Annotated in this window: 48 protein-coding genes, 1 other RNA gene, 1 pseudogene and 1 riboswitch; of the genes and pseudogenes, 41 read left to right on the plus strand and 9 right to left on the minus strand. The window is 40.8% G+C overall.

Annotated elements, in window-relative coordinates; genetic code table 11:
* Nucleotides 1-117 precede the first annotated feature (117 nt).
* The 9 genes from K1I44_RS10105 to K1I44_RS10145 all read left to right on the plus strand — a co-directional run bounded on the left by K1I44_RS10105 (nucleotide 118) and on the right by K1I44_RS10145 (nucleotide 8,950).
* Nucleotides 118-1,224: a sensor histidine kinase gene (locus K1I44_RS10105; protein WP_255573367.1), complete on the plus strand. Its 1,107-nt coding sequence runs from the start codon at nucleotides 118-120 to the stop codon at nucleotides 1,222-1,224.
* On the plus strand, nucleotides 1,199-2,431 hold the full coding sequence (locus tag K1I44_RS10110; protein WP_219986063.1) for a helix-turn-helix domain-containing protein: 1,233 nt from the start codon (nucleotides 1,199-1,201) through the stop codon (nucleotides 2,429-2,431). The genes K1I44_RS10105 and K1I44_RS10110 overlap by 26 nt, the downstream gene beginning before the upstream one ends.
* A gap of 179 nt (nucleotides 2,432-2,610) precedes the next feature.
* Entirely contained in the window at nucleotides 2,611-3,693 is a 1,083-nt protein-coding gene (xylF, locus tag K1I44_RS10115) for a D-xylose ABC transporter substrate-binding protein (protein ID WP_219986064.1), read from the plus strand.
* Nucleotides 3,694-3,753: 60 nt separating this feature from the next.
* Entirely contained in the window at nucleotides 3,754-5,262 is a 1,509-nt protein-coding gene (locus tag K1I44_RS10120; RefSeq protein WP_219986065.1) for a xylose ABC transporter ATP-binding protein, read from the plus strand.
* A 3-nt stretch (nucleotides 5,263-5,265) separates the two neighbouring features.
* The gene (locus K1I44_RS10125; protein WP_219986066.1) at nucleotides 5,266-6,435 is read left to right on the plus strand and encodes a sugar ABC transporter permease; all 1,170 of its coding nucleotides are present in this window, start codon (nucleotides 5,266-5,268) and stop codon (nucleotides 6,433-6,435) included.
* A 64-nt stretch (nucleotides 6,436-6,499) separates the two neighbouring features.
* Entirely contained in the window at nucleotides 6,500-7,621 is a 1,122-nt protein-coding gene (gene menC / locus K1I44_RS10130; RefSeq protein WP_219986099.1) for an o-succinylbenzoate synthase, read from the plus strand.
* A 4-nt stretch (nucleotides 7,622-7,625) separates the two neighbouring features.
* Nucleotides 7,626-8,138, plus strand: coding sequence for a hypothetical protein (locus K1I44_RS10135; protein WP_091700824.1), 513 nt, complete (start codon nucleotides 7,626-7,628; stop codon nucleotides 8,136-8,138).
* Nucleotides 8,139-8,217: 79 nt separating this feature from the next.
* Entirely contained in the window at nucleotides 8,218-8,463 is a 246-nt protein-coding gene (locus K1I44_RS10140; protein ID WP_219986067.1) for a DUF1450 domain-containing protein, read from the plus strand.
* Nucleotides 8,464-8,515: 52 nt separating this feature from the next.
* Entirely contained in the window at nucleotides 8,516-8,950 is a 435-nt protein-coding gene (locus K1I44_RS10145; protein WP_219986068.1) for a DnaA N-terminal domain-containing protein, read from the plus strand.
* A 101-nt stretch (nucleotides 8,951-9,051) separates the two neighbouring features.
* Here the strand turns inward: K1I44_RS10145 and K1I44_RS10150 are convergent, their stop codons facing one another.
* Complete coding sequence (locus K1I44_RS10150; protein ID WP_219986069.1) at nucleotides 9,052-9,714, minus strand: GNAT family N-acetyltransferase; 663 nt, start codon at nucleotides 9,712-9,714, stop codon at nucleotides 9,052-9,054.
* Nucleotides 9,715-9,725: 11 nt separating this feature from the next.
* Nucleotides 9,726-10,583, minus strand: coding sequence for a carbon-nitrogen hydrolase family protein (locus tag K1I44_RS10155; RefSeq protein WP_219986070.1), 858 nt, complete (start codon nucleotides 10,581-10,583; stop codon nucleotides 9,726-9,728).
* A gap of 131 nt (nucleotides 10,584-10,714) precedes the next feature.
* On the opposite strand from K1I44_RS10155, the gene K1I44_RS10160 reads away from it, so the two are divergent.
* From K1I44_RS10160 to K1I44_RS10170, 3 genes are all read left to right on the plus strand, one after another.
* Entirely contained in the window at nucleotides 10,715-11,209 is a 495-nt protein-coding gene (locus K1I44_RS10160; RefSeq protein WP_219986071.1) for a glutathione peroxidase, read from the plus strand.
* Nucleotides 11,210-11,313: 104 nt separating this feature from the next.
* On the plus strand, nucleotides 11,314-12,405 hold the full coding sequence (locus K1I44_RS10165) for a CotS family spore coat protein (protein ID WP_075039633.1): 1,092 nt from the start codon (nucleotides 11,314-11,316) through the stop codon (nucleotides 12,403-12,405).
* Nucleotides 12,402-13,712, plus strand: coding sequence for a glycosyltransferase family 4 protein (locus K1I44_RS10170; protein ID WP_219986072.1), 1,311 nt, complete (start codon nucleotides 12,402-12,404; stop codon nucleotides 13,710-13,712). Before K1I44_RS10165 ends, K1I44_RS10170 begins: the two co-directional genes overlap by 4 nt.
* A 9-nt stretch (nucleotides 13,713-13,721) precedes the next feature.
* Here the strand turns inward: K1I44_RS10170 and K1I44_RS10175 are convergent, their stop codons facing one another.
* Nucleotides 13,722-14,942 (minus strand): NAD(P)/FAD-dependent oxidoreductase, encoded by a 1,221-nt coding sequence (locus tag K1I44_RS10175; protein ID WP_219986073.1) that lies wholly within the window; start codon nucleotides 14,940-14,942, stop codon nucleotides 13,722-13,724.
* A gap of 179 nt (nucleotides 14,943-15,121) precedes the next feature.
* On the opposite strand from K1I44_RS10175, the gene K1I44_RS10180 reads away from it, so the two are divergent.
* Both K1I44_RS10180 and K1I44_RS10185 read left to right on the plus strand, forming a co-directional pair.
* Nucleotides 15,122-16,876 (plus strand): ABC transporter transmembrane domain-containing protein, encoded by a 1,755-nt coding sequence (locus K1I44_RS10180; RefSeq protein WP_219986074.1) that lies wholly within the window; start codon nucleotides 15,122-15,124, stop codon nucleotides 16,874-16,876.
* Nucleotides 16,873-18,639 carry an ABC transporter ATP-binding protein gene (locus tag K1I44_RS10185; protein WP_219986075.1) on the plus strand — a complete coding sequence of 589 codons (1,767 nt, stop codon included), beginning with the start codon at nucleotides 16,873-16,875 and terminating at the stop codon, nucleotides 18,637-18,639. The genes K1I44_RS10180 and K1I44_RS10185 overlap by 4 nt, the downstream gene beginning before the upstream one ends.
* 54 nt (nucleotides 18,640-18,693) lie before the next feature.
* Here the strand turns inward: K1I44_RS10185 and K1I44_RS10190 are convergent, their stop codons facing one another.
* Nucleotides 18,694-19,620 carry an MBL fold metallo-hydrolase gene (locus tag K1I44_RS10190; protein WP_219986076.1) on the minus strand — a complete coding sequence of 309 codons (927 nt, stop codon included), beginning with the start codon at nucleotides 19,618-19,620 and terminating at the stop codon, nucleotides 18,694-18,696.
* Between the two features lie 196 nt (nucleotides 19,621-19,816).
* On the opposite strand from K1I44_RS10190, the gene K1I44_RS10195 reads away from it, so the two are divergent.
* The 16 genes from K1I44_RS10195 to K1I44_RS10270 all read left to right on the plus strand — a co-directional run bounded on the left by K1I44_RS10195 (nucleotide 19,817) and on the right by K1I44_RS10270 (nucleotide 37,956).
* Nucleotides 19,817-20,809: a 2-oxoacid:acceptor oxidoreductase family protein gene (locus K1I44_RS10195; protein WP_003395989.1), complete on the plus strand. Its 993-nt coding sequence runs from the start codon at nucleotides 19,817-19,819 to the stop codon at nucleotides 20,807-20,809.
* 16 nt (nucleotides 20,810-20,825) lie between these two features.
* Nucleotides 20,826-23,081, plus strand: a complete 2,256-nt coding sequence (locus K1I44_RS10200) for a thiamine pyrophosphate-dependent enzyme (protein ID WP_219986077.1) — start codon at nucleotides 20,826-20,828, stop codon at nucleotides 23,079-23,081.
* A 164-nt stretch (nucleotides 23,082-23,245) separates the two neighbouring features.
* A complete protein-coding gene (locus K1I44_RS10205; RefSeq protein ID WP_219986078.1) occupies nucleotides 23,246-24,187 on the plus strand; it encodes an endonuclease I family protein in 942 nt (313 codons plus the stop codon).
* A 66-nt stretch (nucleotides 24,188-24,253) separates the two neighbouring features.
* Nucleotides 24,254-25,642, plus strand: a complete 1,389-nt coding sequence (locus K1I44_RS10210) for a hypothetical protein (RefSeq protein ID WP_219986079.1) — start codon at nucleotides 24,254-24,256, stop codon at nucleotides 25,640-25,642.
* A 155-nt stretch (nucleotides 25,643-25,797) separates the two neighbouring features.
* Complete coding sequence (locus K1I44_RS10215; RefSeq protein ID WP_003395999.1) at nucleotides 25,798-27,102, plus strand: ammonium transporter; 1,305 nt, start codon at nucleotides 25,798-25,800, stop codon at nucleotides 27,100-27,102.
* Nucleotides 27,103-27,118: 16 nt separating this feature from the next.
* A complete protein-coding gene (locus tag K1I44_RS10220) occupies nucleotides 27,119-28,153 on the plus strand; it encodes a DUF294 nucleotidyltransferase-like domain-containing protein (protein ID WP_219986081.1) in 1,035 nt (344 codons plus the stop codon).
* Between the two features lie 3 nt (nucleotides 28,154-28,156).
* A complete protein-coding gene (locus K1I44_RS10225) occupies nucleotides 28,157-28,876 on the plus strand; it encodes an exonuclease domain-containing protein (RefSeq protein ID WP_219986082.1) in 720 nt (239 codons plus the stop codon).
* 86 nt (nucleotides 28,877-28,962) lie between these two features.
* Entirely contained in the window at nucleotides 28,963-29,268 is a 306-nt protein-coding gene (locus K1I44_RS10230) for an ArsR/SmtB family transcription factor (protein ID WP_219986100.1), read from the plus strand.
* A gap of 11 nt (nucleotides 29,269-29,279) precedes the next feature.
* Nucleotides 29,280-31,343 carry a heavy metal translocating P-type ATPase gene (locus K1I44_RS10235; protein ID WP_219986084.1) on the plus strand — a complete coding sequence of 688 codons (2,064 nt, stop codon included), beginning with the start codon at nucleotides 29,280-29,282 and terminating at the stop codon, nucleotides 31,341-31,343.
* Nucleotides 31,344-31,458: 115 nt separating this feature from the next.
* Nucleotides 31,459-33,387 carry a bifunctional diguanylate cyclase/phosphodiesterase gene (locus K1I44_RS10240; RefSeq protein ID WP_219986086.1) on the plus strand — a complete coding sequence of 643 codons (1,929 nt, stop codon included), beginning with the start codon at nucleotides 31,459-31,461 and terminating at the stop codon, nucleotides 33,385-33,387.
* Between the two features lie 176 nt (nucleotides 33,388-33,563).
* The gene (locus tag K1I44_RS10245) at nucleotides 33,564-34,805 is read left to right on the plus strand and encodes a right-handed parallel beta-helix repeat-containing protein (protein WP_370627992.1); all 1,242 of its coding nucleotides are present in this window, start codon (nucleotides 33,564-33,566) and stop codon (nucleotides 34,803-34,805) included.
* The gene (locus K1I44_RS10250; RefSeq protein ID WP_003396012.1) at nucleotides 34,802-35,251 is read left to right on the plus strand and encodes a nitrous oxide reductase accessory protein NosL; all 450 of its coding nucleotides are present in this window, start codon (nucleotides 34,802-34,804) and stop codon (nucleotides 35,249-35,251) included. Before K1I44_RS10245 ends, K1I44_RS10250 begins: the two co-directional genes overlap by 4 nt.
* Nucleotides 35,248-36,057 carry an ABC transporter permease gene (locus K1I44_RS10255; RefSeq protein ID WP_219986089.1) on the plus strand — a complete coding sequence of 270 codons (810 nt, stop codon included), beginning with the start codon at nucleotides 35,248-35,250 and terminating at the stop codon, nucleotides 36,055-36,057. Before K1I44_RS10250 ends, K1I44_RS10255 begins: the two co-directional genes overlap by 4 nt.
* The gene (locus K1I44_RS10260; RefSeq protein ID WP_219986090.1) at nucleotides 36,050-36,748 is read left to right on the plus strand and encodes an ABC transporter ATP-binding protein; all 699 of its coding nucleotides are present in this window, start codon (nucleotides 36,050-36,052) and stop codon (nucleotides 36,746-36,748) included. The genes K1I44_RS10255 and K1I44_RS10260 overlap by 8 nt, the downstream gene beginning before the upstream one ends.
* 57 nt (nucleotides 36,749-36,805) lie before the next feature.
* Nucleotides 36,806-37,432: a histidine phosphatase family protein gene (locus K1I44_RS10265; RefSeq protein ID WP_219986091.1), complete on the plus strand. Its 627-nt coding sequence runs from the start codon at nucleotides 36,806-36,808 to the stop codon at nucleotides 37,430-37,432.
* The gene (locus K1I44_RS10270; RefSeq protein ID WP_003396023.1) at nucleotides 37,429-37,956 is read left to right on the plus strand and encodes a thermonuclease family protein; all 528 of its coding nucleotides are present in this window, start codon (nucleotides 37,429-37,431) and stop codon (nucleotides 37,954-37,956) included. The genes K1I44_RS10265 and K1I44_RS10270 overlap by 4 nt, the downstream gene beginning before the upstream one ends.
* A 32-nt stretch (nucleotides 37,957-37,988) precedes the next feature.
* Here the strand turns inward: K1I44_RS10270 and hcp are convergent, their stop codons facing one another.
* Nucleotides 37,989-39,278, minus strand: a complete 1,290-nt coding sequence (gene hcp, locus K1I44_RS10275) for a hydroxylamine reductase (protein WP_003396025.1) — start codon at nucleotides 39,276-39,278, stop codon at nucleotides 37,989-37,991.
* Between the two features lie 162 nt (nucleotides 39,279-39,440).
* Nucleotides 39,441-39,556, plus strand: a riboswitch (TPP riboswitch).
* A 60-nt stretch (nucleotides 39,557-39,616) separates the two neighbouring features.
* Between hcp and thiM the strand changes: the two genes are divergently transcribed.
* From thiM to K1I44_RS10295, 4 genes are all read left to right on the plus strand, one after another.
* Entirely contained in the window at nucleotides 39,617-40,408 is a 792-nt protein-coding gene (gene thiM, locus K1I44_RS10280; RefSeq protein WP_091702548.1) for a hydroxyethylthiazole kinase, read from the plus strand.
* Nucleotides 40,409-41,062 (plus strand): thiamine phosphate synthase, encoded by a 654-nt coding sequence (gene thiE / locus K1I44_RS10285; protein WP_219986092.1) that lies wholly within the window; start codon nucleotides 40,409-40,411, stop codon nucleotides 41,060-41,062. It begins immediately after the preceding gene.
* A 117-nt stretch (nucleotides 41,063-41,179) separates the two neighbouring features.
* Entirely contained in the window at nucleotides 41,180-41,941 is a 762-nt protein-coding gene (locus K1I44_RS10290; protein ID WP_003396031.1) for an enoyl-CoA hydratase, read from the plus strand.
* A 97-nt stretch (nucleotides 41,942-42,038) separates the two neighbouring features.
* Nucleotides 42,039-43,175: a fused response regulator/phosphatase gene (locus tag K1I44_RS10295; RefSeq protein WP_219986093.1), complete on the plus strand. Its 1,137-nt coding sequence runs from the start codon at nucleotides 42,039-42,041 to the stop codon at nucleotides 43,173-43,175.
* A gap of 20 nt (nucleotides 43,176-43,195) precedes the next feature.
* Here K1I44_RS10295 and K1I44_RS10300 read toward each other — a convergent pair whose 3' ends face one another.
* Genes K1I44_RS10300 through K1I44_RS10315 form a run of 4 tightly spaced genes read right to left on the minus strand, consistent with a single transcriptional unit; the run spans nucleotide 43,196 to nucleotide 45,575 of the window.
* Entirely contained in the window at nucleotides 43,196-43,489 is a 294-nt protein-coding gene (locus K1I44_RS10300) for an STAS domain-containing protein (RefSeq protein ID WP_003396035.1), read from the minus strand.
* A complete protein-coding gene (locus K1I44_RS10305) occupies nucleotides 43,482-43,877 on the minus strand; it encodes an ATP-binding protein (RefSeq protein ID WP_219986094.1) in 396 nt (131 codons plus the stop codon). The genes K1I44_RS10300 and K1I44_RS10305 overlap by 8 nt, the downstream gene beginning before the upstream one ends.
* On the minus strand, nucleotides 43,843-44,184 hold the full coding sequence (locus K1I44_RS10310; RefSeq protein WP_003396043.1) for a hypothetical protein: 342 nt from the start codon (nucleotides 44,182-44,184) through the stop codon (nucleotides 43,843-43,845). Before K1I44_RS10310 ends, K1I44_RS10305 begins: the two co-directional genes overlap by 35 nt.
* Nucleotides 44,185-44,207: 23 nt before the next feature.
* On the minus strand, nucleotides 44,208-45,575 hold the full coding sequence (locus tag K1I44_RS10315) for a globin-coupled sensor protein (protein ID WP_219986101.1): 1,368 nt from the start codon (nucleotides 45,573-45,575) through the stop codon (nucleotides 44,208-44,210).
* Between the two features lie 370 nt (nucleotides 45,576-45,945).
* On the opposite strand from K1I44_RS10315, the gene K1I44_RS10320 reads away from it, so the two are divergent.
* The 7 genes and pseudogenes from K1I44_RS10320 to K1I44_RS10350 form a co-directional block, all read left to right on the plus strand.
* A complete protein-coding gene (locus tag K1I44_RS10320) occupies nucleotides 45,946-46,179 on the plus strand; it encodes a CotD family spore coat protein (protein ID WP_219986095.1) in 234 nt (77 codons plus the stop codon).
* A gap of 124 nt (nucleotides 46,180-46,303) precedes the next feature.
* Nucleotides 46,304-46,600 (plus strand): cell division regulator GpsB, encoded by a 297-nt coding sequence (gene gpsB, locus K1I44_RS10325; RefSeq protein WP_003396051.1) that lies wholly within the window; start codon nucleotides 46,304-46,306, stop codon nucleotides 46,598-46,600.
* Nucleotides 46,601-46,667: 67 nt separating this feature from the next.
* An RNA gene (rnpB, locus tag K1I44_RS10330) (RNase P RNA component class B) lies at nucleotides 46,668-47,058 on the plus strand.
* A 57-nt stretch (nucleotides 47,059-47,115) separates the two neighbouring features.
* Complete coding sequence (locus K1I44_RS10335; RefSeq protein WP_219986096.1) at nucleotides 47,116-48,843, plus strand: putative bifunctional diguanylate cyclase/phosphodiesterase; 1,728 nt, start codon at nucleotides 47,116-47,118, stop codon at nucleotides 48,841-48,843.
* A gap of 13 nt (nucleotides 48,844-48,856) precedes the next feature.
* Entirely contained in the window at nucleotides 48,857-50,008 is a 1,152-nt protein-coding gene (locus K1I44_RS10340) for a THUMP domain-containing class I SAM-dependent RNA methyltransferase (protein ID WP_219986097.1), read from the plus strand.
* 97 nt (nucleotides 50,009-50,105) lie between these two features.
* A complete protein-coding gene (locus K1I44_RS10345) occupies nucleotides 50,106-52,034 on the plus strand; it encodes an ATP-dependent DNA helicase (RefSeq protein ID WP_219986098.1) in 1,929 nt (642 codons plus the stop codon).
* Nucleotides 52,035-52,086: 52 nt separating this feature from the next.
* Nucleotides 52,087-52,608, plus strand: a pseudogene (locus tag K1I44_RS10350) (carboxypeptidase M32); the annotation flags it as partial.
* Nucleotides 52,609-52,731 lie beyond the last annotated feature (123 nt).

Genomic DNA, 52,731 nt, shown 5'->3' on the forward strand with positions numbered 1-52,731 from the left:
GATCATTTGTAATTTTAAGACGTTTCATGTCCTTTCCGCTCCTTTTACACATGAGTATTTAGGAGCAGTATAACCATGTAAAAAGGTGTTCATACAGAAGTTATCACTTTAAAGTGCATGTATATAGAACAATCTATTATTCATAAACTAACAAAGCAACAATTCACAGACTATGCGGATCAGTATAACGAAATTGAAAAAGTTGCATCATTCATTAGAGAAGATAGCCAAGCGCTCGTCGATGTCGAATTGAGCTTGTATCAACCCGTGTACAAACAAATGTTAAAGCATACAGCAAGAATGAATGAATTGGGCGGGACGTTGTTTATTTTAACAACGATTTTAAGCATTGTATTTGCCATATGGTTATCACGGACAATTGTCATTCCAATCCATCATCTCGTTCATGCGGCGAAAAAAATATCAGCTGGTCAACTAGATGCGCGAATTCCTCGCTTCCATGGGCATGATGAAATCGGCTTGCTCGGTAAAACATTTCAACATATGATCGAAAACTTGCGTATATTAATCTCGAAAAATATGGAAATATTAGAGAAAGAAAAACTCGTGCGTGAATTCGAGTTAAAGGCGCTTCAAAGTCAAATTAATCCTCATTTTTTATTTAATACGCTAAACGTCATTTCAAAGCTAGCCTATATTGAAGGAGCAGAGCAAACAAGCGAACTGACCATTTCGACATCTAATTTGTTGAGATATAACTTAAGAAAGTTAGATGAACCTGTTACGTTGCGTGAAGAAGTAGAGCATGCGAAAGAATATTTTGCGATTCAAAAAGCCCGATTTCGCGATCGCGTTTCTTTTCAGCTTGAAGTAGATGAAGCGTGTTTGGATCAACCGATTCCTTGCTTAACGTTGCAACCGCTCATCGAAAATGCTTTTATTCATGGGATTGAAGGAATGGAAAAAGGGGCGAAAATTCAATTAATGATCGAACAAAAAAGAAACTGTATTCAAGTGACGATAGCCGATAACGGTGTAGGAATGCCGTATGATGTGCAAAAAGCGATTATGAACGCATCATATTCATTAACGAAAACAGGCCATTCGACAGGACTTGGATTAGAAAATGTGCTGAGACGTCTCCAACTTTTTTACGGGGTAGAAAAAATACTTGATATACAAAGTGCACCAAACGAAGGAACTGCCATTATTTTGCGACTGCCAAGGAGGGAGAGCGATGTACAAGCTACTTATTGCCGATGATGAACCGCTAGAGCGGGAAGGATTGCAATTGATGATCGAGCGGGCATTTCCGCATACGTTTACGATTTTTCATGCCGAACATGGTCGAAGTGCGATTCAGCAAGTAGAAAAACATCGTCCGCATATTATTTTTATGGATATAAAAATGCCGGGTATTCAAGGACTTGAAGCGATTGCTGAAATTCGAAAGATCGATGCGCAAGCGAAAGTTGCTATTTTAACTGCATATGATTACTTTACATACGCGAAAGAAGCTATTTCTTTAGGTGTAAGCGAATACGTGTTAAAACCAGCTAAAAAGCAGCAAATCATTGATCTGTTACAAAAATTGTTACATCAAATTATGGAAGAACAAGCGATGCGCGAACAACAATTAATTGCTCGTGAAAAGCTTGTTCAGTTGCAAATGTTAAGTGAAACAGCTTGGACATGGTTATTGATGGGGAAGATGGACGAATGCTCTGCACATACGTTTAGTGGTATAGAATTTGAATGCGCGTACGCCATCGTTATTGAATTGGAAAAAAACGATGCATATGAGCGCGAAAAGTGGGAAGAAACGGTGAAACAATGCGTAAAACACCATCGACGTTGTTTATGCAGTCCGCTTCGTCAAAGGCAAATGGCCATTTTTATTGAAAGTCAACCGCATGAGCATGTCATTTCGTTCGTTCAATCGTTGTTAAAGCGCCTCGAGAAGGAACTGAAGCAGCGAATAAAAATAGGAATTGGGACAGTACAGTCAAGCATTGACGGACTGAAACGTTCATACAAAGAAGCGCAGACAGCTGTATGTTATTTATCGTCATTTAGCCGAGTGATGCATATTGACGATGTTCCAATAACGGATGAAGTGGAACAAATTAATTTAAAAACAAACGGCAGTGTCATTGAGCAAGTCGAACTGTTTTTGCACGAAAACTATGGCTATGATGTGACGCTTGAAGAAGTCGCAAAATACGTTCATTTGACACCGTACTATTTTAGTAAACTATTTAAAAAGGAAACGGGACAGACGTTTATTGACTATTTAACAAGTTTACGTATTGAAAAAGCGAAGCAGTTTATGCGTGACGAAGGATTAACTGTGAAAGAAGCTTGTTATCGCGTAGGATATAAAGATCCGAACTATTTCAGCCGTGTGTTTAAAAAAGTGACAAATATGACTCCAACTGAATATCGGCAACAAGTATGCGAGCGTTCGTAAAGCGCTCGCACTTTTTTGTTTCATCACAAAAAAATGCTATCTTGTTTCTTTTTGTCACGATGGAAGCGTTTAAATTGTGCGAATATACAACAAATAAGTGAAGAAAAGAAAGAAAACGCTTTCTTTTTCCTATGTTACGCTTAACATGTAAACCATACGAAAAACAAGGGGGAATACGTGTGAAGTGGTGGAAACATGTCGCGAAGGGAGCGGCAACATTTGTGTTAGCGTCTGCACTAACAGCATGTGGTGTTGTATCTTCAGGAAACGAAGGGGGGAGCGAATCGACGAAAAAAGACGGCGATAAAATTGTGATAGGGCTTTCAATGGACACATTAAAAGAAGAGCGTTGGCAGAGAGATAAGGAATTGTTTGAGGCAAAAGTGAGAGAACTTGGAGCAGAAGTCAAAACATTAGCTGCAAACGGAGATGACGCAGTGCAATTGAGCCAAGCAGAACAGCTCATTTCTGAAGGGGTCGATGTTCTCGTTGTTATCCCACACAATGCTGAGGCGTCAGCGCCAATTGTTGACAAGGCTCACAAAGAGGGTATTCCTGTGATAGCGTACGACCGTTTAATTAAGAATGCTGATGTTGACTATTATGTTTCATTTGACAATGTGCGCGTCGGTGAAATGCAAGCACAAGCGATTGTAGAGAAAGCACCGAAAGGAAACTATGTTTATATTGGTGGAGCAGATACAGATAACAATGCACATTTATTCCGCCAAGGGGCGATGAACGTATTAAAGCCACTTGAAGAAAAAGGCGATATTAAAATTGTTTACGATCAATTCTCGAAAGATTGGAAGCCAGAAGAAGCGTTAAAAAATATGGAAAACGCATTAACAGCAAACAATAACAATATTCAAGCTGTTGTTGCAGCGAACGACGGAACAGCGGGTGGCGTCATTCAAGCGTTAGCAGCACAAGGATTAGCAGGCAAAGTACCTGTTTCAGGGCAGGATGCTGATCTTGCTGCTCTTCAGCGTATCGTCGAAGGGACGCAAACGATGACAGTATATAAACCAATTAAAGCGATTGCGACGAAGGCAGCAGAAATGGCTGTTGCACTAGCGAAAGGTGAAAAAATCGAAACGAATCAAACGGTATCAAACGGCAAAATCGATGTTCCATCTGTATTGCTTGATCCGATTGCGGTAACAAAAGATAACGTATTGGATACAGTCATTAAAGATGGCTACCACAAACTAGAGGACGTGTTTAAAAACGTACCGAAAGATCAATGGCCAAAACAGTGAAAATAGGGGCTGGCTTTGCCAGACCCTTCTTTTCGACATGATACAACGGGAGTGACGTAGATGTATGCATTAGAAATGATCAATATTACGAAAGAGTTTCCCGGTGTGAAAGCGCTTGATCGTGTCAGTTTCAAAGTGAAAAAAGGGGAGATTCACGCGCTTTGTGGTGAAAACGGAGCAGGAAAATCAACGTTGATGAAAGTGTTAAGCGGACTGTATCCAGCTGGCACGTATGAAGGTGAAATTCGCATTGACGGCAAGCCTGTTTCGTTCCGCCATATCGTTGATGCTGAACAGGCAGGCATTGCGATCATTCATCAAGAGCTTGCGCTTGTAAAAGAAATGACAGTTGGTGAAAACATTTTTTTAGGGCGAGAGCCGCGTAAATTTGGCATCATTCAAGGGGATCAATTGTATTATGAAGCAGAAAAATGGTTAAAGAAAGTCGGATTAACCATTTCTCCGCAAACTAAAATTCATTCGCTTGGCATTGGTCAACAGCAATTAGTTGAAATTGCAAAAGCGCTAGCAAAACAAGCTAACATTTTAATTTTAGATGAACCTACAGCTGCGTTAACAGAGAGCGAAGTTGAAATTTTAATGGGCATTTTAGAACAACTGCGCGCACAAGGCGTTGCATGTATTTATATTTCTCATAAAATGCCGGAAGTGTTTCGACTTGCGGATTCAATTACCGTATTGCGCGATGGAAAGTCGATTGCAACGCTTTCGCGAGCGGAAACGAATGAAGATGAAGTTGTTGCACTCATGGTTGGACGCGAGTTGACAGAGCGTTATCCGTATGTCAAAAAAACACCAGGACATGTCGTATTAGAAGTAAAAAATTATTCTGTTTGGCATAAGGAAAAACCGATGAAAGTCAACGACGATATTCATATAACCGTTCGTGCCGGGGAAATCGTCGGAATTGCCGGTTTAATGGGTGCTGGGCGGACAGAACTAGCCATGAGTTTATTTGGAGCGTACGAAGGAAAGGCAGAAGGAGAAGTGTGGATTGAAGGAAAACAAATGCATATTCGTTCCGTGCAAGATGCCATTCGTTCGGGCATTGCCCTTGTCACAGAAGATCGGAAAAGGTTAGGACTTGTACTTGGAATGGACGTAAAGACAAATACGACATTAGCCAGTTTAAAAAACATTAGCCGTTGGCAAGTCATTAATCAAAACGAAGAATTAAAATGGAGTCAAAAATACGTCGATGAATTAAAAACGAAGACGGCTTCGTTAGAAACAACAGTCGGTACATTATCCGGAGGAAATCAACAAAAAGTCGTATTAGCGAAATGGCTAATGGCAAAGCCAAAGCTTTTAATATTAGACGAACCTACGCGCGGCATTGATGTCGGGGCAAAATATGAAATTTATCATTTAATGAATAAATTAGCTGAAGAAGGCGTTGCTATCATGATGATTTCTTCTGAGCTTCCAGAAATTTTAGGGATGAGTGATCGCATTTATGTTATGCGTGAAGGACGAATCGTAAAAGAGTTGTCGCACGATGAAGCAACACAAGAAAATATTATGATGGCAGCGACAGGAGGGGAATGAGTCGTGGAAGTCAAAGCAGTTATTGAACAGCAGCAAAAAAAGAAAAATATACTTGGCAAAGTAGATATTCGCGCCTATACGATGATCGGTGCCCTCGTTGCCATTTGGATTTTTTTCGGAATGTTAAATGAAACATTTTTAAGTGCACGAAACTTATCTAACTTATTTACACAAATGTCAGTTACTGCGATTTTGGCAATCGGGATGGTACTTGTTATTGTTGCGGGACACATTGACCTTTCCGTCGGTTCAATCGTCGGCTTCACAGGAGGCATTGCTGCTATTTTAAGCAATTGGATGGGAATGCCAACATCAGTTGTCATTGTATGTACATTGATTGCAGGAGCCCTTGTTGGCCTTGTACAAGGATGGCTAGTCGCCTATCGAGCCATTCCTGCTTTTATTGTCACGCTAGGCGGAATGATGATTTTCCGTGGGGCGTTAATGGGGATTACGAAATCAACAACTATTCCGATTTTCGATGCGAAGTTCATTGCATTAGGAAGTGCGTATTTTACGAACATGTTCGGTATTGTACTTGCGGTAATCGCTATTGTTTCTCTATTTGTTTCTACGTTTCGTAAGCGTAAATCACGGCAACAATACGGTTTTACTGTTTCGCCATTGCCGCTTGAGATGGCCAAACTGTTTGTTATTAGTATACTGATTTTAGCTTTTGTTCTTACGATGAATAGTTATAAAGGAATTCCGTTCCCTATTATTTTTGTCATTGCATTAGCGCTTATTTTCTCATTTATTGCGACAAAAACGACATTTGGCCGACATGTATATGCAATCGGTGGCAATGCGGAAGCCGCTCGTTTATCTGGAATTAACATTCAACGTCATACGATGATGCTGTTTGTCTTTACTGGACTACTTTCAGCAATTGCTGCGCTCGTTTTAACAGCTCGTTTATCTTCAGCAACGATCTCAGCCGGTCAAATGTACGAACTTGATGCAATCGCTGCTTGTGTCATCGGGGGAACATCATTGATGGGAGGATCCGGTACAATTATTGGCGCGATTATCGGTGCGATGGTCATGACGTCGCTTGATAACGGGATGTCGCTATTAGGCATGGAAACATTTTGGCAATATATTGTAAAAGGAAGCATTTTAATTTTAGCTGTTTGGATTGATATTGCAAGTCGAAAACGAAAAACAAATTAAAAGTAAAAAAGCTGATCGTTATGCGGTCGGCTTTTTTATTTGTTGTATAATGATGTTTGGAGGGATATATGTGCAAATAAATACAGTCATTTTACGATACTTAGAAATGGAATTGAAATCACCGTTTACAACAAGCTTCGGAACGATGAAAAGAAGACCTGTTCTGTTAGTTGAAGTAATTGATGAACATGGTGTGCGTGGATGGGGAGAAGGTGTTGCGTTTGCTGCACCTTGGTATACGGAAGAAACGATCGAAACGATGTGGCATATGCTTGAAGCTTTTTTAATCCCCCTTCTTTTCCAAGCTCCCGTTCATCATCCGGATGAATTGCTTGAACGGTTTTCGATCGTTCGTCGCAATTATATGGCAAAAGCGGCGCTTGAAGGAGCTGTATGGGATTTGTTTGCTAAGCGGCATCATATTCCGTTACACGTAGCATTAGGCGGCGAAAAAAAAGAAGTAGAAGTTGGCGTAAGCATCGGTATTCAACCGATAACGGATTTATTAAAACGGATGGAGCAGGCGCTTATAGAAGGATATAGACGTGTAAAAATAAAAATTAAGCCGGGGTGGGATGTAGATGTCGTTCGCGCTGTTCGTCATCATTTTCCCCATGTGCCGCTTATGGTTGATGCGAACTGTGCTTATTCGTTACGCGACATCGCCCGTCTGCAAGCGCTTGATGATTATGAATTGCTTATGATTGAGCAGCCGCTTGCTGTGGACGATATTGTTGACCATGCGAAATTACAAGCGAAGCTAAAAACGCCGATTTGTTTAGATGAAAGCATTTGTTCATATGAAGATGCAAAAAGGGCGATTGAGCTAAAAAGTTGTCGCGTCATCAACATAAAAATTGGCCGAGTAGGTGGATTAACGGAAGCAAAACGTATTCATGACTTATGTCAGCAACATCATCTTCCTGTATGGTGCGGTGGGATGTTAGAAGGTGGGGTTGGGCGAGCGCACAGCATCGCTTTAGCGACACTTCCATATTTCTCGTTCCCTAGCGATACAGCTGCATCGGCAAATTATTGGGAACGTGATTTCATTACCCCCGAAGTGACTGTCCGTGATGGGCGAATTTTCGTTCGACATGAGTTCGGAATTGGGTATGAAGTTGATGTGACAGAAGTCGAAAAGCGTACAGTTCGTTTAAAAATATGTAAACGTTCGAGAGGATGATCATATGTTTGACCCGACGATTTTTGATAATTTAAAAACGGTGGTAGAAGGGGCAATTTACGATTTAGATATAAGCGATGAAAGCATCGCTGTCGTGGATCGCTCAGACGTTGTTGACTTAGCAAAATTTACGCGCGCGTACGCCCTTTCTTTTCAATTGCGTCATGCCCACCAAGTGACGTGTACCGTTTCGCTTCAAATGACGCTTCAACATATTGCGAACGAGTTGCTATATGAAGATGTCGCGCGAGCTGGTTGCACCGTGACGGTTTCGTTTTCTTTTTCAGCCATAAACGTCGATTGCGTACAAGTTGAACAGACGCTAAAGCATATTTGGGGGGAACACCGTACGGTTATACAAACGCTGACGTACACATATCCAACAGAGGAACGGTACACTCATCAAGTGATGATTGATTTCGGGCGTACGATTAACGAAAGTCATATCGATGATTTATTACATATGATTCCGTACATGATCCGTTCGCTTGAGCAACTTCAACGATATGCGATGTAAAAATGATTGAAGGAATAAACTATTCCAAGTATGATAGAAGTGAAAATGATTATAGTTATCATACTTGGAGTGTGGCAAAATGAAAAAAGTGCATTTTTGCAAGAAAAATAAATTCGCAACAAAAACGTTATATGCGTTTTTAAAAAACACGTTCAAACATGTAAAAATCAAAAGGAAAGATTGTGTGGGCAAATGTAAAACGTGCAAACATTGTCCGTTTATTTTACTCGATGGTGAAGTTGTAAAAGCGAAGACAACGGATGAATTGTATGATCGCATTTCTTATGAAATGACAAAACAATGGTGGGCGTTTCGGGAAAAATAAGCAGGAATTTTTTTATTTTTGTTTAATTTCATGTGTGAAAGGGGGGAAAATGATGTGGTCAGAAATCAAACAAGTGTTATCTCGCATGATGTCCTCACTTGCTTTTGAAACATGGATTGAAGGAACGACAGCAACGATGGAGGAAGATACGGTCACTATTCATTGCACAAACCCAATGCAAAAAAGTTGGATTGAAACGTTGTATATGTCTTACATTGAACAAGCGATCGAAAAAGTTTGCGGAAAACGGGTGGTTGTCAAGTTAGAGGCACCCCATGAGCTTTCTAACGAGCAATTTATGCGTATGTGGAACTACATGATTGCCATCGAAAAACAAACGTGGAATCTTGAAGCGCGCGTCACAAAAGTGGAACAGCGAATGGAAGAAATAGGAAAAGAAGTGGCCCAACTGCGTGAACGTACAGATTTTCTTGAACGACTGCTTGCAACAGATGAGAAACCAATGACAAAAACGTATATTCATTAAAATTAAAATAGGAAAATGTATAGGTAGGTCGGATCATATCTGAGCATATTTCGTAATCAAAGGGTGTCACTGTGCCAGTTTAGACACCCTTTGATTTATTTTTACAAAAACGGGTTGCGCCATTCCATGAGCAAGGCGTAGTTGCACGACTGGGCATCTTCTAAATAATTGGCGACGACCTTCACTGGCGTGCGACCGCAACGAAGTAAAAATGTAATGACAGGGTCTGTGAGTTTTCCGTTTATAACCGCATCTACATATTGTTCGGCCGTCATTTCATTTGCATATTGATAATATGCTGGCATGCGACTGCCACCTAATAACCGTTCAAGCTTTTGATGAACGACAACTTCATACATCGACTGCATAAGCCATTTTCCTAACCCGAGTTTGCGATATGCTGGACGCACACCAATGTCAACGACGTATAACGTATTGCCGTTTCGATTATGATTGCGAATATATCCGTTATCCGTTATTTCTTCCCACGTATGATCAACATCGTTTGGGTGAAAGTTGACGATTAAACCGGTCATCGATCCGACGACTTCCCCGTCAATTTCGACACATAACGCTCCTTCTGGGAAAAGTGTCATATGATTCATAAGCTGCTCTTTATTCCACCATAGTTCAGATGGGAAAGGGGGTGGAAAGCTTTCCTGTTGAATCCGAATTAACGCATCGATATCTTTTTCTTCATAGTTGCGAATGATGGCAGGAATAGGACGATCATCATGAAATACGTAAAGTTGCTTTTTATACATTGTCTTCCTCCTTATGTCCAATCTACATATAAATCTGTGCGACGGTCGCGCCAAGTGGTTACCGATCCGCGCTCGCGAACGTCGTAAAGAAGCTGTAAATCAAGATCAGCTGTAATGATCATATCATCGTTTATTTCTCCTTCGGCTAAAACACCGCGTGGTGGGAACGGAATATCGTTCGGTGTAATGATCGCTGCTTGTCCGAAGTTTGCGCGCATAAAATCAACGGTTGGCAACGACCCGACTGTTCCTGTCGTAACGACGTATACTTGATTTTCAATCGCACGAGCATGGCATGTGTAGCGCACGCGGTGAAACCCGTGACGGTCATCAGTGCATGACGGACAAAAAATGACGTCCGCTCCTTTTGCACGTGCCATACGAACAATTTCAGGAAACTCAATGTCATAACATGTTAAAATCGCAATCGTTCCTTTCGCAGTTTGAAAGATGTGTAACGCATCACCACCATGCATATTCCATTTGTTGGTTTCCGTCGGGGTAATATGCAATTTTGCCTGCTCGGCAATCGTTCCGTCAGGATAAAATAAATGAGCGACATTATATAGCCGATCTCCCTTTTTTATGACATGCGTCCCACCAACAATATGCATATTCGTCTGTTTTGCGAGCGTAGTAAATAGCGAGCGATACGCTTCTGTGAACGTTGGAAGCTCGTCAATCGTTAACGCTTCTTTTGTTTCATCGCCAATGGACATGAGCTGTGTCGTGATAAATTCGGGGAATAGGACAAATTCAGCCCCGAATTCTTGTGCTGTTTTGATATAATGTTCAACTTGTTTCGCGAATTGTTCAAATGATCGAATGGTGTGCAAATGATATTGAACCGCACTGACTCGCATTTTCAATGAAACTCACCTTCTTTTTTTCTATTTTTTCACTATTATAGCGAATATGTTTTATTTTGTCTGAATAGAAGCATTGTTTGTGTAGAAAAAACGATATGTGTGTTACAATAGCGCTAAAGGAGGAATGAAAAATGAGCATTTACGATTTTCATGTACGTACGATTCAAGGAAAAGAGCAATCGTTAGCGCAGTATAAAGGAAAAGTATTATTAATCGTCAATACAGCAAGCAAATGTGGATTGACGCCACAATACGAACAATTGCAACAATTGTACGACAAGTATAAAGAACGCGGTTTTGTTGTGCTCGGTTTTCCGTGCAATCAATTCGGAAATCAAGAACCGGGATCAGAGGAAGACATCTCACAGTTTTGCCAACTCAATTACGGTGTGACGTTTCCGATGTTTGCGAAAGTAGACGTAAACGGTCCAAACGCTCATCCGCTCTTTAACTACTTAACAGAACAAGCGCCAGGTGTGTTAGGAACGAAAGTGGTGAAATGGAACTTTACAAAGTTTTTAGTCGATCGCAAAGGTCAAGTCGTTGCGCGGTTTGCCCCAACGACAAAGCCGGTAGAACTAGAACAACATATTGAGCAATTGCTTAATCAAATCGTCTCTGAATGAAAAAGAGACGGTTTTTTGTTGGGCGTAATCGATTTGTCTATACCGATTTTTGTATAGTGCATATGCTGAGATAGTAGAGATTGACGCCAAATAGGAGGGGTTATATGTTCATTGAACCTTGGATCGTAGATGAAACGATGCATGAGTTTTTCGTGCCGGACTATATTGAACAAATGGCAGAAGATGTTTTGCGCCATTATGATTTATCTGTTCAAAGTAGGCAAGTCGTCACGACGAAACCGGATAAAGGAGGGGCTATTTGGAAATTAGAAACGAACAAAGGACCAAAAAGTTTAAAATTGCTTCATCGCCGTCCAACACGCAGTTTGTTTAGCCTTGGCGCTCAGCGATATTTAGTCGATGTGCAAAAAGCAAATGTCCCACCGATTGTTCAAACGAAAGAAGGAACGGATTATGTGGAGGCGGGAGGGAAGCTATGGTTTGTTGCAGAATGGATCGAACCGTTATTTCCTGTAACGAAAGATTTAGAAGGGGCAAAACAGCTTTGTTATGCGCTCGGCGAATTTCATCGTTTAAGTAAAGGATACGTCCCCCCGAAAGGAGCAGAAATTGCTTCCCGGCTGTATAAATGGCCGAAAACGTACGAAAAAACAATAAACAAAATGGACTGGTTTCGCCAATTAGCGAAGGCGTATAAAGAGATGCCTGCAAGCGCGATGTTATTGGAAGTTGTCGACCGTTTTCAAGCGCAAGCGCGCGAAAGTTTCACCAGACTACAACAATCTCCGTATGACCAATTAGTTGAACTTGGACATAGTGAATGGGGATTAGTGCATCAAGATTATGGGTGGTCGAACGGACAAATGGGTGCGAATGGCATGTGGATTATCGATTTAGATGGTGTCGCGTACGATTTGCCCATTCGAGATTTACGAAAACTGATTTCCGGTACGATGGCTGATTTATACCGTTGGGACGCTCAATGGGTGCGAGAGATGATTAGAGCGTATCATGAAGCCAATCCAATTGACGCTTCATTATATGACATATTGATGATTGATTTGTCACTTCCGAATGAATTTTACAAAAACTTAAAAGAAGTCGTATATGAGCCAGAGTTATTTTTAACAGAACAAACGATGCAACTCATTGAGATCATTGTTGCAACGGATGAAACGAAATGGCCGGTTCTTGCGGAAATTGAAAACGATTGGAAGGAGAACGGAAACAGATGAACATTTTAATGATTTGTACAGAAAAGCTACCTGTTCCTCCCGTGCTCGGTGGTGCGATTCAAACGTATATTGCAGGCATTCTTCCACACCTTCGTCACGCACACCGCATTACTGTGCTAGGTGTACAACATGAAACGCTGCCAAATGAAGAAACGATCGACGGCATTCATTATGTACGCGTTCCGGGTGGGATATTTGACATATATCTCGAACACGTCGTTCAATACGTGCAAGCTCATTCGTTCGATCTTATCCACATTTTTAACCGCCCACGTCTCGTTTTACCAATTCGTCAAGTTGCTCCTCATGCAAAAATTACGCTGAGCATGCATAACGATATGTTTCAACCTACGAAAATCAATCGTGAAGAAGCAGAAGAAGTGATCAAGCAAGTATCAGCGATTGTCACTATTAGCAACTATATCGGTCAAGTCATTCGCGACCTATATCCAGAAGCAGAGGGAAAATTGAGGACGATTTACTCAGGTGTCGATTCTGATCGATTTTTACCAGGGAATCATCCGAATATGGCCCCGATTCGTAAGAAACTACGCCAGACGCACGGAATCGATCAAAAAACAGTCATTTTATTTGCGGGGCGTTTGTCGCCAAATAAAGGGGTTGACAAACTGATTCAAGCGTTGCCGGAACTTGCGAAGCGATTTAACGACTTAGCGCTCGTCATCGTCGGCAGCAAATGGTTTAGTGAAGAAGGGACGACGGACTATATTGCTTACGTTCGTTCGCTAGCTAAAAGATTACCTATTCCTGTTGTGGCGACAGGATTTGTGCCGCCAAATGAAATTCAACATTGGTTTGCCGCAGCTGATTTATTTGTTTGTACATCGCAATGGCAAGAGCCGCTTGCTCGCGTTCATTATGAAGCGATGGCGGCCGGGCTTCCGATTGTTACAACTGCTCGTGGTGGCAATCCAGAGGTCATCGTTCCAAATGAAAATGGTGTTGTTGTCGAAAGACCAGAAGATCCGCAAGACTTTGTGGAAAAAATGGAATATGTGTTGTCCAATTGTACGCTAATGAAAAAAATGGGAGAAAACGGGCGTAAATTAGCAACATCACTTTATCGTTGGGAGCGCGTGGCATCAGACCTACTCCGTGTATGGCAACATGTCGAACAAACTGAGCTTTCGCCAATACAAGCAACTGTTTCTGTTGAAGAAATCGTTGAGCAAGTCGTTGAAAAACAGCCGACTGAGCCGGTTTTACCATCTCTACAGCTAATTGAAGAAGAAATAGTTTTAAGAAAAAAAAGGAAAAAAGCATTTGTATGGGCGATTACGACATAAAACTCCCACTTATGTTTGTGGGAGTTTCGGTCTTGTTTGCATATATAAATAAAAGTCATCGTTTTGTTTTTCTGTGATGACATCACGTAAAATTTGAGCGAGGACTGTGCTATACACGGTTCCGTTATCTCCGTAAGCATAGACGAAATAACAGTTTGGAAAGGAATCGTACACACCAATCATCGGAAGACCATCGTGCGTCCCACCGTAAAAGGCAGCTAAATAAAATTCAGGAACGACGCGAATATCGGGGAAAAGTCGATGAAATTCCTCGATCAGTCGTTCTTTTTTATGCATAAGCTTAGCGTCGCGATCATCCGCATACGCTGTATTTTCATCAAGCCCTCCGATAATAATGCGATCGTCAGCCGTTGTTCGCATATATACATACGGACGGGCTGTCTCCCAAATGAGCGTTCGTTTATACCAACTTGAAAAATTTTCAACTCGATTTGTAATAACCGCATACGAACTAACGAGTAACGCTTTTTTTTCTTGTTTCACTTCTAACGTTTCGTAGCCTGCGGCAAAAATGACTTTCCGAGCTCGAATGGAATGCCCATTTTTCGTATAACATGTTGCCATATGTTGTTCGAGTTTTTTTCCGTTGATTTCTGTTTCTTCGAAAATACGCACGCCACGTTGTTTTGCATATTCCAATAAACCAATTGTCAACTTATACGGGTTTAATTCTCCATCCCCCGTTGTATATAAAGCAGCATGTTTTGTAAATGGATAATGGCTACGAATTTGTTGTTCATTCAACCAGACAACAGGATAGCCTTGTTTTTTTAACGCCGTATATTCTTTTTCAAGCTTTTGGACATCTTCCGCAACGCTTGCATAATACAAACTATCCCTTCTTTGAAATTCCACATCGATATGTAAGCAATTTGCTGCCCTTTCAAGTTCATCGACGGCTTGTTGACAAAGCGTTAAATGACGTGCGGCATACGTTTCGCCAAAGCTGTTAACGAGTTCAAAAAACATTTTATCCCCGAGACATTGAATGAGTGCTGTATTTGTCATCGTACTTCCGTATCCTGCTTTTCGTTTATCGACCACGACAACGTCTAAATCTGTTTCGCTTAAATAATAGGCGCATAGCGCCCCTGAACCGCCCGCTCCGACAATCAACACGTCGCATTGTATGTCGTTCTCAAGAGGGGGATACGAAGGAGCATCGGGAAATGTCGTTGGCCAATATAACTTTCCTGTTTGTAAATCCATTGCGATAACCACCTTTCTTTTTTGTTCTGGTCTTTTTTAGATTGACCTGCATATGTAAAAGTATGCGACAACAACTACTCGATTTATATATTGACATAGCAAAAAGCTTTCTTATTTTTGGAATATTTGATAAAATAGGACGAAACGACAATGGGCATGTGAGAAAGTAGGGATGGAATGTGAAAGTATTTTTGGACTTAATGTGGTTTTTTAAGCAAGAAAAAAAAGCGTATATGATCGGAGTTATATTGCTTGCGATTGTGTCGTTGCTTGAGCTTGTTCCACCGAAAGTGATTGGGCACGTTGTTGATGCGATAAAAGCGGGGGAATTGACGAAAGAAAAGCTTGTAATGTGGTTAAGCTTGCTTGCAGGTGTAGCAATTTGTATGTACGGTTGTCGTTACGTTTGGCGGACGATGATTTTTGGATCAGCAGCGAAGCTTGCTCGATTGTTGCGCGATCGGCTGTACGGTCACTTTACAACGATGTCTCCGTCATTTTATCAAAATCGCCGCATCGGTGATTTAATGGCACATGCGACAAATGATTTACAAGCGATTCAACAAACAGCGGGTGTTGGCGTCTTAACGCTTGTCGATTCACTATGCATCGGGGGTTTTGTCATTGCGACGATGGCCTTTACAATTAGCTGGAAACTGACGCTCATTTGTTTATTGCCGATGCCGCTTATGGCTTATTTAACAAGCTACTATGGTTCGCTACTTCATCAACGGTTTCATCATGCGCAAGAGGCATTTTCTGCTTTAAACGATAAAGTGCAAGAAAGCATTGCGGGCGTGAAAGTAATAAAAACGTTCGGACAAGAAAAAGAAGAAATCGAATCGTTTCGAGTACAAGCGGATGACGTCGTTCAAAAAAATATGGCGGTTGCTCGCATTGATTCATTGTTTGATCCAACGATTTCGCTCATTGTCGGCGTGTCGTTTTTTTTAGCGATTGTTTTTGGTGCTCGTTTTGTTGTGCAAGGAGAATTGACAATCGGACAGCTAATTTCGTTTACGATGTATTTAGGTCTCCTTATTTGGCCAATGTTAGCGTTCGGATGGTTATTTAATATTGTCGAACGCGGTCGCGCTTCGTATGACCGTGTTTCCTCGTTGTTGCGCGAAAAACCAGATATACAAGAAAATGAAGGATTACTTGATGAAGTACCGACAGGTGACATCACGTACGACATTCGTTCCTTTACGTATCCGAATGAAACGGAGCCAACATTACAGCATATTCAGTTTACATTAAAAAAAGGAGAAACGTTAGGAATTGTTGGGAAAACAGGGGTCGGAAAGACAACGCTTTTAAAAATATTATTGCGCGAGTTTGTTGGAATGGATGGAGACGTTTATTTTGGCGGACATTCCATTACACAATATCGGTTAGAACGATTGCGCGAAGCCATTGGTTATGTACCACAAGATCATTTTCTTTTTTCTGCCTCCATTCGTGACAATATTGCTTTTGCTCGACCAGATGCGAGTCAAGAAGAAGTAGAGCATGTTGCCAAACTCGCCCAAGTGCACGATGATATTGTACAGTTTCCAGAAGGGTATGAAACAGTTGTTGGTGAAAGAGGTGTGTCTTTATCGGGAGGACAAAAGCAACGGCTATCGATTGCGCGCGCTCTATTACTTGACCCAGAAGTGCTTATTTTAGACGATTCGCTATCCGCTGTCGATGCGCAAACGGAAGAGCGCATTTTACGAGCGTTGAAAGAAACCCGGGCCGGAAAGACGACGATGATTGCGACGCATCGGTTAAGTGCCATTCAACACGCACATTTGATTTTAGTGCTTGAAGATGGAAACATTATTCAGCGAGGTACGCACGAAGAGCTTGTTTCCAAAGATGGTTGGTATCGAGATATGTACGTTCGCCAACAGCTTGAACAGTTTGTGGAACGTGGAGGTGTACAATGAGATCGAATATAAATCAACGGCAAGTGTTTATGCGGCTCATGAGCTATGCAAAACCGCATCGAAAATCGCTATTGTTTGCTTTTTTTCTTTTAGCGTTAACGACTGCAGGGGAAGTGCTTGGGCCGATTATCGTGAAAATTTTTATTGATAACTATTTAACACATATGACATTCCCGCTTCAAGCAATGATCGGACTAGCAGCCGCTTACGTCGCGATCCACATTGGGAAAGTCGTTCTATCTTATTTTCAATTGTTAAAGTTTCAAGAAATTGCACTAAAAATTATTCAACAACTTCGTATCGATGTTTTTTCTAAAGTACAATCGTTAGGAATGCGCTATTTTGATCGGACGCCAGCCGGAAGTATCGTATCGCGAGTGACAAATGATACGGAAGCGATTAAAGAAATGTTTGTTGAAGTGCTCGTTACATTTATTCAAAGTGCTTTTTTCTTAGTCGGTGTATTTGTTGCGATGTTTTTGCTCGATGTTCGTTTAGCTACTTTTTGTTTAGTGATTTTACCGATTATTTATATCATTATTCGTACGTATCGAAAGTATAGCTCGGTGTTTTATAGCGATTTGCGTGAGCGGTTAAGCCAGTTGAATGCAAAGTTAAATGAGTCGCTTCAAGGTATGGCGATCATTCAAGCGTTCCGTCAGCAAAAACGAATGAGAGAGCAATTTGGAAATATTAACGAAAAACATTATATAGCCGCAATGAAAAATATTAAACTTGATAGTTTATTGCTTCGTCCAGCGACAGACGTTGTTTATGTGTTTTCGCTTATTGTCGTTTTAAGTTATTTTGGCATCTCTTCTTTTCAAAGTCCGGTTGAAATTGGTGTGTTGTACGCCTTCGTCAATTATTTAGAGCGTTTTTTTGAACCGATTAACCAAATGATGATGCGTTTATCGATGTTTCAGCAAGCGCTCGTTGCTTCGTCGCGCGTGTTTCAATTGTTAGATGAACGAGAAGAAGAGCCGAAACAAGATGAGCAACCACTTGTTATTGAAAAAGGAACGGTGGAATTTCGCAATGTATCGTTTAGTTATGATGGAAAACGCGACGTGTTAAAAAATATTTCGTTTATCGCTCGACCTGGAGAAACAGTTGCGCTCGTCGGTCATACAGGAAGCGGAAAAAGCTCAATTATTCAACTGCTTATGCGCTTTTATGAGTTTGAACGTGGAGAAATTTTGATTGACGGCAAGTCGATTAAAGCTTATCCGAAAAAGGAGTTACGAAAAAATATCGGCCTTGTCCTTCAAGATCCGTTTTTGTTTTATGGAACGGTGCGAGATAATATTCGGCTTTACAATCAAAGTTTAACGGAGAACGATATTGAACAAGCGGCGAAATTTGTTCAAGCGCATTCGTTTATTGAAAAGCTACCAAAAGGATATGATCATCCTGTAACAGAGAGAGGAACGACGTTTTCGAGCGGTCAACGTCAGCTCATTGCCTTTGCTCGTACGATTGCGATCAATCCGAAAATATTAGTGCTTGATGAAGCAACGGCAAATATTGATACAGAAACGGAGGAAGCGATTCAAGAAGCGCTCGAAAAAATGAGAAAAGGACGGACGACGATTGCGATTGCTCATCGTTTATCGACCATTCAAGATGCCGATCAAATTCTCGTTTTGCATCAAGGCGAAATTGTTGAGCGCGGTACGCATCAACAGCTGCTTGCCAAACGAGGGTTATATTATCGGATGTACGTCTTGCAAAATGGGTTAACCGAAGATGTATGTATATAAAAGTTTCTGAAGCTTGTTTTAGTTTTGTAAAGCACATTTGTCGAAACCGCCATGTTAAGTGGCGGTTTCGCAATATACGATTTCCCCTAGTTTTGGTACACATAGCTGCTCGCTTGGAAGGTTGCGCCGTTCCCATTCGGCATATAGGCGATCTAGCGCTTCTTTTGGTGTATCGTCAGCGAGTGGAAATGTACCGTAATGCATCGGAATAAATGTGTTGGCACCGCAATCAACAAATGCTTGTACAGCCTCTTCTGGTGTCACATGTTGAGGCCCCATAAACCATTCGGGTTCATATGCCCCAATAGGCAGCAACGCATAATCAATATGAAAACGAGCTCCAATGTCACGAAACCCACGAAAATATCCACTATCCCCGGCAAAGTAAAACGTTGGTTTTCCTTCTGTTTCAATCACCCATCCTCCCCAATGGGATGCATTTGTATCAAATAGTGTTCGTTTCGACCAATGTTGTGCTGGGACAAACGTAAATGAAACATCCCGCTCCACAACGGTTTCCCACCAATCACATTGTACGACACGCTCTATTCCTCTTTTGAGAAACGATGAGCGTAATCCGCTCGGTACAAGGATAAGTGGAGTTCCCTTCAATTTTTTTATACTGGAAAAATGCAAATGGTCATAGTGGCTATGAGAAATAAGTACGATATCGACAGGAGGTACGTCGTCAATCGAAACAGCTGGATCCGTTAGCCTACGAATGGTTCCTAATCGTTTTGCCCATACGGGATCTGTAACAATCGTTAGTCCGTTTACTTGAATAATAAACGTAGCGTGCCCTATCCATGTGAGTAATGTTTGATCCCGATTCGCATGTAGCCGCGAAGGATCAATATGTTCGCGCGGCAAAGTATATGACCAATCTTTCTTTTTTTGTCTCCTTTCCGCATACCAACGCCGCAAATCAGCAAATGACTTAGTTGTAGTAATCCCATCTAAATTTTCATATCGTTTTCTCATTTTTCTCCTCCCAAAACTCTGTTTCATTCGAACATGACGTTCTGTTATATATAAAAATTTGTTGTTATATAACATAATTTCATTATTTTTTTTGTTTGTATAAGTAAAAAATATGGTTATGTTTGATTTTTGTCACATCTCTTTTTTGAAATTTTTTATAAAATGAAAGAGCAACTGACGGATGAGGGGGGATACGATGTCTATTTTACCAAAAACAAATGAGTTAGGCTTTTTCGAGATACGTTTAGAATCGATCGGGGGACTAGGAGCAAATTTAGCAGGAAAAATGCTGGCGGAAGTAGGTGCCCTTGGGCACGGATTAAACGCGTCAAACTTTTCCACATACGGATCCGAAAAGAAAGGCTCTCCGGTGAAAAGTTACATTCGTTTTTGCGATGAACACGTACATATTCGTGATCATAGTCCGATCGAACAACCGCATGTCATCGGAGTTTTTCATGAAGCGCTCTATAAAATGGTTGATGTCGTTAGTGGATTGCGCCCGAATGGCATTGTGCTCGTCAATTCTGTACGAAGTGCTGAACATATTCGTCGCGATTTACGTTTGCCATATGGAACGCTTGCGGTCATCGATGCACTTGGGATTGCGGTAGAGGAAAAAACAAAAGTAAATACGGCTATGCTCGGGGCATTATTTCGCATTTGCCACTTTCTTGATCCTGAAAAAATGAAAAGTGTTATTCGTAAAACGTTTGAAAAAAAATATCCACATCTCGTTGAGGCGAACATTCGTACATTCGAGCGCGGATATGAGGAAGTTCGTTTTTATGAAAGTGAAAACCTTTCATTAGCATCTGAAACGTCGTTTTCCCGTCCGTATCCTTTGTTTGGATATGAAACACAAACGATCGGTGGGGTGATCATAACAAACGGAAATAGTGTATTGAAAGATGTAAGTGGCTCTCGACAAGGGTTTTTGCCGAAGTGGGAGAAAGATGCCTGTATTCACTGTGCAGCATGTGATACTGTTTGTCCAGATTTTTGTTTTGTTTGGGAAGAAGAGGAGGATCGTAAAGGTAGAAAACAAATGTTTTTGAAGGGGATTGACTATCAATATTGCAAAGGTTGTTTGAAATGCGTAGAAGCATGCCCAACAAGCGCATTAACGTCATATCGTGAACAAGTTGGTTTTGCCGAGGCGCACACGGTAAAACGAATGACAATTTGAAAGGAGGAGGATAGAGATGGAACAAGTAGTCACATTTGAGTCTGGAAATGAGATGGCAGCACTTGCAGCAGCACAAATTAATTATCATCTTATGGGCTATTTCCCAATTACACCATCAACGGAAATCGCCCAGTTATTAGATCAAATGAAAGTGCGTGGAGAACATGATATTGTACTTATTCCTGCTGATGGGGAGCACGGATCCGCAGGAATTTGCTATGGCGCAGCGGTGATGGGAGCTCGTGTGTTTAATGCAACAAGTGCTAACGGTCTTATGTATATGTTAGAACAGTTGCCTGTTCAATCGGGCACACGATTTCCAATGGTTATGAATTTAGTGACACGTTCGATTAGTGGGCCGTTAGATATTCGTGGCGATCATTCAGACTTATATTTTGCTTTAAATACAGGATGGGTTATTTTAACAGCACGTACTCCTCAAGCGGTATACGATATGAATATTATCGCTTTAAAAATTGCTGAACATGAGGATGTGCGTTTGCCAGTCATTGTGGCATATGACGGATTTTTCACATCGCATCAAAAGCGGAAAGTGCAATATTTCAAAGATCGTCAAGTCGTTCAAGCGTTTATTGGGGAACGTCCAACCCATTTTCCAAACGCATCTGATCCACGGAAACCAGTAACCATTGGTGCACATATGAATGGTGATGACTTAATTAATAATCATTATCAACAATCAGAAGCGTTATATCGGGCAGCTCATGTATTTCAACAAGTGGCGGGAGAATATGCGCAATTGTCAGGACGGGAGTATCCTTTTGTTGATTTGTATAAAATGGAAGACGCAGAAGTCGCGTTATTTTTAATTAACTCAGCGGCTGAAACAGCAAAAGATGTCGTCGATCAATTAAGGGCAAAAGGAGTAAAAGCAGGTGTCATTAGTCCAAATATCATTCGTCCATTTCCGAGCGAGGCGATTCGTCAAGCATGTAAACATGTAAAAGTTCTTCTTGTAGGGGAGCGTGCCGATTCATACGGGGCGTATGGGGGGAACATGACGCATGAAATTAAGTCCGCTCTCAAAGAAGATCCACGCAATCAAACTATTGTTTTAACACGCATTTTTGGACTTGGTGGAAAAGATTTTTATCCAGATGATGCAAAGGCATTTTTTGATATTGCTTTACAAACTTTAGAAAAAGGATTTGCAGAAAAACCATTTGATTATTTTGGTCATGTACCAGGAAATTCTGAGCATAGATGGGAAAAAGTGATGAAACCGATGCATGGGGATGCGTTTAAAAGTGGACTTATTCAAGTGACTGAAGATGAAGAGACAAAAAGATTAAAAGTGAAAATTCCTCCACTTCGGGCGTTAACAGCAAAACCGAAACGATTAGCCCCGGGCCACGGAGCATGTCCAGGGTGTGGTATTTTCCCAGCTCTTGAGTTGTTTTTTAAAGGGATTGAAGGGGATGTTGTCGTTTTATTTCAAACGGGCTGTGCTTATGTCGTGACGACAGCATATCCATACAGCTCACATAAACAAACAATGATTCATAACTTGTTCCAAAACGGTCCAGCTACATTATCTGGAGCGGTAGAAGCCTTTTTTGAGATGAAACGTCGCGGAGATATTGAAATTTCCGATGATATCACATTTGTCATGGTGACAGGTGACGGTGGGATGGACATCGGTATGGGATCAGCGATCGGCACGGCACTTCGTAACCATAAACTAATTATGCTAGAATATGACAATGAAGGATATATGAATACTGGATCACAAATGTCGTATTCAACACCAATCGGACACATGACGAGTACAACAGGTGTTGGGAAGAAACAGAAAGGAAAAGCGTCTCATCATAAAGATACAGCGCAAATGATGGCCGCTACAAACATTCCGTACGTATTTACAGCAACAGAAGCGTTTCCGCAAGATTTAATTAAAAAAGCAGCAAAGGCCCAATGGTATGCGCAACATGAAGGAACGGCGTACGGTAAACTACTTATCACATGTCCATTAAACTGGAAATCAGAAGAGCGATACGGCGAAAAAATAATGAAAGCAGCGGTAGATTCATGTTTCTTCCCGTTATATGAAGTAGAGCGGGGAAAAACGACAATTACGTACGATCCAGAGGAAAAAAATAAGCGCGTGCCGCTAGAAGAATGGTTGAAATACATGGGGAAAGCAAAGCATTTACTAAAAGAAGAAAATCGCGAGCTACTGGCTGCTTTTGAACAAGAAGTAGAGAGGAGATGGCGTCGTTTAAAAGCGATGCACGAACATCCGTATTTATAAAAAACATGTGCATTAAACATAGAACTGGCCATAACATGTGCCCAGTTCTATTTTTTATTTTTCATATTGACTATAATAGATGTATAAAGAAGAGGGAATATGGCCGCGTCGTGATGAACAATAGATGAATATATTATAGTAAAAAATGATTGGAGAGAAGAGCGTTGGAAGATGTTATCCTTCAACACGCGGAACAGTTGAAGCATTGGGAAGAAAAACAAAAAGAGATTTTACAAGAATTAATTCAAAACCAACAAAAAATTCATCAGCAAAACGATTTATATTATAACGAAAAAGAAGAGACGCGCATTATTGAACGATATTATGAGCATATTCATGATCAAACGGACGGAACGTTTTTATTTCAAGCATATCACGATTTAATTAAGCGGACACATATACGCCGCATGCCATATTTTTTGAGTAAAGATTATTATTTGTACACGTGGGTCGATTTACAACCAGATGGAACAGTAAAAAGCATTTATTCAGGAAAAAAGAAAGACCCACGTGCGGTGATTTTACAAGATTATGAGACAATCCAAAAGCGATATGAGCAATTTATTCAACTTGTGAAAAAAGCAAAAAAAGGTGAACTTGATCTAGAGCAAAAGATAAAAATGGTTGATAAACAATTTAAATTTAATGCAGAACATGTTGTTCCGCAATCGTGGTTTGGGGCCAAGGAGCCGATGAAAGGAGACTTGCATCACTTATTTGTTTGTGAACCGCGTTGTAATTCGATTCGCTCGAATTTTCCGTATGCCGATTTTCCGTTTTATGAACCAGAGTCTCCTGATGAAGTCGTTCAAAATGATTGCGGCGTCGCACACGAGGAGCATTTTGAACCGGAACACGGGAAAGGGGCGGTAGCTCGGGCGATGATGTACTTTCTCGTTCGCTATCCGCGTGCAATCAAACATCCGTTTGTCGATCAAATCAATATTCCACTTCTTGTCCAATGGCATAAACGCTTTCCTGTTACAATGTATGAAAGACATCGAAATGCGGCGATTTTTCGAATTCAAGGAAATCGCAACCCATTTATTGATAAACCAAATCTTGCTGAACAGCTTTATTTTCTAATTGGGCGTAAAAGCAGATAGGCGTTCGCACACATTCTCCTCTTTTTCATATGCTGTATTACAGTTTATGAAAAGGGGAAGAGAACGATGGGTGTAGAGCTAACAGCGTTACATTGGATTTACGTCTCGTTTATTTGTGTTATTATCGCGTTGATGGTTTGGCGTAAAGATACATCATTAGTTTGTATGATGGGTATCTTTTTGTTAGCGGTTACAGCAACAGGATCGTTGCCGCTTTCTATTAGCACCATTTTTAAAAGTTTTATTTATGCCATAACTGAACTTCTTCCGACTATTCTTGTTATATCTATTATCGTATCGATGAGTAAACTTCTTACAGGCACAGGAGTGAATGAAGTAATGATCGCGCCGTTTGCAAAATTGATTCGTACACCTTCGTTAGCTTATTGGACGATTGGAATATTAATGATGATAATTTCTTGGTTTTTTTGGCCGTCGCCTGCAGTGGCGCTACTCGGAGCGGTATTGTTGCCGGTTGCTGTGCGTGTAGGCCTCCCGGCACTAGGGGTGGCAATGGCGATGAATTTGTTTGGTCACGGTATTGCACTATCAGGTGATTTCGTTATTCAAGGGGCACCGAAACTAACGGCGGATGCAGCAGGTATTCCGGTGTCTGAAGTTATTTCAGCAAGTGTCCCGCTCGTCTTCATTATGGGAATCGTCACGGTAACAACGGCATTTTTCTTGCTGCGCCGTGACATGAAGAGGGGAAATATTCAACAAGGTGAAGTCGTTGCCATTCAAGAAAATGAAGTGCAATCCCATCTATTAACGAAGCGGATGAAAGTCGCATTCGCGCTTCTCATCCCTATGCTGTTCGGATTGGACGTTGTTGCAATGTATTATTTTCAATTGCAAGGGGGAGATGCAACTGCATTAATTGGAGGAACAGCAATTTTTATTTTATCTCTTCTTTCAGTTACAGCATATAAGAAGAAGAGTTTAGAACAAATTACAGATTTATTGATTCAAGGATTTCAATTTGGTTTTAAAGTGTTCGGTCCAGTCATTCCAATTGCTGCTTTCTTTTATTTAGGGGATTCAGGATTTCAGACGATTGTGGGAGATTTTTTACCAAAACAATCGCATGGCATTGTGAATGACTTAGGTGTGGCTTTATCGAGTGTCGTTCCATTAAGTAAAGAAGTAGGAGCTGTTACACTAGTGGGAGTAGGTGCAATTACAGGTTTGGACGGTTCAGGATTTTCAGGTATTTCCCTTGTCGGCTCCATTGCAAAATTGTTTGCAACAGCAATTGGAACGGGAATTGCCACATTGACAGCGCTTGGTCAAATCGCAGCAATTTGGGTTGGGGGAGGAACATTAGTGCCTTGGGCGCTCATTCCAGCCGCTGCAATTTGCGGTGTCAGCCCATTTGAATTGGCGAGACGAAATATTGTGCCAGTTATTATCGGGCTAACTGTAACAACAATTGTTGCGATGTTTCTTATTTAGTTACAGAGAGTGTCTCCAACGAGGCACTCTTTTTTTGTGTAATGAAAATTAACATGATAATAAAAAAATTTCAAAAAACTGTTGCATTTCTTTTTATTTATGTAATATATTATAACCATAAATGTTATAAAAAATGACATGGAGGAGAGATGAGAATGAATGAGGTACAGTTGAGTTTGGCAATTGATTCACTTTGGGTGATGTTAGGGGCGATTTTAGTTATTGGAATGCAAGTCGGATTTGCTTTGTTAGAAGCGGGATCGACGCGAATGAAAAACGCTGGTCATGTCGCTGGAAAGCAAATATTAAGTTTTGCGATCGCTTCGCTCGCATTTTGGGCGGCAGGCTTTGCGATTACATTCGGAAAAGGAAATGGGTTGATTGGAACGGAAGGGTGGTTTTTGAAGGAAGGAAAAGAGACGTTTTCTTCTCTTTCGTGGGCGAATGTGCCACTTGAACTGAAATTTTTATTTCAACTCGCTTTTGTTGGTGTCTCTTTAGCAATTGCATGGGGAGGATTCGCCGAGCGAGCGAAACTATCTGTTTACTTTATTTTCGGAGCCATTTTTACTGTTGCCATTTACCCTGTTATCGGCCATTGGGTATGGGGTGGTGGATGGCTCGGTGAAATGGGGATGCAAGACTTTGCGGGTTCCACCGTTGTTCACTTACAAGGAGCAATTGCTGCATTAATCGCAACGATGTTATTAGGTCCACGCATCGGTAAGTTTAACAAAGACGGTACACCTAACTTCATTCCAGGACATAACCAAGTATATACCGTTATCGGTGGGTTTGTTTTATGGGTCGGTTGGTTTGGCTTTAACGCAGGAAGTACGATGGGAACAGCAGACGGATTTTTTGGCTATGTTGCATTAACGACAAATATTGCTGCTGCAGCTGGAGCGATCGCCTCCATTTTGACAGCGAAATGGCTTGTTGGCAAGGCAGATATCCCGGCCATGGTAAACGGTGTATTAGCCGCACTTGTTGCCATCACAGCTGCATGTGCATTCGTTGAACCGTGGGCGGCAGCTGTGATCGGGGCAGTAGCAGGATCATTTACATTTTGGACGTCCGTATATTTTGAACGAAAAGGAATTGACGACCCGATTTACGCATTCTCTGTTCATGGTATCGCCGGAATTGTCGGTACGATTTCGACTGGCTTTTTCGCATCCCCGCGCCTCGTTGAAATAACGGGAATCGGAAAAGCAGGGCTGTTTTATGGCGGGGGATTCGATCAGCTTATTGTGCAAACGGTAGGAGTTCTAGGGGCCGCTGTATACGTGGCAGTTGTTTCGTTTATCATCTTGTTCACTTTGAAAAAGACGATTGGTTTACGTGTGACGCCTGAACAAGAAATTTCTGGACTTGATATTAGCGAACATGGTTCGTACGGGTATCCAGAACATTTAGACCCAACCTATCAACAAACAGCGACGTTAACTCGTTCTTAATAAAGATGGTGATGTCATGAATCATTTGGAAACGATTATCGTTCGAGTAGAACAATGCAGTAGTACGACAGAACTAAAGCAACTTCATGATGAAGTTGCTTTCGTTCTCTCTTCTTTCCCCCTCTCTTTTCAGCGCATGCTTGAAATATACGATGCGCTTAGTGCATGCCATGATGTATTAATGAAACAAGCATTATTGCTGGCTGAGCGGGAAGTTGATCGAATGGGAATAGGGAGAAAGCCATCTTCTTTTTGCTGGTTTGTCATGGGAAGTAGCGGACGGAGGGAAGCGACTGTCTGGTCAGATCAAGACAACGGGGTCATTTTTTCTTGTTTAAGTAGCGAAAAAGAGGATTGTTATGCATATATGCGCGAGTATGCCCGCATTGGTGTTCTTTTTTTGAATGAAGTTGGCTATCCGTATTGCACAGGACATGTGATGGCGACAAATGAGAGATGGCTGAAAGAGAAGGAAGATTGGAACGAGCAAATTCAAAAATATGTACAAAACGAGCATATAGATGATATTCGTTATTTGTCCATGTTAGTTGATATGCGACCAATTCATGGGGAACCATCTTTAGTTGCTCAACTAAAGGAGGCGTTATATAACAAAATGACAACGACGGTTTCTTTACGTAATCGAATCGTTGACAGTATTCATACGCCTCCCGTGCCCATTGGCCCTTTTCGTCGCGTGTACGTAGAACGATGGGGGGCACAAAGTGGGATGATTGATATAAAACAAGGAGGATATGTTCAACTAAGCCATATACTGAAGTGGATCGCTGTTCGAAAACAATTTATTCATTCGATGTCTACGTTTGAGCGATTAGCGTGTTGGTATACTAAAAACGGTTGTTCAAAACAGTTATTTGAACGTATAGACGAGGCGTTTCGAACGTTTTTATATTTTCGTTTACGCTGTTCGCTTGAAGGAGAACATAATTATATATTGATGCAGCATTTATCAAAAGAAGAGCGAAAGCAATTAAAAAAAGCGATGGTTGTAGCCAAAAAGGTGCAGCGCGATGCAAGAAAGTGGGTGTAAGCGATGGAGCGTCCGTTTCAATGGATCAATCGTCTGTTGTCGCTTGGGCTTCGACATGATCAAGCAACAGCAGTCGGTTCAGCTTTTCAACAAGAGGTATGGATTCGAAAAACGATGCGCGAAGCGAGAAAGCATACGTATTCGCTCGACACCCCACTTTCTGATGTTATATTTATTTTGTTAGATACAGAGACGACAGGATTTTCCCCGCAAAGAGGAGACGAAATTTTTTCATTGGCCGCTTTAAAAACAAAAAAAGGGGAAGCGTTAGATTTGTATTGTTCCCACTTTCGCCCGAAAAGACGCATCCCAGAACAAGTTGTTATACTTACTGGCATTACGAATGAAGATGTGGCCGATGCCCCGTCGCTACAACAAGAGATGCATCGTATTCTTCCTTTTTTGAATCGCAGTATTTTGCTCGGTTATCATATTCAGCATGATATTGCATTTTTGAATGAATTTTTATCACGAAATTATCGTACATCTCTACAACAAACAGCAATCGAAATGAGAAGAATAATGGAATGTATCCATCACGACATATTCCCAACACTTGATGACGCCCTTTCTTTTTACGGTTTGTCCCCTATGAACCGTCACACAGCACTAGGGGATGTAATGAGTTTATTTGAGATTTGGAAGCGTGTTTTTGTCGAATTACAGCAGATGAAAATCGATACATTGCATGACCTGTATGCGCTGCTTAGTCAATGTTCTTAAAAGAATGTTGACTTTTTTTATGAAAAATTATAAAATTTCATTAACTTATATGAACATATATTCATATATTGAAAGAGGGGAATATGATGGATCAACGGTATGAGCCTTTAGATGAAGAAACGCTGTTTATCGTATCTCAAACATTTAAAGCGTTAAGCGACCCGACTCGTATCCGCATTTTACATTTACTTTCATTCGGTGAGTTTTCAGTGACAGAAATTGCGAATCGCTTGTCACTTTTACAATCAACTGTATCCCACCAACTTCGATTTTTAAAAAATTTACGTCTTGTGAAGTACCGAAGGGAAGGAACGACATTATATTATTCGCATGACGATGAGCATGTGTTGCATATTCTCGAGCAGACGATTCGTCATGCGCGTGATCATTAGGAGGGAATAAAGTGAAGGAGTATCAAGTGAAAGGGTTAACGTGTGCAAATTGCGCGCGAGCATTAGAAGAGCAAATTCAGTCACTTCCGTATGGTGAAGGAGCGACGTTAAGCTACACGAGCGGAACATTGCGCATAAATGAGCACGTCGACCTAGAAAACGTACGCGCCATTTTAGCGACGGATGGAGCATATATAGAAGACGACGAACAGTCGTCCAAAAAGCGAAATCCGCTTCTCTATTTCATTAGTACATCTATTGTTCTTTTCATCATAGCTTTGTTGTTTGAACGCTTTAACATAGGTAATGTGACTGTTGTTATTTACATGATTGCAACGGCGCTAAGCGGATATAAAACGTTCATTAAAGGGCTGAAAAATGTCATTCATTTTCGTTTTAATATGGATACGTTAATGACGATTGCGCTCATTGGAGCGTTCGGAATCGGGGAATGGAAAGAAGCGACTGTCGTTGCGATTTTATTTGGCATTAACGAATATTTAGAAGGGCTAGGTATGGAAAGGGCACGCCGTTCGCTTCAGATGCTCTTGCAACAAGCCCCAAAAGAAGCACTCGTCATATTTAACGGACAAATGCGTATCATTTCAGTTGATTCGTTACAAGTTGGAGACGTCGTACTTGTTCGACCTGGCGAAAAAATTCCGTCAGATGGTATAGTTGTTCAAGGGAAAAGTTCTGTCAATGAAGCAGCGATTACAGGTGAATCGATGCCGATTGAAAAAGAAGTAGGGATGAACGTGTACGGTGGAAGTGTAAACAACGAAGGAATGTTGCACGTTCAAATTACAAAACAATATAAAGATAGCTCTTTGTCAAAAATATTGCGTCTCGTACAGGAAGCACAGGAGGCGAAAACGCCGCTGGAATTGTTCATTCATCGTTTTGCCAAATATTATACGCCGTTCATTATGATTGTTTCATTATTAGTCATGACGATTCCACCTTTATGGCTTGGCGTGCCTTGGCATGATTCATTATATCAAGGTTTAGCCGTTTTAATTGTCGGTTGTCCATGTGCGCTTATTTTATCTTCACCTATTGCTTTGTTAGCTGGGATGACGCGCAACGCGAGAAAAGGTGTGCTCGTGAAAGGCGGCGTTCATCTAGAAACGCTCGGTCGTGTACGCACCGTTGCTTTTGACAAAACAGGAACAATTACAAAAGGGAAGCCTCATGTTACGGACGTCATTGCATATATCGATGAACATGAGCTGCTTCATATTGCAGCATCTTTAGAAAGTGTTTCCTCTCATCCGCTGGCTCAAGCGATCATCAAAAAAGCAAAACAAAACGACATTCCATATAAACAACCAGAGCAAATCGAGACGCGAACGGGTAGCGGAGTAGAAGGAAAAGTCGATGGGAAATGGTATCGTATTGGAAACGAGCAAATGGTTGGTGGACGATACGTATCTGAACAAATTGAAAAAGATGCCGAAAAGCTAAAAAACGAAGGACGAACGATCATTTTTGTAGCGGACGAACATCGTATACTCGGTTTATTTGGTGTTGCAGATGAAATACGTGAGGAAAGTAAAGAAGTTATCCAACAACTGCATCGGATCGGTATTCGCCGTACGGTGATATTAACAGGAGATCATGAAAAAGTAGCACGACAAGTGGCTGAACAAGTAGGAGTCACAAATACGTTTGCACAACTGCTTCCTGAGCAAAAAGTAGAGAAAATCAAAGAGCTAATGAAAAACGATATTGTAGCTATGGTAGGAGACGGAATGAATGACGCACCAGCACTTGCCCATGCACATGTTGGCATCGCCATGGGGAAAGGGACAGATAGCGCAATCGAAACAGCTGATGTCGTTCTTATGCAAGATCACCTAGAAAAATTACCAGAGGCGATTACTATTGCTAGAAAGGTGAATCGTACCATTCGACTGAATATTGCAATAGCACTCGGATTGAAAGCAATCGCTTTATTATTGACAATTCCAGGTTGGCTAACGTTATGGATTGCTATTTTATCTGATATGGGAGCAACTATTTTTGTTAGCTTGTTCAGTCTGCTTATTCTATGGGAAAAGCGCACAACTTGATTCAAGTTGTGCGTCTTTTTGTAAAAAAAGGATATTATTCAGAAATATTAGAAACGTTGTTGATTTTTTCTCTATTTTTAGTGAAAATGAAGATAGAACTTTAACAACAAAGAGGATGAATACAATTATGCAAGCAATCGCTGTTATTGCTCCAAATGGAAAACTTTTAGGAGCAGATGAACATTTTTTTCGACATTTTTATCATCAAGTTTTTGATCGCGGGCTACTCGAAAAGCTTATGCAAGAAGTAAAACGTGGCCGCTTGTCTTCGTACGCAATGGTGAAGGGAAAAAATGAACAAAAAGATGTATATGTACAAGCGACGGCCTTGTATAACAAAGAAGAAGTGTTGCAAGCTATTGTCGTTACGTACCAATACGAGCCGTTTACCGATGCACGCCTTGCTTCTTCACTCGCTTTTCTTGCATCAGAATTTACGTTTATTTTGTCAGCGGACGGCGAGATTACGTACGTTTCACCAGCTGCCCAATATGTGTTGAAATGCGACAAAGAGGTTTGTGGACACGAACTATTTTCTTACGTACATCACGACGATGTCCCACTTCTTATGGAAAAGTTACATACAATCTATGCAACAAAAGAGAAAGAGACGACGGTTGAATGTCGATGGCGAACTCGGGAAGGGCATTTTATATGGATTCATATGCATGCACATCCATTGCTAAATGAACATAATGCCATCGAACATGTCGTTGTTGTTGCAAAAGATATTACGAAGTGGAAATGTTGCGAGGAAGCGCTTGAAAAATTAAAAAATTTTGATTCATTAACAGAAATTCCAAACCGCTTTTATTTTGAAACGTATGTACAACATATGATTCAAAAGAAACAACCTTTTGCATTATGTTATATTGATTTTGATAAAATTAAATGGATTAACGACCGTTTTTCGTATCAAGCGGGGGATTTCTTTTTACAAGAGGCTGTTCGTCGCATTCAGCAACATTTGCAGCAAGAAGATTTTTTTGCTCGGATTGGTGGAGATGAGTTTATGATCGTGTTACATGACGCGCATAAAGAAACGATTGTTGCACGCATGGAACATTTACTACAAGCGTTCGTCGAGCCGTTCCGATATAAAGAGCATGTCATTCAATCTAGCCTTTCCGTTGGAGTTACGTTTTTTCCGCAAGATGGTCAAGAGTTAGATGCGTTGTTGAAGCAAGCTGATCAAGCGCTTTGCTATGCGAAAGAACGAGGAAAAGGATATCATTTTTATCATCCGCAACAAAATCGGAAAACGATGATCGAACAAGAGTTGCCGTTAGCGTTGCTAAATAATCAGTTTTATTTATGTTATCAACCGAAAGTGTCGCTAGGTAGCAAAGCGATCATGGGTGTTGAGGCGCTCATGCGTTGGACACATCCAACGCTCGGGGCGATTTCCCCGCTAGAGTTTATTCCGATTGCGGAAAGAAATGGATTTATTTTTGAAATTACGACTTGGGTGTTAAAAGAGGCGTGCCAACAGGTAAAACAATGGCAACATCATTTTCCGACGTTAAAGCTCGCGGTGAATTTATCGCCATTTTTACTAAATCGAAAACAATTTGTGACGCACGTAAAAAATATTTTGCAAGAAACACAGTTTCCACCGACATATTTAATTTTAGAAATAACCGAAAGCGGATTGATGGAAAATATCGAAACAGGAAAGCATATTTTAACACAATTAAAGCAGCTAGGAGTTCAAGTGGCAATTGATGATTTTGGTACCGGCTTTTCATCGCTCGCTTACATTCGCAACTTGCCTGTTTCCCTATTAAAAATTGATCGTTCATTTATTCGGGATATTACAGATAATTCAAAAGATGCGACGATTGTTGATACGATTATTCATTTGGCGAAAAGTTTGGATTTACAAGTGCTCGCTGAAGGGGTAGAGCGTGACGATCAAGTATCATTGTTACAAAAAATGGACTGTGATTTTGCCCAAGGGTTTTACTTTAGTCAGTCGTTAGAAGCAGAAAAGTTGCTTCAATGGCTTGAACAACATAACGAGACGAAAGAGGCGCTCCATTGACGCCTCTTTTCACTTTTTGTTCACATATATTTTCTTTTTTCTTCACAATTTTACATTAATGTGGACGTATAAACGATGAAAACAAGGAATGAATGAACATGCACCGTTTATGTTTTGTAGTTATATGTATGTTTACACTTTTGTCTGCCAAAACAGTATATGGAGAGGAAATAGTAGTGCATAAACATTTGCAGCAAGCGATTGATGGGGCAAATGATGGCGATGTACTAATCATAAAGCAAGGCGTATACAAAGGACCGATTACTATTGATAAGTCGATCCGCTTCATCGCTGAGCCGGGAGTAGTGATTGACGGAGAGGGGAGTGAATACGTCGTTGTCATTCGTGCTTCTCATGTTCATGTAGAAGGAATGACGATTCGTCAAAGTGGATACGGAAAAGGAGCGGGTGTGTTCATTAAAGAAAGCTCGCATGTCACGTTGAAAAATGTTCGTATTGAAGACACCCATTACGGTGTTTATGTAGAGAGCGGAATGCACATCAACATTGTAAATAATGTTATTCAAGGTCGTGATGTTCACTTTGCTCAACGCGGGAACGGTATTCACCTGTTGAAGACAAAGCATGTCGCTATACGCGATAATCATATTTCACGTGTGCAAGACGGCATTTATTTAGATTGGGCTAAGCAAACAGTGATGAAGAAAAATGAAATAATAGCTTCTCGTTATGCTATCCATTTGATGTATACCGAAGGCGGAATAGCGAAAGAAAATGTAATGACCGAAAATATTAATGGGATTATGATGATGATGTCAAAGCAGTTTACAATTGAGCGCAACACGATTGCTAAACAACTCGACTATCGCGGATATGGAGTGCTCATTTATGATAGTGAACATGTCGTGATGCACAATAATACGTTGCGTCATAATAATACAGCTTTATCGTTACAAAATGCACGCCAATGTGAAATAAGGGCTAATGAATTTATAAATAACTATCGAGCGCTACATAGCTTATATGAAAATAAAGATGCCATCGTTGTAGAAAATCAATTTTTAGGAAATATGGAAGATGCCCTTATTCAAGGTGCACCTATCGTATTTGATGATGGGGAAAAGGGGAACTATTGGGATACGTATCGGTTTTACGATTGGAACGACGACGGTATTGGAGATGCCCCTCATCGTATTCGTTCCATGTATAGCCGATTATTACAACGATGGCCAAGTGTGCAATTTTATTTTCAAAGTCCTGCGTTAGCGCTTCTCGATACAACGGAGTCCTTTTTTGCGCAAGCACAAGCACAAGGCGAAGATCGATTTCCGTTAATGGATATTCCTGATAGGCAAAACGAACGAAAAAAATGGTCATGGAAACTGTCGTTGTTTGGAAGCATCTTATTGCTAAGTAGTTTGACTATGCTTGAATATGGGAGGAGAAAAATAAAATGAAAAAAATCGCTAGTCTGTTGTTTTTATGTTTTCTTGTTGCATGCAGTGGAGAGAACGCATACGAACCGAAAGAAATTAATCCGGATATAGATGTGTGCGTCGTTTGTAATATGGGTATAGCGGCAGAGCAATATGCTACAGAAGCGATTTTAAAAGATGGAACGGTTTATACGTTTGATGATATTGGCTGCATGATGGAATGGATGAATCAACAAAACGATGATGATATAGCTAAGCTATATGTTCGTGATGTAACAAATGGGGAATGGGTTGAGCTTGAACAAGCCGTTTACGTGTACAATGCAACTTATTGGACACCGATGAGCTATGGCGTCGTTTCATTTGCAAATGAACAAAATGCAAAAGCGTATATGGAGCAAGAAGGACAAGGGCAGTTGTGGACGTATGAACAACTAAAACAACATCGGTGGGGATTTGAACAATGAATACAGCAATGAAATATCAATGGATGGTGATGATTCGTAGCAAATGGCTCGTAAGTTTTGCTGTGCTATTTGCGCTTTTATCATCAGCCGTCATCGCTGGCAGCGGACACGAAGCTACAGGAGGATTTACACGTTCGACGGCTGCATTATTAAACTTGTCTCTTTTACTTGTTCCCCTTGTTTCATTATTAGCAGGCAGTTTATTTATTGCGGGAGAAAAAGAGGACGGTCGGTTAGCGCTTATCCAAACATATCCGATTTCTATTCGTTCGTTGACGCTTGGGTTATATGTAGGTAGTTGCATATCGTTATGGACTGTGATTGCATTTGGATACGGAAGTGCAAGCATCGTTCTTTTTATGACGGGAGGAACATGGACAACATTTTTTTTCCTTTCATTTGTATTAACAATCATATTAACGAGCATTTTTTTAGCCATTGCTTTATGGATTGGGCTTATTGCCTCTAATCGTTTGCAAGCACTCGGTGTGAGCTTGTTTGTTTGGGCATTTTTCGTTTTGTTTTATGAATTTATCGTATTAGCGTTGTTGTCAGTCGCCCCGAAACAGTGGACAATCTTATTATTTGGGCTATCGATCATATTGAATCCAGTTGAGCTGATGCGTGTTTGGACAGTAGCAGCAATGAAAAGCAGTGCATTGTTCGGACCGCAACTATATGAATGGTCGACATGGGCGGAAAGCACAAGTGGACAATTTACGTTCGCTGTAATCGTGTGTATATGGGTAATTGTTCCATTACTTTTCATGAACGTATGGATGAAACGAGGGAAACACCATGCTTGAAGTGAAACAGTTGACGAAAATATATAACGAGCAAAATAAAGTAGAAAATATTTCTTTTTCTATTCAACCAGGACAATGTCTAGCGTTATGCGGTGGCAACGGTGCAGGAAAAAGCACGATTATTAAAATGTTGATCGGACAGCTTCCTAAAACGAGAGGTCATATATTTGTTAACGGGAAGCCCGTTCAAAATGATGACAAACGATGGTTTTCTTTCATGCCCGATCATCTGCAGTTTCCCCCGCTTTTAACTGGCTATGAAGTATTATCTCTATTCGGCCGATGGCAAGGAGCAACTGTCGAGCGTGTGAAACAATGTTTAGAGCTTGTTGGGTTAACGAATGACCAGCATAAACAAGTAAAGACGTATTCAAAAGGAATGCAACAGCGCCTTGCTTTTGCGCAAGCGCTTTTAGCTGATGCTCCACTCCTTATTTTAGATGAACCGACGAACGGCTTAGATCCGTACTGGGTATGGGAATTTAAACGATTGATTCAAGCCGAAAAAGAAAAGGGAAAAGCGATCATCTTTTCGACACATATGCTGTCAATTGTAGAAGAAATTGCAGATACTGTTGCCTTTATTCATCAAGGTCAGATGCTTATATATGAGTCTGTTTCTAAGCTTTGTCAACATGAAAAATCGTTGGAGTCTATATTTTTTGCGCAAATTTCACAACGTATGACATAATGAAAAGTAAGCAATCGTTGCTTGCTTTTTTTTCGTTTATTCGAAGGAGGGGCTTAGATGTTAACATTGTATGTCATTCGTCACGGGGAGACAGAGTGGAATGCACAACAACGAATGCAAGGATGGAAAGATTCTCCCTTAACGGAAACAGGGAAAAGACATGCGTCGCTTTTACATCACCGGTTGTGCGCGATTCCGTTTGTAGCGGCATATTGTAGTCCGAGTGATCGGACAAAAGAAACAGCACAAATTGTTTTAGGGCAACGTGATATCCCATTATATTTTGATGAGCGATTGCGCGAAATTCATTTAGGATGGTGGGAAGGAAAAACGATTGCAGAAATTGCTCAAACGGACGAGCGAAATCATTATCACTTTTATCATGAACCAAACGCATACCATCCGAGCGTCGGCGAAACGTTTCTAGATGTACAGCAACGCGCTGTTGCCGCTATTCATCATATTGCAGAAAACCATCGGGAAGGCCATATTCTCGTTGTTACGCACGGCATGGTCATTCGTACGCTTCTCGTCTATTGGAAACAGCAAACGATCGCCCAGCTATGGGAAAATAGCCGCGTATATGGAACGAGCGTTACAATTGTTTCGTTTGACGGAAAGGGTTGGAAGATTGAAAGTGAATCGGATATCTCACATCTTGAAGGCGAGACGATGCGCTCATGAAGAAATGGATGATTGTTGTTGTTACAATGTTCTTTATCGGTGGTTGCACGCAACAAAATAAAGGAACAACTTTTGTTGCGACAGTACAACATGTCGTTGACGGAGATACAGTAAAAATAAGAAAAGATGGCGAATTAGTAACAGTCCGTCTATTAAATATTGATACACCGGAAACGTATCGTGAAAAACAAGCATACGGTGAGGAGGCAAAACAATTTGCTAAAGACGTTCTTCTTCATCAACGAGTGATTGTTGAATTGAGCGAGAAGCCCTCTCCGTACGATCGTTACGGTCGACTGCTTGCGTACATATGGATAGATGAACAAACATTGTATCAAGAATTAATTGTAAAAGAAGGGCTTGCGCGTGTAGCTTATGTATTTGAACCTGATACGAAATATGTGGAGCGATTGTATCGTGCGCAAGAGCAAGCGAAAAAAGCGAAAAAACGAATATGGAGCGTTGATGGCTACGTAACGGAAAAAGGGTTTAATATGAGCGTGTGGTTGGATGAAGCTTCGTGAATATAAAGAGAGGGCTGGAGAGGTCAGCCCTTTTAGTGTGCTAACATAGCTTGCATATCCTCTTCGACATCGCCAATCAGTTTAAGACCGAACATTTCTTGCAATACGTGCAATACACCTTCAGAAACGAAATGGGGTGCTTTTGGTCCAATTCGAATATCTTGAATACCTAAACTAAACAATCCGAGCAAAATAGCAACCGCTTTTTGTTCGAACCATGAGAGGACGATGCTAACAGGCAATTCGTTCACTTCACATTCAAACGCCTCCGCAAGCGCCATCGCAATTTTCACTGTTGAAATCGAGTTGTTGCATTGTCCTAAGTCAATGTACCGTGGAATGTTTGTGCCAGGAACAACACCATAATCGACATCGTTAAAGCGAAACTTTCCGCAAGACGTTGTTAAGATAACAGTGTTGTCTGGCAAAGATGTCGCTAGGGAGCGATAATATTCACCACCTTTCCCAGGAGCGTCACAGCCTGCGATCACGAAAAAGCGCTGAATTTTTCCTTCTTTTACAGCTTGAATAATCTCCGGTGCGATTTGAATAACTGTTTCATGATGGAAGCCAGTAACTAACGTTTCGTCTGATTCGATATTCGCTTCTGGAAGTTGTAGCGCCTTCTCAATGAGTGGTGTAAAATCATCGTTTTCAATTTTTTGTACATGTTCTAATCCTGCTACATCATATGAAAACATGCGATCAGCGTATGAACCTTTAATCGGCATGACGCAGTTTGTTGTTGCTAAAATGGCACCAGGGAATTTTTCGAATAGGCGACGTTGGTCGTACCATGCTTTTCCGACGTTCCCTTTTAAATGTTTATATTTTTTTAATTGCGGATAACCGTGTGCTGGTAGCATTTCGGAATGCGTGTAAATGTTAATCCCTTTTCCTTCTGTTTGCTTCAATAATTGTTCAAGTGCAAATAAGTTATGTCCCGTAACGAGAATACATTTTCCTTCGATTTTATTTTGGGATACACGAACAGGTTGAGGAATGCCAAGTCTTTCTGTATGTGCCCGGTCGAGCAGTTCCATCACACGAATCGCAGCTTTTCCGACTTTCATTGCCATGTCTAAATGTTCTTGTACGTTAAAATTAGAGTTTGTTAACGTCATATATAACGCTTCATGTGTCGTTGTATCCACAAATGGATCAGTGTATCCGAGTTGGTGAGCATGTGTGCGATAGGCAGCAATTCCTTTCAGTGCAAATACGATTGTATCTTGTAAGCTTGCAATCGTTTCATCTTTTCCGCAGACGCCGACAACCGTGCATCCCCCTGTTGGTGTTTGTTCGCATTGATGACAAAACATGAAAACCCCTCCTTTTCTTATTAACACTTTAACAATAGGGAAAAATAACAACGGCGTAAGTGATATGTATCACACCTTTATGCAAAAATGTGAACGAAAATTGACAATGCTTTATATTGAATGACGAGGAAAAATGTATTAAAATAAAGAAAACTGAATGAACGAAACTACTAGGGGTGCCGGATGGCGATGGCTGAGAGGAAAACGCGCAATCAGTTTTCCAACCCTTTGAACCTGATCTGGTTTATACCAGCGGAGGGAAGTAGGCTATGTTTTGTAAATACAAACTAGTCGATTCTGTCCGACTAGTTTTTTATTTTTTAAAGGGGGAATGAGTGATGAAAGCTGGACAATGGCTAACGCTCGTCAGGGAACAATCGCCGCTCGTACATAATATGACGAATGTCGTGGTAACCAATTTTGTGGCCAATGGTTTACTTGCTGTTGGGGCGTCTCCTGTCATGGCGTATGCAAAAGAAGAAGTAAGTGATATGGTTCGTTTGGCTCGCGCTCTCGTATTAAACATCGGAACATTAAATGAAACAGACGTAGAAGCTATGATTATTGCTGGAAAGGCAGCGAATGAAGTAAACATTCCAGTCATTTTTGATCCTGTTGGAGCAGGTGCGACGGCATACCGTACAAAAACAGCGCAGCGTATATTACAAGAAGTGAACGTTTCCATTTTGCGCGGAAATGCGTCAGAAATCGCAAGCGTTGCCGGAGAACAAGTGCGTACAAAAGGAGTAGATGCAGGGGACGTTCAAGGCGATGTCGTGCATGTAGCGAAAAAAGCGGCGCGTACATTTCGTTGTACAGTTGTTGTAACTGGAAAAGATGATATTGTGACAGATGGGGAGCGTGTAACGATCGTTTCAAATGGTGATGCAATGTTGACGAAAGTGACAGGGACAGGCTGCTTGTTAAGCGCGGTGTTAGGCGCGTTTGCTAGTGTGGGAGAAAATGTAATCGAGTCATCTGTCGCAGCGCTCGCTTACTACGGGGTAGCAGCCGAAAAAGCAGCAAAACATGCAAAAGCGCCTGGGGCTTTTCAACTTGCCTTTTTAAATGCTTTATATGAGACGACGGCAGAAGAAGTCGATACATATGCGCGAATTCGAGGGGAATGAATGATGAAACATATGTTGTCGCTATATTTTATTATGGGGAGTGGCGATTGTACAAGAGATCCGCTCACTGTGCTTGATGAGGCGATTCAAGGTGGAATTACGATGTTTCAGTTTCGGGAAAAAGGAAAGAAGGCGCTGACAGGGCTTGAAAAATATCGTTTAGCTGAGAAATTGTTTGAACGATGCAAAGATCACAACATTCCGTTCATTGTAAATGATGATGTCGATTTAGCGCTTGCTTTACAAGCAGATGGTGTTCACGTTGGTCAAGATGATGAAGCGGCAGCGCGTGTTCGAGATCGAATAGGGGATAAATATTTAGGAGTGTCTGTTCACAACCTCGCTGAAGTGCAGCAAGCGCTTGCCGCTCACGCTGATTATGTTGGATTAGGTCCTATTTTTCCGACCGTTTCAAAAGATGATGCAAAGCAAGCGTGTGGTTTGGCAATGATTGAACATATTCGCACCTATGAAAAGCACGTTCCGCTCGTTGCTATCGGTGGAATTACAGAACAAACAGCACGGCAAGTCATTGAAGCGGGGGCAGACGGAATTGCTGTCATTTCTGCCATTTGTCGTGCGGAACATATTTGTGAACAAACAAAACGTTTATATGAGACAGTGATGCATGCGAAACGAAGAGGCGACGGGTAATGTCGTCTTTTTTTATGGTGACAACAATCGTATGTAAAACTCGCTTTGTTTTTTGCAGGATTTTATTTATATGCGTCGAAAAAGAACAGCGAACAAATGAGAGAGGGGATGGAGAGAATGGAACATATTATTTTGTCATATGAGGGCCGAGTGGCAACGATTGAATTGAATCGTCCTGATGCATTAAATGCTTTGCATGAGCAAATGTTGCTCGAATTGCTTGAGGCGTTAAAGGAAGTGGAAAACAGCGAAGCGGATATCGTCATCATTCGCGGTCGCGGTAAGGCGTTTAGTGCAGGTGGCGACATTAAAACGATGTTGCAATCAACGAATGAACATTCATTCATAACTGTAATGGACACAATCAAACAAATTGCTATTACATTGCATCAATTACCAAAACTAACGATCAGTTACGTGCATGGGGCCGCAGCCGGATTAGGATTTAGTTTAGCGCTCGCCTGTGACCATGTTATCGCAAATGAGCAAGCCCGTGTTGCCATGAATTTTATTGGAATTGGACTCATCCCAGATGGGGGTGGACATTTCTTTTTAAAACGGAAAATTGGGGATGTAAAATCTAAGCAAGTCATATGGGAAGGGAAAGTGATGGGTGCACAAGAAGCATACGAAATGGGGATCGTTGATGAAATCGGTAATGAGCAAACCGTTCAACAAAAAGTGAATGAATGGTTATCTAAACCGATTCGTGCCATGATTGCGACAAAACAGTTATATGCCCGTTTAAGCGAAGAACAATTGTTAAAGACGTTGCAAATGGAAACGGTGTATCAAGCACATATGCGCAAAACAAAAGATCACGAGGAAGGCATTCGAGCCTTTTTAGAAAAGCGCCGTCCTCATTTTAGCGGGAAATAAAAAATTTGCGAAACTTTCATTTTTGCACTAGCCTTTTTCAATGTATGATGTGTATAAATGAAATAGAGGAAAATTACGTTGAAAAGGGCGGCCAAAAATGAAAGTGGTTATTGTTGATGATTATATGCCGACATTAGAAATGATGGAGGCGATGCTTGAGCATATTGAACATATCTCCATTTATCCGTTCGAACATGCAGATGAAGCGTACGCATTTGTACTTTCACAACATGTAGATGTCATTTTAATGGATATTTGCATGCCGGGAACGAATGGTATTGAATGGTGTCGGCGGTTGAAACAACATGAGCAACTCCAACATGTTCCAGTGTTGATGGTCACGGGATGTGATGATGAACAAAAGCTAGAAGAAGCATTTAAATCGGGGGCGTTTGATTACATTCGTAAGCCGTTCACAATGATCGAACTTGTTGCTCGTGTGCAGTTAGCGTATCGTCAAAAAGAAACGATGGATCAACTGAAAAGAACGAATGAAGCATATATGGAAAGTTATCGTCATATGTGGACGATGCAAAAAAAGATGAATGAAGATTTGCGTGTAGCGCGTCTCGTTCAAGAAGGATTGCTTCCAGAACCAATGAATAATGAAGATGTTCATTTTATCGGTCATTATATTCCGTCATCCCAGTTGTCTGGCGATTTATATTTTTGGCAACAAGTTCGCCCGCATTTATATGCTTTTATCATTATTGATGTCATGGGACACGGTGTGGCTTCAGCCCTTGTTGCCATGTCGATTCGCTCGCTATTACACGGTTTAATGACGAAGGTGACAGATCCGCTTACTGTTGTACATGAATTAAATCGCCACGCATTCCAGTTATTCGGGAAAGAAACGAAATATTACTTTACAGCGTTTTATGGAACCATTGATGTAAAAACAAAAGTCATCGAGTATGTCAATGCAGGACATCCTCCTGCCATATTCATGGACGATCAAAAAACAGTATTGTTAAAAGAAGGAGGCATTCCGATTGGCATCGTTTCAACCCCCCCATATAAAAAGGGGAGCATTCATTTTCAACGCCATGCTTATCTTACGCTTTATACAGATGGACTCATAGAAGTTTTAGGCGAAGATTGTTCCAATCAGCTTATGCATACGATGCGTACCGCTCGCTCGTTTGAACATATGGTAGAGAATATGAAAAAACAAACGCAACATGGCAAAAGAGATGACGACATGACGTTCGTCTCTATTCATATCAAATAAGCGATCTGTTAACAGATCGCTTATTTGATGTTTACAATTTGATCGAGTTGACAAATAGATAATATGTGTTTAATCGGTGCAGAAACACCTGTCATTTCTATACTCATTCGATCTTTCAACGGATACAACCAACTAATGAGCAAACGTACGCCAGAACTATCGATAAATCGTACAGATGATAAGTCAATTTGTAAATGAGATGTATTCCACGACTGGGATTCGATCGTTTCTTCCATAACACGTGACGTTTCAAAATTAATGTCTTGTTGAAAAGAGACAACAATTTTGTCATCATACTTTACAATGTCAATCATGATTTTCCCCCTTTTTTCTCGCAATCTTGACGATAGCATGCTTCCCTTTCTCATCAAATGAAAAATGTGAAGCGAGTTGTTGGATAAGAAACAGTCCTCGTCCTCCTTGGTGGGCGAGTTGAGGAGGTGGGGCATTTAGTTGTTCCTCCCATTGAAATCCATCCCCCTCATCAGCTACTTCAATAACGATCATGTCATTTGACCAGCACATATGTACAGTAGCGCATTTTTTTGTAGAGTGACGAATGACGTTTGTGACAAGCTCCCACAACACAAGTTGGACCGTATATTTTTGCATATCATCAAGTTGAATATGATCGTCTAACTGCTCGAGCATCGCCGATATGATCGTGCTATAATTTGTTTCGTTGACTTGAGCTTGAATCATTGTTTCTTAGCTGAATCAAAAGCTGTTGAATGTACGGGTGCTTGTAATGATCTTGATGCTCGAGACGATACAATTGGCTCCATAACGAGTTGTACGTTGAACGAAATGAAAGTGGAATGTTCTCCCCAAATGAACGTTGTAAATGCATAAGGCGAAATTTTGCGTAATTGCGCGTTTGCACATCGTTTGGGAGAAGTCCCATGTCGATGCGAATAAGCTGTTCGTTTATTTCGTGAAGTAACGTTTCTGCCATTTCATCGATATGTGTAAACGTTCGTTGCTCGTATTTTAGTCGTGGAGATTTCATTCATTTCTTCCTCCATTTAACATTTACGAATTGAACTTGTCAGTCAGTTCTTGGTTTAAATCGTTCAGTTGTTCCGCCATTTCTGCGATTTGTGATGCAGCGGATGAAATTTCATCAAACATTTGATGGAACTGTTCAATAAGTGAAGTGAATTGATCAATTTTTTTGTTCGTTATTTTCACATCGGTAACGGACTGATCAAAAATGTGAATAATGCTTTCATTCGCTTGTCGGAATGCTCGTGTTTCTTCTACAATTTGTTGGAACGCATGTTCAAATTTTCGAATCGTTTGTTGAACAACATCAATATGATTTTGAATGTAGTCAAGCGATTGCTCAGTTTGTGATGCTAATTTCCGCACTTCATTGGCAACGACTGCAAATCCTTTACCGTGTTCACCGGCTCTTGCTGCTTCAATGTTTGCATTTAACGATAAAATATTTGTTTGATTTGAAATGCTGCGAATCGCGTTGACAATTTCTCCAATTTTCCGAGAGCTATCTGTTAGTTCATTCGTAAGCGATTTCGTTCCTTCAATCAACTTCGCAACGCCATCAAGTTTCGTTAATGTTTTCTTTACATCTTCTTTTCCTTTTTCGACTCGCTCTGTCATTTGAACGGATTGACGTTGGATAGACGTGACTTCGTTCAACATACTTTGCACATTTTTTTGCACTTCAAAGATTGAAGCGGTCGTTTCTTCTGCACTTGAAGCGAGCGTTGTAGACGATTCCGTTAAGCGGTGTTGCAACTCTGAAATTTCGTTTAATTTCATCATAGACGATGTATACGATTCAATATACGTTTCAATCGCAATTTGCATATCAAAAGAGCAAAGCTTGTTGAATGAACGGTATACAGCTGTTGCCTCTGTCGGAGGTAACTCCTCCATGAGTATGTGAAGCACTTCATTTTGAATGATTGCGTAAGCGCCTAAATACCATTCTGGGAATAGTCCGATTCGGTTATGCACATTGCCGATCACTTTTCGGCGAATGACATACTGGTCGCCAATTTCTCCAGAAACCATATCCATTAAATACGCGCGTAACGTTTGTTTTAAGCGATCGATTGTGGAATGATGGTCGATAATTTTTCTTAAATGCGGCATTTGTCCAACTTGATCATAAAACGCATCCACGATTCGCTCTACATGTTTAGCAAACAGCGGGCGAATGGAGGCGAGCTGCTGTACATCTTCTTCTGTTAATTGGACAAAAGCAATTTGTTGCTTCCGATCGCTTGAGGCGAGTTGGCGATAATATGTAGCAACATATGCAGTGGTAGAAGAGCGAGAAGTTGTATTTTCTTTTTCTTGTTGGTGCTTTTTGCGAAAAAGTTGAATGGCTCCACGTTCATTAAAAAGAGCATGAAACGGACATTTTGACATCGCATTCCCTCCAATTTTCATAAAAAATCCCCCAAAACATTATATCATGTGCAAAAAAAGAAGAAGGAAAATTTTTATTTTATTTCCGAGGGAAGCGCAAAAAATGACAATATTTTTCCGGCTTGTCGAATACAATTGAATCGAGTAGAATGTATATTTGTGAACAATATAAGCTACGGAGAGAGAATGATGAGTAAAAAAATTTTGTACTTATTTTTCGTTTTAATCGGGGCTACAGTCGTCCTTTTTGCTAATATGAAGCATAACATTTATACGTTCATGTAAAATAGGTATTTCCATTAGTACATGTATACCCCTTGATACATACGCTAGTAATGTAACGAAATTCAATACGAAAGGGGTATGAAACATGCATTGTCGTCCAAATATGATGCCGCCAATCGTTTATCCGACGAAGTGCTATACACAACATCAAATGCAAATGACGATTGTGCCACACATTCATCCGTCACATACGACGTATGTGAATCATCATTTGTTCCAGCATCAACATTATTTTCCACATACGCAATCTGTTGTTAACGATGTATCGCATCAACATGTTGTTTGTCCAGGTTCTGGTCCGTTTCCGAGACCGTTTTAACCGAAGGCGAAACGCCTTCGGTTTTTTGTCGAAAAAAAGACGAACTTTGTGAAAATGAAAAATTGACAATGACTGCTTTTTTTGAAAGAATAGGTGTAGACATAGACAATTGAGGTGAGCAAACGTGCTTTCGGATCGCATCAACTTAACAGCAAAAGACATTCTTGAAAAAGAGTTTAAAATAAGCATGCGCGGATACAATCAAGATGAAGTCGATCGCTTTCTCGACTTAATTATTAAAGACTATGAAACATTTCATCAAATGATTGAACAACTACAACAAGAAAATACACGTTTGAAAAGCCAATTGCAGGAGGCGCAAAAACGTCAGCCATCTCAAGCAGGAACGACGAACTTTGATATTTTGCAACGTCTTTCCAATTTAGAAAAACATGTTTTCGGAAGCAAACTGTATGAATAAATATTCCAACCTTTTCTATTGATTTGGCTTATCGTTTCGGATATACTATCATATGCTTACATGAATCATGTTCGGGTAATCGCTGCGATGCATATGCATCGTAGAGGAAAGTCCATGCTCGCACGGTGCTGAGATGCCCGTAGTGTTCGTGCCTAGCGAATTCATAAGCTAGGGCAGTCTGGCGGCAAGCTGGGCTGACGGCAGGGAAAGAGCCTACGTCCGTATCGGATATGGCTCGACTACCTTTAAAGTGCCACAGTGACGTAGTCTTGCTGGAAACGGCAAGAGTGGAACGCGGTAAACCCCACGAGCGAGAAACCCAAATGATGGTAGGGGCACCTTCTCAAAGGAAATGAACGGAGAGAAGGACAGGCGGATGCCTGTAGATAGATGATTACCGCCGAAGTACGAGGCGCAAGCCGTTTGCAGTACGACGGAACAGAACATGGCTTACAGAACATGATTCGTGGCATAACTCTCCTGCACATTGTCAGGGGAGTTTTTGTTTTGTAAACATGAGGGGAGAGCGTGTTGTGAAGAAACGGATGTCGACGTTGTTTGAAGTAGATACATTTTTAGCTATTGCCTATACTATTATTCAAGAGGCAGATGAAGGAATAATTGTTACCGATGAAAATGGGCATATTTTATTAGCTAATCCGGCCTTTGAAACGGTAACAGGCTATACACAAGAGGAAGTGCTCGGAAGGAAGACAAATATTCTTCGCTCCGGATTGCATGATCGTACGTTTTACGAAAACATGTGGGAAACGTTACGTGACCATGGGATTTGGAAGGGAGAAATTTGGAATAAACGAAAAAATGGTGAATTGTTTGTTGAATGGTTAACGATTAAAGCGATTTGCGATGCTACTGGAAAACCGACGCATTATGTGGCCATTTTTTCAGATGTGACACAACATAAACGAACGATGGAGCAATTGGCGCGGCTGTCGAATTATGACGTATTGACCAACGTTCCGAATCGCCAACTATTTACGAAACGTCTGCAACATTTACTTGATGTAGCTCGGCGTTACAATCAGCAATTAGCGATTTTATTTCTCGATTTAGATCGATTTAAATATATTAATGATGAACTCGGTCATTATAGGGGAGACATCCTATTAAAAAAAGTGGCTAATCGTTTGAAAAAGTTATTGCGCACGAAAGATACGCTTGCACGCATCGGTGGGGACGAGTTTGTTGTTATTTTGCCTAAACTAAAAGATGTACAAGAAGCAATCGCAATGGCAGAACGGATGATTGAATCACTTCAAGTTCCATTTATGCTGAATGGGGAAGACGTATACATTTCGGCAAGCATCGGTATAAGTATGTATCCAAACGATGGAGATGACGAAGAAACGTTATTGCGCCGAGCCGATCGTGCAATGCAAAAAGCGAAAGAAAGCGGACGAAATCGCTTTGAGTTATATACAGCTAAATTGGATTATCAAAGTGAGGTTGTGACGTTAGAAAATTATTTACGAAAAGCGATGGAACGAAATGAGTTATTCATTTGCTATCAGCCAGTCGTGAATATGAAAACGAAAAAAATTGAATCACTTGAGGCGTTAATGCGTTGGAAGCAACCAAACATCGGGTTCGTTTCGCCTGCGCAATTTATTCCACTTGCAGAAGAAACGGGACTTATTGTTCCGATGACGAAGTGGCTGTTTGAACAAGCGTGCATACATATAAAGGCGATCCATGAATTCGCCCCACATATGAAAATTGGGATAAATATTTCTGGCGTACATTTTCAACAAGATGATTTTGTCGAGCAATTATCGACCATTGTGAAAGAAAACGACGTACATCCACGCTTTTTCAAATTAGAACTGACGGAAAGCACGATTATGCCCAATGCTGAAGAGTCTGTTCAAAAACTCGTACAGCTTAAACAATGTGGTTTTAAACTAGCCATTGATGACTTCGGGACAGGTTTTTCTTCTTTAAGTTATTTACATCGTTTTCCAATTGATATTTTAAAAATTGATCAATCATTTATTCGACGTCTCTCTTTATATAGTGATGATGCGACGATTGTGTCCACAATTATTATGATGGCACACAATTTACATTTAGCTGTTGTGGCAGAAGGGGTTGAAACAGAACAACAGTATGCGTTTTTAGAGGAGCAACGGTGCGATTTTGCACAAGGATATTACATTTCAAAACCAATGCCATTTGATGAATTGCAACCATTTATTCAAGAGTGGGATAGATATATAAGATGAAAGGTGAACAGACATGGGACAAATAACGTTAATTGCTACTGCGGCGATGGGACTTGAAGCGATCGTTGCAGATGAAGTACGTGCACTCGGATATAACTGTGAAGTAGAAAATGGGAAAGTGACATTTGTTGCGGACGAGCGCGCGATTTGTCGCACGAACTTATGGCTTCGAACAGCTGATCGGGTAAAAATAAAAGTAGGCGAATTCCCTGCGGCAACATTTGATGAGTTGTTTGAACAAACAAAAGCGCTTCCATGGGCGCAATTTTTGCCGATTGATGCTCAATTTCCTGTTGTCGGAAAATCGGTCAAGTCAAAATTGTTTAGCGTATCCGATTGTCAAGCAATCGTAAAAAAAGCAATTGTTGAACATTTAAAACAACATTACCGTGTGTCTTGGTTTGAGGAAACAGGGGCATTGTTTCGCGTTGAGGTAGCTTTACATAAAGATGTTGCCACGCTGACAATCGATACGAGCGGTGCAGGATTGCATAAAAGAGGGTATCGCGTCAAACAAGGAGAAGCACCATTAAAGGAAACATTGGCAGCAGCGCTCGTTCAATTAACGAATTGGACACCGGATCGCCCATTTGTTGATCCGTTTTGTGGGTCAGGAACGATTGCCATTGAAGCAGCGTTGATCGGTCAACATATTGCACCGGGGTTTAATCGAGACTTTGTATCTGAACAATGGGATTGGATGTCTGCGCGCTTATGGGACGAAGCACGTGAGGAAGTGGAAGATTTAGCACGATATGACCAACCGTTGCATATTATTGGATTTGATATTGACCATCGCATGGTTGATATCGCAAAAACGAACGCGCAAGAAGCCGGACTAGCGGATTTAATTACGTTTAAACAGATGCAAGTAAAAGATTTCCGAACGAAAGATGAATATGGCGTAATTGTTGGCAACCCTCCGTATAGCGAACGATTAGGGGAGAAAGAAGAAGTGGAGCAATTGTATCGGGAGATGGGAAAAACATTTGCTGCGCTTGATACGTGGTCTATTTATATGCTGACATCTCATCGTCAATTTGAGCAGTTATATGGGAAACAAGCAACGAAACGTCGGAAACTATTTAACGGTTTTATTGAAACGCAATATTATCAGTTTTGGGGACCTCGTCCTCCCCGTTCATATGACAAGCTGTCTTGTTGACAGCTTTTTCTTTTCAACTTCATTGACTTCTTTCTTTTTTTGATCGATAATTAATGTTTGTGTACTTCGTTTAAATTGATGGAGGGGCTAAAACAGTATGAGCAAATATCCGTTTGCATTAAGTAAAAATGAAAGTTTTTTTGATAAATTAAACGAATGGATTGGAGACGTCTTTTACGACATTTTACCTGAAGCTGGGTTTGAATTACGGGATGAACAAATTTTTATGGCGTTTCAGCTTGAGCGAGCATTTAGAGAGAAAAAAGTGATGTTTGCTGAAGCAGGCGTAGGAACAGGAAAAACAATTGTATATTTGTTATATGCTATTTGCTATGCCCGTTATATCGGAAAACCAGCGATTATTGCTTGCGCAGATGAAACGTTAATTGAACAGCTTGTAAAAAAAGAAGGAGATATCGCTAAAATTTCGCGCGTCTTAAACATGGATATTGATGTTCGATTAGCCAAATCGCCCGATCAATATTTATGTTTAAACAAATTGGACGAAGTATTAATGACCGAAGAAGAGGAATTGTATGAACAAATTTTTGATGAATTGCCTCCATTTGTTCATGACCATGCTCCACTTCAAACGTTCTATCATTACGGTGATCGGAAAGATTATGCTCATTTAAGTGATGAACAATGGTCAAAAATTGCTTGGGATCCGTTCCAAGACTGTTTAGCGTGCGAAAAACGTCATCGTTGTGGTCAAACGTTATCGCGCGATCATTATCGAAAAGCAACCGATTTAATTATTTGTTCCCACGATTTTTATATGGAACATATTTGGACGTATGAAGCGCGGAAACGTGAGGGGCAGCTCCCTCTTTTGCCTGAAGCGAGCTGTGTCATTTTTGACGAAGGGCATTTATTAGAGTTTGCGGCGCAAAAAGCGTTGACGTATCGTATGAAAGAAACGACGTTAGAGACGTTGCTTTCTCGTTTATTAGAAAATGATATTCGTGAACAATTAGCTTACTTAATTGAAGATACATTAGAACTTAGTGTACGTTTTTTTGATGAATTAATGAATCATGCGAAAGCTGTACCGGGATCGAATCGTCAAGAATTAACGTTTACTCCATCTCTTTTGCAACTTGCGCAAACATTGCAAACGAAAGTTGAGCAAATTGGCGATGAACTCGTCTTCGAAAGTGAGACGTACACAATTGACCAGTATCAATTAAAAGTTGTGGATGAGTACCTAGATCAAATTCATCACTCCTTACACTTATTTATTCATAATCGGGATGCAATTACATGGCTTGAATCGTCGCTAGATAGCAATACGCTTGTCATTATGCCGAGAACGGTACAAGAAGTGTTGCGTGAAAAAGTATTTTCTAAACGTATGCCATTTATTTTTTCGTCTGCCACACTGTCAAATGAAAAATCATTTGATTATATGGCAAAAAGTCTAGGAATTGACGAATATGTATCGTTTCATGTCGATTCCCCGTTTGACTATGATGAACAAATGAAAATTTACATGCCGATATTTGGAAATAACGAACGTATATTTGAAGAAAAATATGCGTATGCCTTAGAAAAAATCCGCGAAACGAATGGGCGTGCTCTCGTATTGTTCCCGACGCGTGAACAATTGAATGAATTTAAAGCTCGCGCCCAACGTGAAGAACAATTTACTTTCTTATTTGAAGGGGATCAAGAAATTAGCGAGCTTGTTTCCCGTTTTCAAAACGAAGAAGAAACGATTTTATGTGCCCAACATTTATGGGAAGGATTGGACATTCCAGGCCCTTCATTAAGCAACGTGATTATTTGGGCGCTTCCTTATCCTCCGAATGACCCTGTTTTTCAGGCGAAGCGAAAGGAAACGGACAATCCGTTTTGGGAAGTTGATGTTCCGTATATGATTTTACGATTGCGACAAGGGGTCGGGCGCCTTATTCGTCAACGTGAGGATCGAGGAATCGTATGTATTTTTGTAACAGATGATGAACCGATGCAAGTGATCGAGGCGATCAAACGTGTATTACCGACAGATGTACAACAAAAATAAAGGAATGATTGTAAGTATTGTAGAATAACAAATACAGAATGGAGGGAAGAAGATGAAAACGAATATTCAAGAAGTAGAAAAGCAATTTCGACAATACGTCAAAAAAATGATGGCATATAAAGAAGCCATTTCCCTTATGTATTGGGATTTGCGTACAGGGGCACCGAGAAAAGGGGTTGACCAACGTTCTGAAGTGATCGGCATGTTGTCGCAAGAAGTGTTTCGTATGTCGACTTCAGAGCAAATGGCCGCATATATTGCGGAGCTTTCCGCTAAGTCGGTACAAGAACAATTATCGCCTGTTACCCGTTATACGTTAGCAGAATGTCAAAAAGAGTATGAACGCAATAAAAAAATTCCTGCGGATGAATATAAACAATTTGTCATTTTGCAATCAAAAGCGGAAAGCGTATGGGAAGAAGCGAAAGCAAAATCTGATTTTTCCCTTTTTGAACCGTATTTAAAACAGCTTGTTGATTTTACAAAACGTTTCGTTACATATTGGGGAACAAACGGGCACCCATATAATACGCTATTAGATTTATATGAACCGGGTGTAACAGTCGATTTATTATATACATGCACTTTAAGATGATGACTTCTGTATGAACACCTTTTTCCATGGTTATACTGCTCCTAAATACCCACGTATAAAAGGAGCGGAAAGGACATGAAACGTCTTAAAATTACAAATGAT

This window comes from Anoxybacillus sp. ST4 (assembly GCF_019448545.1).
GTDB lineage: Bacteria > Bacillota > Bacilli > Bacillales > Anoxybacillaceae > Anoxybacillus > Anoxybacillus pushchinoensis.

Coding starts and splice junctions, on each gene's coding strand:
- K1I44_RS10230 (WP_219986100.1), top strand. CDS start 28,963: ATGGATCAACGGTATGAGCCTTTAGATGAAGAAACGCTGTTTATCGTA.
- thiM (WP_091702548.1), top strand. CDS start 39,617: ATGAAAGCTGGACAATGGCTAACGCTCGTCAGGGAACAATCGCCGCTC.
- K1I44_RS10270 (WP_003396023.1), top strand. CDS start 37,429: ATGAAGAAATGGATGATTGTTGTTGTTACAATGTTCTTTATCGGTGGT.
- K1I44_RS10220 (WP_219986081.1), top strand. CDS start 27,119: ATGAATCATTTGGAAACGATTATCGTTCGAGTAGAACAATGCAGTAGT.
- K1I44_RS10160 (WP_219986071.1), top strand. CDS start 10,715: ATGAGCATTTACGATTTTCATGTACGTACGATTCAAGGAAAAGAGCAA.
- K1I44_RS10190 (WP_219986076.1), bottom strand. CDS start 19,620: ATGAGAAAACGATATGAAAATTTAGATGGGATTACTACAACTAAGTCA.
- K1I44_RS10345 (WP_219986098.1), top strand. CDS start 50,106: ATGAGCAAATATCCGTTTGCATTAAGTAAAAATGAAAGTTTTTTTGAT.
- K1I44_RS10140 (WP_219986067.1), top strand. CDS start 8,218: ATGAAAAAAGTGCATTTTTGCAAGAAAAATAAATTCGCAACAAAAACG.
- K1I44_RS10295 (WP_219986093.1), top strand. CDS start 42,039: ATGAAAGTGGTTATTGTTGATGATTATATGCCGACATTAGAAATGATG.
- K1I44_RS10105 (WP_255573367.1), top strand. CDS start 118: ATGTATATAGAACAATCTATTATTCATAAACTAACAAAGCAACAATTC.
- K1I44_RS10175 (WP_219986073.1), bottom strand. CDS start 14,942: ATGGATTTACAAACAGGAAAGTTATATTGGCCAACGACATTTCCCGAT.
- K1I44_RS10165 (WP_075039633.1), top strand. CDS start 11,314: ATGTTCATTGAACCTTGGATCGTAGATGAAACGATGCATGAGTTTTTC.
- K1I44_RS10170 (WP_219986072.1), top strand. CDS start 12,402: ATGAACATTTTAATGATTTGTACAGAAAAGCTACCTGTTCCTCCCGTG.
- K1I44_RS10315 (WP_219986101.1), bottom strand. CDS start 45,575: ATGTCAAAATGTCCGTTTCATGCTCTTTTTAATGAACGTGGAGCCATT.
- K1I44_RS10145 (WP_219986068.1), top strand. CDS start 8,516: ATGTGGTCAGAAATCAAACAAGTGTTATCTCGCATGATGTCCTCACTT.
- K1I44_RS10250 (WP_003396012.1), top strand. CDS start 34,802: ATGAAAAAAATCGCTAGTCTGTTGTTTTTATGTTTTCTTGTTGCATGC.
- K1I44_RS10240 (WP_219986086.1), top strand. CDS start 31,459: ATGAATACAATTATGCAAGCAATCGCTGTTATTGCTCCAAATGGAAAA.
- K1I44_RS10210 (WP_219986079.1), top strand. CDS start 24,254: ATGGGTGTAGAGCTAACAGCGTTACATTGGATTTACGTCTCGTTTATT.
- K1I44_RS10195 (WP_003395989.1), top strand. CDS start 19,817: ATGTCTATTTTACCAAAAACAAATGAGTTAGGCTTTTTCGAGATACGT.
- K1I44_RS10255 (WP_219986089.1), top strand. CDS start 35,248: ATGAATACAGCAATGAAATATCAATGGATGGTGATGATTCGTAGCAAA.
- K1I44_RS10150 (WP_219986069.1), bottom strand. CDS start 9,714: ATGTATAAAAAGCAACTTTACGTATTTCATGATGATCGTCCTATTCCT.
- K1I44_RS10340 (WP_219986097.1), top strand. CDS start 48,857: ATGGGACAAATAACGTTAATTGCTACTGCGGCGATGGGACTTGAAGCG.
- K1I44_RS10335 (WP_219986096.1), top strand. CDS start 47,116: ATGAGGGGAGAGCGTGTTGTGAAGAAACGGATGTCGACGTTGTTTGAA.
- K1I44_RS10305 (WP_219986094.1), bottom strand. CDS start 43,877: ATGATTCAAGCTCAAGTCAACGAAACAAATTATAGCACGATCATATCG.
- K1I44_RS10215 (WP_003395999.1), top strand. CDS start 25,798: ATGAATGAGGTACAGTTGAGTTTGGCAATTGATTCACTTTGGGTGATG.
- K1I44_RS10265 (WP_219986091.1), top strand. CDS start 36,806: ATGTTAACATTGTATGTCATTCGTCACGGGGAGACAGAGTGGAATGCA.
- K1I44_RS10290 (WP_003396031.1), top strand. CDS start 41,180: ATGGAACATATTATTTTGTCATATGAGGGCCGAGTGGCAACGATTGAA.
- K1I44_RS10185 (WP_219986075.1), top strand. CDS start 16,873: ATGAGATCGAATATAAATCAACGGCAAGTGTTTATGCGGCTCATGAGC.
- K1I44_RS10200 (WP_219986077.1), top strand. CDS start 20,826: ATGGAACAAGTAGTCACATTTGAGTCTGGAAATGAGATGGCAGCACTT.
- K1I44_RS10260 (WP_219986090.1), top strand. CDS start 36,050: ATGCTTGAAGTGAAACAGTTGACGAAAATATATAACGAGCAAAATAAA.
- K1I44_RS10110 (WP_219986063.1), top strand. CDS start 1,199: ATGTACAAGCTACTTATTGCCGATGATGAACCGCTAGAGCGGGAAGGA.
- K1I44_RS10310 (WP_003396043.1), bottom strand. CDS start 44,184: ATGAAATCTCCACGACTAAAATACGAGCAACGAACGTTTACACATATC.
- K1I44_RS10320 (WP_219986095.1), top strand. CDS start 45,946: ATGCATTGTCGTCCAAATATGATGCCGCCAATCGTTTATCCGACGAAG.
- thiE (WP_219986092.1), top strand. CDS start 40,409: ATGATGAAACATATGTTGTCGCTATATTTTATTATGGGGAGTGGCGAT.
- K1I44_RS10225 (WP_219986082.1), top strand. CDS start 28,157: ATGGAGCGTCCGTTTCAATGGATCAATCGTCTGTTGTCGCTTGGGCTT.
- K1I44_RS10300 (WP_003396035.1), bottom strand. CDS start 43,489: ATGATTGACATTGTAAAGTATGATGACAAAATTGTTGTCTCTTTTCAA.
- K1I44_RS10120 (WP_219986065.1), top strand. CDS start 3,754: ATGTATGCATTAGAAATGATCAATATTACGAAAGAGTTTCCCGGTGTG.
- hcp (WP_003396025.1), bottom strand. CDS start 39,278: ATGTTTTGTCATCAATGCGAACAAACACCAACAGGGGGATGCACGGTT.
- K1I44_RS10135 (WP_091700824.1), top strand. CDS start 7,626: ATGTTTGACCCGACGATTTTTGATAATTTAAAAACGGTGGTAGAAGGG.